The following is a 57,671-nucleotide window of genomic DNA, read 5'->3' as shown; positions in this document are numbered from 1 at the left end:
TAAAGTAAGTCCAGAACGTTTATATAAAGCGCTCACAAGCTCTGCACAATTTAGTGAAGTTACTGGAGGTGCACCAACTGAAATTAGTTCTGAAGCAGGAGGTTCGTTTTCTTGTTTTGGTAGCATGATTGTTGGAAGAAATATTGAATTGGTTCCGAATGAGAGAATCGTTCAAGCGTGGCGTGCAGGTAATTGGGACGCTGGAGTCTATTCAATCGTAAAGTTTGAATTCAAAGAGCAAGATAAAGAAACTCAACTTATTTTCGACCACATTGGCTTCCCTGAAGGTCAAGGAGAGCATCTAGAAGCTGGATGGCATGAAAATTATTGGAAACCACTCGAAAAATACTTTGCTTAATTTTGTGGAGAAATTGGTTTAATGAGAAGACAATGCAAATGAGCTAAAACTATTAGAGTTACTGTTTCAAACTCCCCCATTTATGTTTTTTAAATGGGGGAGTTTTTTGTATTCTCGCAAATAAATCCCATCTTACTGTAATTTTATGCATTTTCATTCATAACTTATCGAAAAATTCCTAATATAAAAATTTTATTTTGTTGAAACATTTGAAAAAAATAGTAAACTAAGGAATAGTTAGTAGAAATGAATACTATGATATTCATGTATGACGATTATTAAAAAATAGGGGTTGGATAAGAATTGGTTACAAAATTTGAAGAGTTTACTTATAAAAGACCAGAATTTGAAGAAATTGAAAACAAGTTTAAAGTAGCATTAAGTCGTTTTACAAATGCTACTAGTGTAGATGAGCAAAGTGATGCAATGAAGTCCATTAATGACATTAGGAACAATTTAGGAACAATGATGAATCTCGTTTATGTTCGAAATTCGATTGATACAAATGATGAATTCTACAAAGGTGAAAGAGACTATCTGGACGAACTAAGTCCAAAAGTAGACGATTTAGTTACAAACTATTACAAAGCGTTAGTGGGTTCTTCATTCCGAACTGAATTAGAAGCAAAATGGGGAACTCAATTATTTGCCATTGCTGAAGCTCAAATTAAGTCATTTTCTTCTGACGTTATCCCAATGTTGCAAAAAGAAAATAAATTAACATCTGAATACCAACAATTGATAGCATCAGCAAAAATTGAATTTGAAGATGAAGAACGAACACTTGCCCAAATGCAGCCTTTTACAGAATCGACAGATCGTAACATGCGGAAGAAAGCAAAAGAAGCTTACTTTAGTTTCTTTGCTGAGAACGAAGATCAACTTGATCGTATTTTTGATGATTTAGTAAAGGTCCGTACAGAAATTGCCAACACATTAGGATATAAAAACTTTGTAGAACTAGGCTATTATCGAATGATTCGAACGGATTATGATGCAACGATGGTCAAGAAATTCCGTGACCAAGTGAAGGAATTCATCGTTCCACTTGCATCAAAATTAAAAGAACGTCAACAAAAACGAATTGGTGTAGACGACTTGAAATACTACGATGAATCATTCAATTACACAACGGGAAATGCCACACCTAAAGGGTCGCCTGAGTGGATTATTGAAGGTGGCAAAAAGATGTATGATGAATTATCTGTTGAAACAAGTGAATTCTTTGATTTCATGATCGACAACAACTTAATGGATCTTGTCGCTAAAAAAGGGAAAGCTAGTGGGGGATATTGTACGTATATCGATGATTACAAAGCACCTTACATTTTTTCGAACTTTAACGGTACTTCAGGAGACATCGATGTGCTAACACATGAAGCAGGACATGCGTTCCAAGTGTTTTCAAGTCGTCATTATGAAATTCCAGAGTACATTTGGCCAACATTTGAAGCTTGTGAAATACATTCGATGAGTATGGAGTTTTTAACATGGCCATGGATGAATAATTTTTTCAAAGAAGACACGGATAAATATAAATTCTCTCATTTGAGCAATTCGCTTGAATTTTTACCATACGGCGTGGCAGTAGATGAATTCCAACACTTTATTTATGAAAACCCTGAAGCGACTGCAGCAGAACGCAAACTGGCATGGAAAGAGCTAGAAGAAAAATATTTACCAAACCGTGACTATGACGGGAACGATTATTTAAACAGAGGCGGATTCTGGCAACGTCAAGGACATATTTACCAAAGCCCATTTTATTACATCGATTATACATTGGCTCAAATATGCGCATTCCAGTTCTTTAAACGAACACAAGAAAACCGTGAAGAGGCATGGGCAGATTATGTTCACTTATGTAAATTGGGTGGGAGCTTGTCCTTTACTAGTCTAGTCAAAGAAGCAAATCTAATCTCTCCATTCGAAGAAGGTTGTGTTGAATCCGTAATTGGACCAATTGAACAATGGCTCAACTCAATTGACGACAAAGCACTTTAAAATCGAATCATCGATTTGGGTAGAAACATACTGCACCTTTGCCTAATGAATAAGTAAGAAAGGGATGTGACTTTGTCACATCCCTTTTATTTTTACGGGGAGTCTTGTTTCTGTCCATTTGTACCTCATATTAATGTGAACGTGCTCATAAAGTTGCTCATACTATAATTATTCTCTTTCACATAAAATATATAGAAATTTTATAAAGGAAGAGGTGTCAAATTGTCAAGGGAAAATGATTCCTTCAATTGTTTCAAACCATTTATTAGTCCCAATCCAATCACTTCTTTTAATCCCGTGGAACGGTACCCAACGATTGATTACACAGCTTTTATTAGCCCATTTTCTAGTGTAATTGGTGATGTGTTCATTAGAGATAATGTGTATGTTGCTTCCAATGTAAGTATACGTGCAGATGAGGGAACGCCTTTTTATATAGGCTCTAATGTAAATCTTCAAGAAGGAGTTATTTTACATGGTTTATTAAATAAAAGATTTACTGTGGGAAGAAGTAACTATTCAATTTTTGTTGGAAATGAAGTTACTATTGCACATGGTGCGTTGGTACATGGTCCTTGTTATATCGGTAATAAAGTATTTGTGGGATTTAAATCCATTGTATATAACGCGATTGTCGAAGAAGGTGCTTTTATTTCGTACAATGCAGTCGTGACAAACGGTGTACGTATTGCAAAGAATCGATTCGTGCCGCCTGGCGCACATATAGATACACAAGAAAAAGCAAATGTTCTTTCACTAGTACCTAAAGATAGTGAAGAATTCGCAGAAGAAGTTCAGCGTGTAAATCAAGAGTTTCCAGCTTCTTATCATCTTTTATTAGGAGGAAATCGTTGTTCCTGTGGATTTGCCTATTCTCATTAGGTGTCACAAGAGTGTTAATGGCTTGAAAAAACATGCAAAAAGAAAAAGCCCTTTACGTAAAACGAACTCTTTATCATTAGCAGGAAACTTTAGTTTAGATATCGAACATATTTGGTATCGTATAAATGAGTATATGGAAAGAAGGATAAAGCAATGAAAAGTGGTTTGATCTTAGAAGGTGGCGGGATGCGTGGCGTTTATACAGCCGGTGTATTAGAATGTTTTCTAGAAAATGGATTATTTCCAGACTATGTGATAGGAGTTTCAGCGGGAGCGTGTAACGCAGCATCTTATATTTCAAGACAACCAGGTCGAAATCGTCAAGTAACCATCGGATATATTAAACACCCAGATTACATTTCCGTTAAAAATCTTTTTCTGAAAAGAGAACTATTTGGGATGAATCTTATTTTCAATGAAATCCCAAATACTTTGGTTCCTTTTGATTTTAATCGCTTTAACCAAGCAACGGAGGAATTTGTTATTGGAACGACCGATTGTTTGACTGGTGAGCCCGTTTATTTCAATAAATCGATATCTTCAAAAGATATTCTAACCATTATTCGTGCTTCTAGCTCATTACCATTTATGTCGCGTGCAATTGAATATGAAGGACACCTATTAATGGACGGAAGTATAAGTGATCCAATTCCTATTCAGAAGGCACTTACTGATCAAGTTGAAAAGCCCATTATTGTCTTAACAAAAGAAAAAGGATATCGTAAATCAAAATCCTCATTTTCAAAATTAACTTCTTCCTTCTACAAAGATTTCAAAGGATTAGGAAATGCTTTAGAGCATAGGTATCAGCTATATAATGAAACATTAGATTTCATAGAAAAATTAGAAGAAGAGAAAAAAGCAATCGTTATTCGCCCAAGTCAGACATTTAATATCGGACGAATTGAACGGAACCCTGAAAAACTTACTCTGTTATATAATCAAGGCTATAAAGATGCAATGGCACATCTAAATGAAATAACTGAGTGGTTAATAGATACAAACGTAAACCAAGAAGTGTTGATATGAACGAAAAAGAGCGAAATCCTATTATTACAAGGATTTCGCTCTTTTCTTTATTTCTGTTATGCAATAAATAAGATGATTTTCAAGAAATCATTTCAGCCATTTATCCTGTTTGCTTATTTACCTTATCCGCATCCTAAAAAAGTGGGGAAAGAGATTCCGTCTTCCGGCACCTCATTTTCATCTAGTTCAACAAGCTGTTACATAATCAATGCCTCCTTCATCATAAAGAAAACTGTCATTCTCAAGATTATTCGGAAGCCAAAGAAGTTGGTTAACGCCCTATCACGGTGCCCATTTTTAAACGGAGAGGTGAAACAAAACAATTGCTGCCATGAAAATTTCATAAAATTCGTTGAGATATTCATAGAAGCTAATAGAGCATGAACTTACATGATGATCTAGAAGATGCTTTTAATGGATCGCCGACCAGGTGTTATTCATAAAAACTTGTGGAGAAAAGCATAAAATATATCGAATTATCTGAATTACCTTGCAATAAATATAACAGTGATATATATTAACGTTATGAAATCGTTATATGAAAAGATGAGGAAGCATACCTTAAATAAAGGGGGATATGGAATGACGGGTTCAAACACAATCTCTGATGAAAATCAGTTAGCAAACTTTATGCAACGTATTGAAGCTGGAGAAAAAATCGAAGCAGATGATTGGATGCCTGAAGATTATAGGCAGACCTTGATTAAATTGATTTCAATGCATGGGATGAGTGAAATAATGGGGGCATTACCTGAGAAAGAATGGGTACCAAAAGCTCCATCTCTATATAGAAAGCTTGGCATTATGGCAAAAGTGCAGGACGAAATGGGGCATGGCCAACTTCTACTTCGAGTAACCGAAGATTTACTAGAACCATATGGCAAAAACCGTGGGGATTTAATGCAGGATTTATTTAATGGAGATTTAAAGTTCCACAATGTCTTTCACATGGAAACAAAATCTTGGGCAGATGCTGGAATTATCGGCTGGCTTGTTGATGGAGCTGCAATCATTACACAGACAAATATGCTAAAAGCTTCATACGGACCATACGCAAGAGCACTTCAACGAATTTGTGCAGAAGAAGTATTTCATGCTCAGCATGGAGAATCCATTATCATGGCGTTAACAGAAGGAACAGATCAACAAAAAGCTATGATCCAGGAGTCATTAAATCGTTGGTGGGAAGCTCTCCTGATGTTCTTTGGCCCAGCGAGCAAGGAAACAACGGGCTCTTCCAAACAAGATTTAACAATAAGATATAAAATCCGAACGAAAACAAATGAAGAATTTAGACAGCTCTTTTTTGACAAATACATTCCGCGAATTTTATCACTTGGTTTGACCATTCCAGATCCAACAATGCACTTCGATAAAGAAAATCAAATGTGGTCATATAAACAACCAGATTGGAATGAATTTAAGAAAATCATTAAAAATCAGGGACCTCGTTCAGAAGCACGTCTGAACTTACGCCGACAATCTTATGAATATAATTCATGGGTGAGGGACGCACTTAGTCATTCAGTCAGATAAAGAAAGGAGTCAGATAACATGGGGGAAGAGAAAACATTTTACCAAGAATATGAAGTCTTTAGCAAACGGACCACGAGTTCAGTCTTGCAGCACCAATTCAGCTTACTGGCTCCAAATGAAGAAATGGCATTTATTATGGCACAGGAAAACTTTATGCGCCGTGAGCCGGTTGCTGACATTTGGATTGTAAATAGAAAACATCTTAGAAAAATGAGTAACGAAGAGAAAATGACACTCGGACGTCTTGAAAACAAAGATTATCGCACGACCAAGGGGTATGGCTATTTAAAGAAAAAGTGGCGTATGTATGAACAAGAAGTGCTAGATGAAAAAGAAATTCTGTCATGGGGAGGAGAAAAAAATGAGCGTCAGTCAAAATGATTTGACCTTAGAAAATAGAGAAGCTATCACGAGCTTGTTATTCCAGTTGGCAGATGATGACTTTATGTATGCCTACCGTGGATCAGAATGGCTAGGACTCGCTCCCCATATCGAAGCGGATATCGCTTCATCATCAATTAGTCAAGACAGCATGGGCCATGCGGCAATGTTTTACACACTTCTTGAAGATTTGGGAGCGGGAAATGCTAATGATCTTGCTCACTCCCGCAAGGCAATCGACAGAAGAAACTGTATATTGACCGAGCGGGTGAATGGCGAAGGTTATTATATGGAAACGCCTCATTATGACTGGGCATATGCAGTGGTTAGAAGTTATCTATATACACAGGCGAAAAAAGTAAAGATTGATTCATTGTGTGGAAGTTCATATAAGCCACTCGCTGAAGCAGCTGTAAAAGTGAGAATCGAACTTTATTATCACAGACTGCATTGGGAAATATGGTTTAAGCAGCTAATGAGCTCAACAGATATCGCGAAAAATAAGATGAATGCTGCACTTAAGCTCGTGATGAATGACTTTGGTGATGTCTTCTCATATGGCAATCAAAAACTAGCGATTGAGATGACTAAACTCATAGGTACTGAGGAAGAAATGAAGGCAAACTGGACAGCAAGTATAGAGCCAGTTTTTACTACTCTTCAATTGGAATTACCGAAGATCCCTGACTCACCTGAGAAAAATGGAAGAATGGGTGAACACACGAAAGACTTGGATGAAGCACTTACCACACTTTCCGAAGTTTACTTGCTCGATCCAGTCGCTATCTGGTAATCAGTTGATGGAAAGGGGCACGGTAATGACTACATTTGGAAAAGTTTCTACCGAGCAAGTATATGAAGTACTTATTCAAGTAAAAGATCCAGAGATTGACTCTGTCAGCATTATTGACCTTGGCATGGTTGAGAAAGTTACTACTGAAGGAAATAACGTAAAAGTAGTTCTCTTGCCGACTTTTCTTGGCTGTCCAGCACTCGAAATCATCAAGAAAAATACGATGAATGCTGTGAATGAACTGCCAGGAGTGGGCGAAGTTTTAGTCGAATTCGTTTTTCATCCACCTTGGACGTCTGATCGGATTACCGAAAAAGGACATGTCGGTTTACGAGCATTTGGAATTGCTCCACCACCACGCCATTTTGAAGAAGATGGCTCATGGCATGTAGATTGCGCATATTGTGGATCTACATATGTAACAATGGATAATATTTTTGGACCGACTGCATGCAGAAGCATTTTGTATTGTAAGTCTTGTAAAAATGTATTTGAAGCAATGAAACCTGTTTCTACCCTAATGTGAAATGAGGAGAATATTAAATGGCTAAATTAATCGCGTTGTACAAACATCCTGAAAACAAAGAGGAATTTGATAATCATTACTTCAACGTTCACGGACCGCTTACAGCGAAAATTCCTGGACTTAGAGAAATGAAAGTAACAAAAATGACTGGATCACCAATGGGTGGAGAAGGAAAATACTACCTGATGTGTGAGATGGTATACGATGATTTGGAATCATTGCAACAAGGCGTTCGTTCACCTGAAGGGAAAGCTTCTGGCAAGGACCTAATGGGATTTGCGGGTAACTTAGTCACACTTATGATTGGTGAAGATGCATAATGAATAGTTTTGATTTCATTGAAACTACTTTAATGGGAAGTACTGCGGTAATAGAACTTAATCGCCCCCGTCAATTAAATTCTTTGAATACGAAAATGATAAGCGAAATAGTTGTGGCAATGGAAGCTTTTGATCGTGACGAAAATGTCCGTGTCATTGTCTTGATAGGAAAAGGTCGAGCCTTTTCAGCTGGTGCAGACATCGACGAAATGACTGAAGCTAATCCAATCAGCCTTGAATTACTGAATCAATTTGCAGAATGGGATCGTTTAGCACTTATTAAAAAGCCAATCATTGGTGCAGTTCATGGGTTTGTTTTCGGTGGTGGATTCGAACTTGCCCTTTGCTGTGACTTGCTAATATCGGCAAGTAATACGGAATTTTCATTTCCCGAGGTAGGTCTTGGGGTCATGCCAGGTGCAGGTGGGACACAGCGTCTGACGAAACTTGTTGGTCGTACGAAAGCATTAGAATGGCTATGGACTGGCGAGCGTATTTCAACTGAAGTAGCTCTCGAACATGGAATCATTAATAAAATTGTCGCTCCAGAACTATTAGTGGAAGAAACTCTGAAGTTTGCAGGCAGATTAGCTAAACAACCACCACTATCAATGCGGCTCATAAAAGATTCAGTAAATAAGGCAGTAGATTCTTCTTTATATGAAGGCATGCAATATGAACGGAAAAACTTCTATTTGTTATTTGCAACACAAGATCAAAAAGAGGGCATGAACGCATTTATTGAAAAAAGAAAACCGGATTATAAAGGCAAATAAGGAGAGTGTTCTATGTTTGAGACGATTAGATACGACGTTAAAGACAACATTGCATGGCTCTATTTAAACAGACCTGACAAATTAAATGCTTTTATCGCACAAATGAATCGTGAAGTGAAAGAAGCGATAAAAGCAGCTTCTTCTGACGATCAAGTTCGTTGTATTGTTATCACTGGAGAAGGTAGAGCATTTTGTTCCGGCCAGGATTTATCTGAAGTTGATGAACATATGGATCATGGTCAAGTGTTAAGAGACCACTACGGTCCCATGATTAAACAAATTAGGCAATGTGAAAAGCCAATTATTGCAGCGGTAAATGGTGTAGCTGCAGGAGCAGGATTCAGTCTTGCTCTTGCTTGTGACTTCAGAGTTGTTTCAGAACGTGGTAGTTTTTTGAATGCTTTTATACATGTTGGACTCATTCCTGATTCAGGAAATCTCTATTATCTAACCCAACTCGTTGGACATTCAAAAGCTTTGGAACTTTCGATTTTAGGAGAAAAAGTGCCAGCAGCTGTTGCTGTTGATCTGGGCCTGGCAAATCAACTAATTTCTGAAGAAACATGGACAGAAGGTGTGACTGCATTTGCATCTCGAATTGCCGCGCTACCAACAAAAGCAATTGGCTTAATTAAACGCTCAATCAATTCAACAAGCAACCTTACTTTTGAAGACTATCTTGAACAAGAAGCTCAAGGACAAAGAATTGCAGGTCTAACAAATGATCACCGTGAAGGTCTCAATGCATTCATGGAAAAGAGAAAACCTGTTTATACAGGACAATAGGGGGAGAAAATCTTATGACAACAATTCGTGAAAATGAAGTAGGGCAAGAATCGATGAAACGTGATTTTTATCATTTAATTATTAATGGAGAAAAGGTGAAAAGTAGTACTGGCGAAACAATTAAAACGTTTAACCCTGCTACAGGAGAACTAATTGCAGAAGTGGCAAAGGCATCAAAAGAAGATGCGGAAATTGCAATAGCTGCTGCTCGTAATGCATTTGATAACGGAAAGTGGAAATTATTCCCTATCGGTAAACGTTCACAAGTTTTAAACAAAATTGCGGCTATTATGCGTAGTCGTTTTAACGAACTTGTTGAGTTAGAAATTTTAGATACAGGTAAATCTCTTCATGCTGCTCAAGGTCAAGTCACTCAAGCAATAGAAGATTTCGAGTTTTATGCTGGCGCTATTGTAGGTCATCGCGGGACGGTAAATAATGTTCCAGGACAATTCCATAATTATACAGAAAAAGAACCAGTCGGTGTATGTGCGCAGATCATTCCGTGGAACTATCCATTAATGATGGCTGCTTGGAAAATAGCACCTGCTATAGCTGTCGGCTGTGCTGTCATCGTTAAACCAGCATCTCTTACTCCTTTAACTGCCATTATCTTAGGGGAAATTTGCCTAGAAGCAGGAGTTCCTGCAGGTATAGTGAACGTTATTCCAGGTTCAGGAACTGAAGTTGGGAACTTTTTAGTTGAGCATCCACAAGTAAATAAAGTAGCATTTACAGGTTCAACACCAATAGGAAAAGACATTATGGGCAAAGCATCTCAAACATTAAAACGCGTTACACTTGAGCTTGGCGGTAAATCACCGAGTATCGTATTTGACGATGCGGATATTGATGCGGCCGTTGATGGGTCATTATTCGGTATTTTCTACAACTCAGGCCAGTCATGTGAAGCGCGTTCACGCCTGTACGTCCATGAAGATGTTTACGAAGAGTTCATAAGCAAGTTTGTAGAAAAAACAAAAAAACTACAGCTTGGGAATCCATTTGATAAAACTACACATATGGGTGCAATTATCGATCAAGGTCAACTTGATACAATCGATGGATATGTTCAATCAGCCAAAAAAGAAGGCGCAGAAATCCTTGCTGGTGGTAATGTTACAAAACCTGAAGGCTACGAAAATGGATTCTGGTTTGAACCGACGATTATTGCCAACGTCACTCACGATATGAACGTAGTAAAAGAAGAAATCTTCGGACCTGTAGTTGTTGTGATGAAATTCAAAGATGAAAAAGAAGCTATCCGATTAGCTAACGATACAGAGTTTGGATTAGGCTCTGCTGTTTGGTCAAAAGATGGTGCCCGTGCAACACGAGTGGCGAATCAGATTCAAGCCGGAATCGTTATGGTTAACTGTCCATTTTCTGCATTCCCTGGAACGCCATTCGGTGGCTATAAGCAATCAGGATTTGGACGCGAATTATGCATCGAAACACTAGATCTCTATTCAGAAACGAAAAGTATCTTATCATATTACGGCAGTCGACCACTAAATCCATTCGGACTGTAGGAAAAGCGAAAAGTGTTACTCTAGCTCGATTCCGGCTCTGAAGCATAGGTGCAAGATGATGCTTATAACTAGACATAGCTCCATCATATCGAAGGGGTAACTTATAGAACTTTTACCTTTCTTACTAGTAATAAGCGAGTGAAATGACGGACAGGGGTTTCCAATCCCTGTCTTTTCTTTCACCGTAAAAGGAGGAGTGTAACGATGATTAAGCAAATTGTTGTCGTCGGATCAGGCTTGATGGGAAGAGGAATAGCCTACGTAGGAGCAGTTGGCGGCTATGCAGTTACAGTTGTTGACATAAATGAATCTGCCTTGCAAAATGCGAAACAAGAAATTAATCACATTATTAAAAAAGGGCTTTCACTTGGGAAAATTTCTTCAGAAAAAGCTGAACAGGCTCACAGCAACTTAAATTTCGAAAGCGACTTGTCTAAAGCCGTTGCGAAAGCCGATTTAATTATTGAAGCTGTGCCTGAACAAATAGCCATTAAAAAACAGGTGTTTGAAACTATTGAAGAATTTTCACCATCACATTGTTACTTTGCAACGAATACATCGACGATGAGTCCGACCGAGATTGCGTCTTTTGCAAAGCGACCAGAAAAAACAATCGCGATGCACTTTTTCAATCCTGTACATAAAATGCCTCTAGTTGAAATTGTACGGGGCTTAGAAACGAGCGATGAAACAGCTGAAACAATCAGAGAAGTCGCTACCAATATGGGCAAGGAAACGGTCGTCATTAAAGAATTCCCAGGATTCATCACAAGTCGGATCAGCGCACTTGTTGGAAACGAAGCCTTTTATATGCTGCAAGAAGGTCTTGGTACACCTGAAGAAATTGATAAAGCGATTAAACTTGGTTTAAATTACCCAATGGGTCCATTCGAACTTGTGGACCTCGTGGGACTCGACACGCGCTTAAATAATTTGAACTATTTACACGAAAAGCTTGGAGAAAAGTACCGCCCCGCACCAATACTTGAACAATATGTCAAAGCAGGACGTCTTGGACGAAAAAGTGGTAAAGGTGTTTATGACTATACAATAGAAGAAGAGTTGATAAAGAAATGAGAGAAGTCGTCATTGTAGATGCTGTAAGGACACCTATCGGAAGATATAATGGAGCGTTAAAAGATGTGCGCCCCGACGATCTAGGAGCTGTTGTTATTAAGGCACTTGTTGAACGTAATCCTACACTGCAGACAGGAGAAATTGAAGAAGTTGTTTTGGGAAATGCCAATCAAGCAGGAGAAGATAACCGTAACGTAGCGAGAATGTCCGGTTTGTTGGCGGAGCTTCCTGTTGAAGTGGCGGGGACAACGATTAATCGTCTTTGTGGCTCGGGACTCGATGCGGTTATGTATGCTGCTAGGGCAATCGCAGTGGGAGAAGGCGATATTTACATTGCGGGCGGAACCGAAAGTATGACGCGTGCACCATTCGTCATGGCTAAGCCAGATCAATCATTTCCTCGAGGAAATATGGAAATGCTTGATACAACAATTGGCTGGCGTTTTACTAATAATAAGTTGAAAGAAATGTACGGAGCAGATTCAATGCCTCAGACAGCAGAAAACGTAGCACAGCGTTTTAATATAACGCGTGAAGACCAGGATTTATTTGCCTTTGAAAGCCAAAAACGTGCCAAAAAAGCTATTGAAGAAAACCGTTTTGCTGAAGAAATCGTCCCAGTTATTTATTTAGATAGGAAAGGCAACAAAGTCATCGTGGATCAAGATGAGCATCCTCGTCCAGATACCACGATTGAAAAACTGACTAAGCTTAAACCGATATTTAAAGGTGGTAGTGTTACCGCAGGCAATGCTTCAGGCGTCAATGACGGTGCGTCCGCTTTGCTTCTGATGAGTGCTGAAAAAGCAAAAGAACTTAATCTTAAACCACTTGCCAGATATGTTACTGGCGCAACAGCTGGCCTAGAACCTAATGTAATGGGGCTTGGTCCAATTTTCGCAACTAGAAAAGCACTAGAACGAGCAAGGTTAAATACAGAAGATATTGGGCTTGTTGAATTAAATGAAGCGTTCGCATCACAATCAATTGAATGCATTCGCCAAATAGGTTTAGATGATAAAAAAGTAAATGTGAATGGTGGAGCAATCGCTTTTGGGCATCCTCTTGGCGCTAGCGGTGCACGAATTTTGACTACCCTTTTATATGAAATGAAAAAACAGAATGTTAAATACGGTCTGGCTACCATGTGTATCGGAGTTGGACAGGGAATCGCGGCAATTATTGAAAATATATCGGAATAATTATTTGAATAAGCTGTCCCTCACGTGGTGGTTCTCTTATAAGAAAAGCTAATTATAGCTCGCCATCAGAAATGAGGAGCGGACACTCTAATCCGACTCTGGACATACGATCTGGTGTCTTTCTCCGGAGGAATGGTGTCCGTTTCCAAGCGAATGGTTGGTAACGTTACACGAGTGGATGGAAAACCAAATTGAATGGATGAAAACCTATAATGAGTGGATGGAACCCCAGTTGAACGGACAAAAACCCACAGCGAGTGGACGAATCTCCAAGTTCGAAGGTGTACACTTTAATAAAGTTTATCTAAAAAAAGTGAAATGAATTTTTTTTTTGAAGGAGATTACAAATGACAACGATTTTATATAGAAAACAAAACAATATCGCTTATGTGACAATTAACCGAGAAGAAGCAATGAACTGCTTCAATTACGAAACACTCTATGAGCTTCAGACTGTGACAGATTTGATTTCACTTGACCCTGAAGTGAGTGTTGTAATTTTCACAGGTGCAGGAGAAAAATCATTCAGTGCTGGAGCGGATTTAAAAGAACGCAAAACATTGAAAGAAACTGAAGTGCGCAGAAATGTCAAAGCGATTAGAGACGTATTTAACAGTATCGCTAGCCTCCCACAACCAACAATTGCTGCTGTAAACGGCTATGCATTTGGTGGTGGCTTTGAATTGATGATTGCTTGCGATTTTTCAATTGCAGCACAAGGTGTGAAGATGGGACTAACAGAAACGAGCTGGGCTATCATTCCGGGAGCGGGAGGTACTCAACGTCTTCCAAGGCTGGTAGGAGAAATGAAAGCTAAAGAATTAATTTTCACGGCAAGAAAATTCACCGCAGAAGAAGGTGTAGAACTTGGGGTCGTTTTAAAGGTAGTTAAGAAAGAAGAGCTTCTATTAAGTTGCGAACAACTTGCTTTCGATATCATGAAAAATGGCCAGGTTGCGATTAAACAAGCGAAATATGCGATTACTCAAGGGATGAATACAGATTTGCAGACAGGTCTTGCAATTGAATCGAAAGCTTATGAATTAACGATTCCAACCTCAGATCGAATAGAAGCGCTTAACGCATTTAGTGAAAAAAGGAGTCCGGTATTCACTGGAATTTAAAGTTTCCTTTTTGTAATCTAACGATATAATGATAGTTAGAATGCATCGTGAAATACGATATAGAGCAAATAAGAAAGAGTGAGTACTAGTGGCAAATACACAATCCATGATTTTCACAATATATGGTGACTATATCCGACATTACGGAAACAAAATTTGGATTGGAAGCTTAATTCGTTTATTAAAAGAATTTGGACATAATGAACAATCTGTTCGCGTAGCCGTTTCCAGGATGATGAAGCAAGGTTGGATTGATTCTGAGAAAAAGGGGAATAAAAGTTATTATTTCTTAACACTGCGCGGAGAAACACGGATGGAAGAAGCCGCTGTGCGAATTTTTAAATTGATGCCGAACGACTGGGACGGGAAATGGCGTATGCTTATGTATACGATTCCGGAAGAAAAAAGACAGATTCGCGACGAACTCCGTAAAGAACTTTTATGGAGTGGTTTTGGGAGCTTTTCTAATGGTTGTTGGATTTCCCCGAATAATCTTGAAAAAGAAGTGAATCTGCTTATTGAGAAGTATGAAATTCAATCTTACGTAGATTTCTTCGTATCTTCATACAAAGGCCCACAAGCTGACAATTCACTCGTTGAAAAAAGTTGGCCGCTTCAAGAAATCGAAGGAAAATATCAAGAATTCATCACAACCTACAGCAAACAATTTATTGTCCATCAAAGTATGATGAATAAAGGGCAAATGACGGATGCAGAATGTTTCGTGGAGCGGACAAACCTTGTTCACGTATACCGGAAGTTTCTATTTACTGACCCTGGACTTCCTAGAGAATTACTTCCGGAAATATGGAACGGAAATCATGCGGCTCTTTTGTTCGAGCAATACTACAAGTTACTTGCCCAATCGGCAAGTCAATTTTTCGAAGAAGTATTCCAAGATGATAATGACATGCAATGGAAAGATAAATCATATGATGCTGGTGATCATCCCTTAATTATTGATTAAGAGTTGTTATGATTTTCTATGAAAAAAACTGGGTGCTTAATAGCTACCCAGTTTTTTCTATTCTTTTTCTTTGTTCTGGAAAATTTCTCGATAATCATAACCTTTTTGTACATAGGTATCAATAGATAATTGGATGATTTCAAAATCTTTGTCAGTCAATTCTCTAACTACTTTTCCTGGTGAGCCGACAACTAAGGAACGGGGAGGAATTTTCTTGCCAGGCGGAATTAAAGTATTGGCTCCAATTATGCATTCTTCTCCAATCTCTGCATGGTCAAGAATCGTTGAACCCATTCCAATAATTGAGCGTCTGCCCACTTTGCAGCCATGTAAAATAACATTATGTCCAACTGTCACTTCATCTTCAACTACAACAGGGGCATCTTCATATAAATGAATCGTCGAATTGTCCTGGATGCTACATTTTTCTCCAATTGAAATTCTTCCTTCATCTCCGCGCAATACGGTATTAAACCAAATGGTAGATTCTGCCCCTACTATAACTTCCCCGATTATCTTCGCCCCCGGTGCAACAAAAACCGTAGAATCTAGTACTGGTGTTTTTCCTTTAAACGTAACTATCATCATTTTTACCCCCTATTAAATTAACGCAATTGTCTTTCTAATGGATTTACTATAACATAATTGAGTAGAGGTGGATAATTAATGAAATACGTTTGCGAAATGCTCCAGATTGACTTTCCTATTATTCAAGGTGGTATGGGGAATATTAGTAATGCCCAGTTGACGGCGGCTGTTTCAGAAGCAGGTGGGTTAGGAACCATAGGATGCGGCACGATGACTCCAAGTGAAGTTGAAAAGATTATACTTCAAACGAAAGCCAAGACAAATAAGAAATTCGCGATTAACATCGCAATTAATGTCTCTCCTTATACAGAAGAGCTCATTGATCTTGTCATCAAACATAATGTTCCGGTTGTTTCTCTGTCGGCAGGAAACCCAGTCCCATTTATAGCGAAATTACATGAGCATGGTGTGACAGTCATTGCTCTTGTAGCCTCAGTCAAACATGCCCAAAAAGCAGAAGCTGCAGGAGTGGATATTCTAGTTGCAGAAGGCTTTGAAGCAGCAGGAATCAATTCGACGCTTGAATTAACGACATTCACATTAATTCCTCAAATTGTGAAGAATGTTAAAGTCCCAGTTATTGCAGCTGGAGGTATTGGAGATGGCAAAGGGCTGGCAGCTGCACTTATGTTAGGTGCAAGTGGAGTGCAAATCGGCACTCGTTTAATTGCCACGAAGGAAGCCCCATTTCACGAGGTGTATAAGCAAAGTCTTGTGAATGCTAGCGATACGGAAACTCTAATAGTAGGGCGTAGTGTAGGCATGATCAGAAGAATGTTAAAGACACCATATTCAATGAAACTAGACGAACGTGAAAAAGAAGGAATGACACGTGCACAATACAGTGAATTGACGACTGAAAAGCAACATGTAATAGGTGCAATCGAAGGTGATATGAAGAATGGATTTATTAATAGTGGGCAAATAGCAGGATTGATAGACCATATTCCTTATGTAAAAGAGTTAATTGAAAGCATGATTGAAGAAGCAAGTAATCAAATCAGCCACTCTAAAAGTGAGTTGGATTTCATGATCCATAAACAATCGAATAAAAAGTAAAATTTTTATTAGACCGCTATATTTTCAAAAGGGCAACTACTTAGTTCAGTGAACTTAGTGGTTGCCCTTTATTGACGATATCCATTATTCCGAAAAGGTCTATGTTCTTAAAAGAAGATTTATTAAAGATGATACGCATTAAAATTACTTTCAATTCTAAAAATATGGATTTTTCTAATTATTATATTGACTATAATATTACGGTTTGATAATATTACGTTGAAATAGTGTTATACGATAACAGAAACTCATACACTAAATATAAGTGCGTTCGTTAAATATATACTTATGTAAATTAGTCGGACATAAAATAACTTGAAGAAGCTTCATCTCAAACCTCAAAAGAAACTGGTTAATAAAATGTCGTAGATCCTGAGGGGGATTAAATGATGGAAATAGCAGAAAGAATTCCGATGTCTAGAGAATTTGATCTTTTTGAAAGAATGGCTGAACATGAACAAGTTGTTTTCTGTAATGACCCGTCAACAGGACTTCGTGCAATCATCGCAATTCATAATACAACACTCGGACCTGCACTTGGTGGTTGTCGTATGCAGCCATATAACAGTGTTGAAGAAGCATTGGAAGATGCCCTTCGATTATCAAAAGGAATGAGCTACAAATGTGCAGCTGCTGATGTGGATTTTGGTGGTGGGAAAGCGGTCATTATCGGAGATCCAAACACAGATAAAACACCTGAATTGTTTCGTGCTTTCGGTCAATTCGTAAACTCATTGGGGGGCCGTTTTTATACCGGTACAGATATGGGAACAACGATGGAGGATTTCATACACTCTGTTAAAGAGACCAATTGCATTGTAGGGTTACCCGCAGCATATGGAGGTGGAGGAGATTCCTCAATACCGACAGCAGCTGGTGTTCTTTACGGTATCAAAGCAACGAATCAAGTACTTTTTGGTAAAGACGATTTAGGCGGAGTCACATATGCTATACAAGGTTTAGGCAAAGTTGGCTCTAAAGTTGCATACGGATTACTTGAGGAAGGTGCTCATCTCTTCGTAACAGACATAAGTCAAGAAAGTCTGCGAGCAATAGAGAAAAAAGCAACAACAACGTCTGGAACCGTGAAAATTGTAGCAAGGGAAGATATTTATTCGCAGCAAGCAGATATATTTGTGCCTTGTGCATTAGGCGGTATTATTAATGACCTTACAATTGATCAGTTCAATGTAAAAGCAATCGCAGGCTCTGCTAACAATCAGCTCTTAGATGAACGTCACGGAAGAAAGCTTCAACAAAAGGGAATTCTGTACGCTCCCGATTATATTATTAATTCAGGTGGTCTCATCCAGGTGGCAGATGAATTGTACGGAATCAATCATGAGCGTGTTCTTGCTAAAACAAAACATATTTATGATGCGATTTTAGAAGTTTACAGGATGTCAGAGATTAACGGAATTTCGACAATGGAATCAGCCAATCAGATGTGTGAGAAAAGAATTCAAAACAGAGGAAAACAAAATGGCTTTTACTCAGCTTCAATGAAACCTAAGTGGTCATTTCGATATTAATAGTATTCGGTGAGATTCAATTAACGCAATTTAAGGGCATTCTCGAAGCAAGGTAATTATTATTTGTAAGCGTTTACAAAATATCGAGGTTTACTAGACTCTGTTTTTTAATTCAATATTCCGCTATTCATTTGAGTTACATAATTTACAACGTAAGTAGGGGATAGATGATGAAACAAGGATTGGTCGTAGGAAGAGAAGAAACGATAGAGATTATCGTAACGGAAGATATGTTCGCTTCTTTTGAAGGTGTTGTTGTACATCCTGTCTATTCAACAGTAGCAATGACATATCATATGGAATGGGTTTCCCGGAAAATCATTCTTCCTTTTTTGGAAGACCATGAAGAGGGTATGGGGGCATCCGTTCAGTTGAAGCATTTGGCTGCATCTACTCTCGGTTCTACTGTTACATTAACTGCCATTTTAGTTGAACTTCGTGACAATGTGGTGATCACAAAAGTGACGGCGAAAAATCATGTAGGCATAATCGGAACAGGTGAAGTGAGACAAGTAATATTGCCAAAAGAAACAATTGCTCAAAAGTTAATCGAAGCTTCGGTCTAAGTAATTAAGGAATTTTTGTTCGATAGATTTTAAGGAGGCCTTTCATATGAAAGTAGCAGAGGAAACATCAATGACTAAGGAATTCGAACTTTTTGACAAAATGAGTGAACATGAACAAGTTGTCTTTTGTAATGATCCATCAACAGGTTTACGAGCAATTATTGCCATCCATAATACAACACTGGGTCCTGCTCTCGGCGGATGTCGTATGCAACCGTATAACAGTATGGATGAAGCATTAGAAGATGTTCTTCGACTATCTAAAGGAATGACTTATAAATGTGCCGCTGCCGATGTAGATTTCGGTGGGGGCAAAGCAGTTATTATCGGAGATCCTAAAACAGATAAGTCTCCTGAATTATTCCGTGCATTTGGTCAATTTGTGAATTCATTGGGAGGACGTTTTTATACGGGTACCGATATGGGAACGTCAATGGATGATTTCATTCACGCAATGAAAGAAACAAATTTCATCAACGGACTTCCGGAAGCGTACGGTGGCGGTGGCGATTCATCCATCCCTACAGCAGCCGGCGTTCTCTACGGTATTAAAGCGACCAATCGCATGCTCTTTGGAAATGATGAATTGGGCGGACATAAATATGCGATACAAGGACTAGGTAAGGTAGGATTCAAAGTGGCATGTGGATTGCTTGAAGCAGGAGCTCACATTTACGTCACGGATATAAATCCAGATAACTTGTTGGCCATTGAAGAAAAAGCAGCAACCACCACTGGTTCAGTGATGGTGATTGCCAAAGAAGATATTTATTCACAGGAAGCGGATATATTTGTTCCTTGTGCATTTGGTGGAATTATTAACGAAAACACGATTGCTCAGTTCAAAGTAAAAGCGATTGTAGGAGCAGCTAACAACCAACTATTAAATGATACACACGGAAAAATGCTTCAAGAAAAAGGCATATTATACGCTCCTGATTATATCGTCAACTCCGGAGGACTAATTCAGGTGGCAGATGAATTGTATGGTATTAACCATGAGCGGGTACTTGCTAAAACAAAACATATATACGATTCGATTTTGGAAGTTTATCAGGAAGCTAAGAGTAGCGGAAGAACAACTGAGGAATCAGCAAATCAGATGTGTGAAAAAAGAATTGCAGATAGATCTAAGCGAAATAGCTTTTATACAGCACCTGCGAAACCAAAGTGGTCCATTCGCAACTTATCCTGATTGGAGGCAACTTTAGTGGAACAAAACTATCCGATGAAGAGAATAATAGATGATCAAGGAAATTTAGTAGATGCGAGTTTTGAAGACATGATTGACGAAAAATTGGTTAAAGAATTGTACTACAACATGATCCGAATTCGCACGTATGACCGAAAAGCAATTAATTTGCAACGACAAGGGCGTTTAGGTACGTATGCACCATTTGAAGGGCAGGAAGCTGCTCAGGTAGGAAGTGCATTAGCGCTCAATTCGGATGACTGGGTGTTCCCAACGTATCGTGATCATGGTGCAACCATAACATTCGGAAAAAGTATGGCTCGCACATTTTTATATTGGAACGGAAGAGTCGAAGGTTGTGTACCGCCAGAGGGAAAAAATATTTTCCCTCCTGCGGTCCCGATAGCAACACAGCTACCTCATGCTGCTGGTGCCGCATGGGCTGAAAAATTACGTGGAACAAGAAATGCATCAATTGCCTATTTCGGCGATGGGGCGACTTCGGAAGGCGATTTTCATGAAGGCTTGAATTTTGCAAGCGTATTCCAAGTTCCAGTTGTCTTTTTTAATCAGAATAATGGCTATGCGATTTCGGTACCGATTGAAAAACAAATGAATTCTGCAACAATTGCACAAAAGTCTGTAGCCTACGGAATGCCAGGTGTTCGAATTGATGGAAATGACTGTTTATCCGTTTATTTTGAGACAAAAAAAGCTTTTGATCATGCTCGTAACGGGGATGGACCTACTTTGATTGAAGCTGTGACCTGGCGAACAGGTGCCCATACGACTGCAGACGATCCATCTAAATATCGTCCTAAAGAACAAGGTGAACATATTGTTGACCCTATTACACGTATAGAATTGTTTATGAAAAACTATGGCTATTGGGACGACCAATGGGTCCAGGATATAAAAGCAAAAACTACAATTGAAGTCGAACAGGCTGTAGAAGAAATGGAGAATTTCCCTCCGCCGAACGTAAATGATGTTTTTGATCACGTATTTGCTGAGATGCCTACTCAACTCGCTGAACAGAAAGAAGCATATCTTGCACATTTAGAAAGGCAGTGACATGATGACCCAATTGAAAGAGTCGGATCAACAAAATGGTACAACAAAACAGATGACGATGATTCAAGCGATTAATGATGGCATGCGCTTGATGCTAGAAGAGGATGATAGAACGATCATCCTTGGTGAAGATATCGGTAAAAATGGCGGTGTATTCCGTGCAACAGAAGGACTTCAAGAAAAGTTTGGTGTTGAGCGGGTAGTGGATACTCCACTTTCAGAAGCTGGAATTATAGGAACGTCAATCGGACTGGCAGTAAACGGTTTTAGACCGATTGCTGAGATTCAATTCCTTGGATTTATCTATCCAGCGTACGAACAGATTATGACACATGTTTCACGACTTCGTATGCGGTCAATGTCTCATTTTACTGTACCAATGGTCATTAGAGCCCCATACGGTGCTGGAATTCGGGCACCAGAAATTCATTCTGATAGTACAGAAATATTATTCACACATATGCCAGGTATTAAAGTGGTCTGTCCATCCAACCCATATGATGCAAAAGGGTTACTAATTGCGGCAATGGAAGATCCAGATCCAGTTCTTGTATTAGAGACGATGAAAAACTATCGATCCAAGAGAGAAGAAGTACCTGTTGGAAAATATACTGTTGAAATTGGCAAAGGGGAAATAGTGCGTGAAGGTACGGATGTCACACTTATAGCATGGGGTGCTATGGTTTCCATCGCTGAAAAAGCAGCTGAACAGGCAGAGAAAAAAGGAATTAGTTGTGAAATTATCGATCTTCGCACACTGTATCCAATTGATCGTGACATAATTGCTCAATCCGTACAAAAGACAACAAGAGCGGTTATTATTCATGAAGCTCACAATTCCGGAGGGCTCGGTAATGATCTTGTGTCGATTATAAATGATACATCCTTCCTTTATTTACGTGCTCCTATTGAAAGAGTAACGGGCTTTGATGTTCCTGTTCCATTCTTTACATTAGAAGAACATTATCTTCCTACACCTGCGCGAGTAGTTGAAGGGATTGAAAAAGTGGTTCATTTTTAAGGGGGAAATGTAATGCTCGAAGTAAAATTACACGATATCGGTGAAGGGATGACCGAAGGAGAGATCATCCATTACTTAGTCAAAGTCGGGGATTCTGTAAGTACTGATCAACCACTCGTTGAAGTGCAAACAGATAAAATGATTGCAGAACTTACTTCGCCTTGCTCAGGAATAGTGAAACAAATTATCATTGAAGCGGGTGAGACGGTCAAAGTAGGAACAAGTCTCATCTATATAGAAGCGCATGATGCCGTTAGAACAGAACAAAAGACACAACCTGAAAGAAATCAAAATGTAAAAAAACAAGATTTCCAGTCAAATGAACAAGTTAAAAAGTCTTCGCAGAACACGTTCTCCCGAATACTTGCAGCACCATACACACGTAAGATTGCTCGTGAAAACAACATTAATCTAGAAGATGTTCAGGCTACTGACCCATCAGGAAAAGTGACAGAGGAAGATGTTTATCGTTTCTTAAAAGGACAAAAAACTGAGAAAGAATCGGTTAAGATTGTCCCTCAAGTAACCTCTACTAAAGAAACTCCAGATGAGATTCCTTTTAAAGGGATACGAAAAAAGATTGCAGAAAAGATGACGAAATCCTTGTTTACAATTCCGCATGTTACTCATTTTGACGAAGTAAATATGACCAACCTTTTTAAAATGAGAGAAGATTTAAAGGCATCCGGTGAATCAATTGGAGTTTCTGCATTTCTTATTAAAGCACTTGTTATTTCTCTAAAAGATTTCCCGATTTTTAACGCGGAACTCGATGAAGTAAATAGTCGAATACTTCTTAAAAAGAATTATCATATAGGTCTTGCTACAAACACAGAAAGCGGCTTGATTGTTCCAGTACTTCATGATGCAGACAAGAAATCAATTAAAGATATTCACAAAGAAGTAAAAGGATTGACGGAGAGAGCCATTGCAGGAAAACTTCAACCGTTTGAAATGCAAAACAGTACATTCACCGTGAGTAATGTTGGCCCACTTGGAAGTACGGGTGCGACACCAATTATTAACTATCCTGAAACGGCGTTAATAGCTTTCCATAAAACGAAAAAAAGACCAATTGTCAACAATCATGATGAAATCGTCATCGGTCACATCATGACGCTTTCCATGGCATTTGACCACCGGGTTGCTGATGGAGCAACAGCTGTAGCATTTACGAACCGCTTTGCTAGTCTAATTGAGCAACCACACAAACTGATCATGGAGATGATTTAATGGTTGTCGGGGAAATCAGTCAACAAAGAAATCTTATAATCATCGGTGGGGGACCAGGCGGTTACTCTGCCGCCATTCGAGGTGCTCAGCTCGGACTTTCGGTTACTTTAATTGAACAGGCTGACTTAGGTGGTGTCTGTTTAAATAAAGGCTGTATCCCTTCTAAAATCTTTACTCATGCAGCTACAAAACGTTCAGAAACCAAACATTTGCAAGATTTGGGGATTGGTAATGGCGACGACGCATTTTATGTTAATAAGCTCCTTACCTATAAAGATAAAGTCATCGCTGGGCTTAGAGCTGGAGTAGAAAGTCTGTGTAAAGAGAACCAAATTGAAGTGATTAGTGGCAAAGCTACATTCCTTGGAGTAGATCGAATCGGTGTGGAGAATGGACATCAGTTTGATATTTTTGAATTTGAACAGGTAATCATTGCTACAGGCAGTACGCCAATGATGCCATTAGGTTTGAAAGAAAAAGGAGAACGGATTCTTTTGTCTCATGAAATATTTGAAATTGAAGAAATACCACCACATCTTATAGTAAACGGTCAAGACTACATAGCCCTTGAAGTGGCTTCTAGTTTTGCAGCGTTAGGTTCAAAAGTGACTATCCTATTTGATGATAAAGGCGATACATTCGACGAATCTATCAATAAAGAACTTAATCGATTATTTAAACGACGTAAAATAACGGTCTATAAAGATGTTCAATTGATTTCGACGAATGAAACGGAAAGTGAAATTGCCATTACTTTTACTAATAAAAACGTTGAAGAGACCATAACTGGTTCACATTTTTTCCTAACTGGAATTAGAACACCAAATGTGGAGCCGCTTGGCATTAAACGCATAGGCATTGTTCAGTCGGATGAGGGCTTTATACAAGTGGATGGAAATATGCAAACCTCGATTCCATCTATTTATGCAATCGGTGATGTCACTGAAGGCTCTCTCATGGCGATTAAAGCAATCAAACAAGGCAAAGCAGCTGTTGAAGCAATTGCAGGAAGAAAACCTGAAGTTGACCTTACATTTTTACCAATCGTTGCGCATACCATTCCACCGATCGTTTCTGTTGGTCTAACTGAACAAAACGCTCGCAACTTTGGAATGGAGGTTCGGGTCAGCCAATTTCCTCTTGCTGGCAACGGTTATGCTTCAATAACTGGTAAAAAAGATGGCTTTATTAAAGTAATTGCTGATTCTACAACTGAAATCATTAGCGGAATTCACATGATTGGTGAAGGCGCCATTGAAATGTCAGGTACCTTTGTACAACTGCTTGAAATGGCTGCAAAAGAGGAAGATGTGAAATTCCCTTTATATGCACATCCAGGATTCAGTGAAGGACTCCTTGAAGCAGTGGAAGGATTAATCGGCCAAGCAATTCATATTGCACCTTCCAAAAAGAAAACCTTATTGAAAGTATAATAATCACAATACGTAAATTCCTTCTAGTTATTCGTTACACTGCATGATACACTCATAAATTATCGGAACATTTTAAATGTTGCTATTCTATCACTTGGTTCCGAATAAAAAACATATAACTAAGTTAAGAGGGGGAAATGTAATGAAGAATAGTTGGAGAAAATTCGGGGTTGTTATGTTGAGTAGTGCGTTACTTCTTGGAGCGTGTGGAGAAGGCGAAAAGACAAGCAACACTGAGGGAGAAAAGAAGACATATAACATTGGCGTCACTCAAATAGTCGAACATCCTTCCTTAGATGCAGCTTATGATGGTTTTAAAAAGGCTTTAGAAGATGCAGGAATTGATGCGAAATATGACGTTCAAATTGCACAAGGTGACCAAAGTGCGAGCACAACAATTGCAACTAACTTGGTCAGTTCTAACGTTGATTTAATATTTGCGAATTCAACACCAAGTGCCCAGGCTGCTAAAAGTGCTACTTCAGACATACCGATCGTATTCACTTCAGTAACAGATGCCGTTGGAGCTGAGTTAGTTGATTCAATGGAAAAACCAGGTGGTAATGTAACAGGTACTATCGATAGTCATCCTGATGCGATACTAAATACGATGAAGTTCCTGAAAGAAGAATTGAACGCTAAAAAAGTTGGGATGGTATTTAACTCAGGCGAGCAAAATTCTCGTGCACAAGTGGATGCGGTTAAAGAAATGCTAAAAGATATGGATATGACTGTTGTTGAGGCATCTGTTGCAACTTCTGCAGATGTAAAACAAGCAACAGAATCATTGATTGGTAAAGTAGACTCTTTATACATCATTACAGACAATACAGTAGTTTCTGCACTTGAATCGGTCATTTCTGTTGCAAACGAAAACAAACTACCAATGATGGTAGGAGAATTCGACTCAGTAAAACGAGGTGGCTTAGCTGCTTATGGATTTGAATATTTTGATATCGGCTATGAAGCAGGAGAAAAGGCAGTGAAAATCCTAAAAGGTCAAAGCAAACCGGCTGATTTGCCTGTCGATATCCCGCAAAAATTAAAATTCATCATGAATAAAGACACAGCTTCAGCTATTGGACTTGACATTAAAGATGAGTGGAAAGCTGAATTTAGCGAATAAAACAGGAGGTGGTTCTACATGTTTTCAGCTGTATTTGGCTCAGTAGAGCAAGGAATCATCTATGCAATAATGGCACTCGGAGTGTATATTTCATTTCGAGTGTTGGATTTTCCGGATTTAACGGTTGATGGAAGTTTTGTAACAGGGGCAGGAGTTGCTGCCACGATGATTATCTTAGGGTATCATCCGGTGCTAGCTACAGCAGTAGCCGTCATAATTGGTTTTCTGGCTGGCTGTGTTACCGGCCTTCTACATACAAAAGGAAAGATCAATGCATTACTTGCTGGAATATTAATGATGATTGCTTTGTATTCTATAAATTTACGAATAATGGGACTAACATCCGAGAATTCTATTGGTCGACCGAATATCCCTTTATTAAATGCAGAAACGATGTTTAATCAATTCCAATCATTTTGGGGTTCACTAGGAATAGACACGGCTATTAACAATTTTTTCAGCATGCTAGGAGTTCAATATTTACCTGCCACATGGGGAACTTTGTTTATTATGGCCATCATCGTTTTACTAATTAAGTTGATTGTAGATTGGTTCTTAAAAACTGAAGTGGGCCTTGCCATAAGAGCCACTGGTGATAATAAAAAAATGATTCGTAGTTTTTCGGCAAACACAGATACTCTCATTATTGTAGGTCTTGGATTTTCTAATGCCTTGGTTGCTTTTGCGGGGGCACTTATTGCTCAATATTCGAAGTTTGCAGACATTGGTATGGGAATCGGAATGATTATCATCGGACTGGCTTCGGTTATTATCGGTGAAGCAATATTTGGTACTAAAACGATTGTTCGAACCACGTTTGCTGTAATTTCGGGAGCCATTATTTATCGAATAGTACTAGGACTAGCACTTCGAGTGGACTTTCTTGATACAGGAGACATGAAATTAATTACTGCGGTTATTGTAATAGTTGCGTTGATTTTACCTCAATATTTTGAGAAGAAACGAGAAAAGAGTAGAAAAGCAAAAAGGCATGCTGAACGCTTAGTAGAGTATCAACATTCGCTAACGAAGGGAGGAGCTGCAGTTGCTAAAACTTACCCAGATTAATAAATTATTTAACGAAGCCACACCAGATGAGAAAATTGCGTTAGATCAAATTAATCTTAAGTTAAATCCCGGTGATTTCATGACGGTGATTGGAAGCAACGGTGCTGGAAAATCAACGATGTTGAATATGATTTCTGGTGCACTAACTCCTGATTTCGGTGTAATTGAAATTGCGAATAAAGACGTTACTAAATTACCAGAATATAAGCGTTCTCAAATGATTGGAAGGGTGTTTCAAGATCCAATGGCTGGAACGGCTCCTACTATGACGATCGAAGAAAACCTTGCAATGGCCTATTCTCGAAACAAGAAACGTCTATTGCGAAAAGGTGTGGACAAGAAACGTCGGGAATTATTCCGTGAATCTCTTGAATCACTTCATTTAAATCTTGAAAACCGATTGAATGCAAAAGTAGGGATGCTTTCAGGAGGAGAAAGACAAGCACTTTCTCTGTTGATGGCTACCTTTACGCAACCAGATATTTTGTTACTCGATGAACATACTGCCGCACTAGACCCATCGCGTGCAGAATTGATTACCAATTTAACTAAAGAACTTGTTGAACAAAATCAGCTTACAACGTTGATGATCACACATAACATGCAGCAAGCTTTGGACTTAGGGAACAGGCTTATTATGATGGATAAAGGACAAATCATTTTAGAAATAGAAGCGGAAGAGAAAAAGAAATTAACCATCCCAAAATTAATGGATGAGTTTCAACGTATCCGTGGCGAAAAACTAAATAGTGATAAAGCATTATTGTCTGTGTAATGTTGAAATGAATTTATTAAATGATGATATATTTTCTTTAAAGCAACATTTGTTGTAACACTGAGTTGTTGATTCTTACTTATAAGGGCGACTCTTCTATTAGTATGTAGTTTGAAAACTCCATTCTACAAGAAGGGCGCCCTTTTAATGTGAGGTTTTTGCAGGAAAACTATGGTTATTTGTACTATGGAAAATAATAGTCTAGTAGCTAAAGGAGTGAAATATGTGAGCCATGCAAGATTGAAAGTGTTAGGTGTACCTGAGTTAGTATCAGTCGATGTAGGTTCAGGAACGAAAACTGTTGTTATAGATGGCAACGAGGTCAACATGAATGATATACAGTTCGACACGCCGATTACGGGAACAGTTTTCGGTACACTAATGAATTTTAAAGGGGTACTTGAAGGACTAGCCGAAGCGGTTCATAACAAACCATATCTATCACCGCCAATTGCTCCAGTTCTTTACATTAAACCGGCAAATACTTTTAACCGATATGGTGAAGGTATCCCAATGCCAGAAGGAATATCACAGCTTGAAATGGGTGCTGCACTGGGCATTGTAATTGGTAAGAAAGCGGTAGCTGTGAATGAACAAACAGCTCTGGATTATGTAGCAGGATTTACGATTGTTAACGATGTGAGCATTCCTCACGAGAGCATCTACCGACCCGCCGTTCAACAAAAAGCGCGCGATGGATTCTGCCCAATTGGACCATGGATTGTCGATCGCCAGGCTGTAAGTAACCCGGATGATTTACCTATCCGAGTCTACATTAATGATGAACTCAGGCAGGAAAATTCAACAAAGAACCTGATTCGTCCAGTTGCTCGCTTACTTGCAGATGTAACAGAATTCATGACATTAAATCCTGGAGATGTGTTACTCGTTGGGGTTCCTGAAGAGGCACCGCAAGCTAAACTGGGAGATAAGGTTCGAATAGAAATAGCAGGTATTGGTATCTTGGAAAATGTAATTGTTGACGAAAAAACATTCATTCGGAGGGGGACAAAATGAGGACTGCGCGTATTTCATATGGCGGCGCTATCCATGAAGCGTTTGAATGGGAAGGTCGACTTAAATTAGACGATGGTCGCATAGTCGAAGAGAAAGATGTTGTATGGCTTACTCCAATTGTACCGCGTACGGTGTTTGCTTTAGGGTTGAACTACGCAGATCATGCAGCAGAACTTGCATTTGATGCACCATCAGAACCACTGGTCTTTTTAAAAGGACCAAATACGTTTATTGGACATCAAAGCACTACTCGTCGTCCAGCTGATGTCTCTTATATGCACTATGAGTGTGAACTGGCAGTCATCATCGGTAAAACTGCTCGCAATGTAAAAAAAGAAAACGCTTACAAGTATATAAAAGGTTATAGCGTGGCGAACGACTATGCTATCAGAGATTATTTGGAGAACTATTATCGTCCTAATTTGCGAGTTAAAAACCGAGATACCTGTACACCATTCGGTCCTTGGTTGGTCGACGCTGCCGATGTTGCCGACCCGATGGATTTAAAATTGACTACTCATGTCAATAACGAACTCGTCCAACAAGGAACGACGAAAGATATGGTTTTCGATATCCCAACCCTTATCGAGTATTTAAGTAGCTTTATGACATTGAGTGAAAATGACGTAATTCTTACAGGTACACCTAAAGGCTCAGTTGATACTGCTGTTGGAGACGTAGTTGTTACGGAAGTACAGGGAATAGGGCGTTTAGTGAATACCATTATCGGGGATGAATCGTTTACAAATCGATAAAGTGAATAGGAGGGAAAGTTACTTGCCACATTTTATTGTAGAGTACACGGATAACATCAAAGATGATGTAAATATTGCGAAGCTATTTGAAGAGATCCATAAAGTTTTGATAGCTAAGGACACTGTTTTTCCTATAGGTGGAATTCGTTCAAGAGCGATTGAAGTACATGATTATCGAATAGCTGATGGCGCAGAAGATGATGCGTTCGTCCATGCAGTTTTGAAAATAGGCGCGGGGCGTTCCGAAGATATTAAGAAAGAAGTTTGTGATGCGCTATTTGAAGTGATTAAAGAACATTTCTCACGCCTCATGTCAAATCGGTACTTGGCATTGTCGATGGAGCTTATTGAATTTAGTGAAGCTGGCACTTATAAACAAAATAATATTCATTCAAGGTTCAAAAAGGAAGAAAATCTACCAATTAAGTAGATTAGCATTTTTTCGTAACAATCCCGAATATAATAGCCAGAAAATTCTTGCTAAGAGCTATTTAACCTGAACGATAAAAGATGAAAGATACGTTTGATTCGATATGAGGAGGGAACAGAATGGGCGCACGAACTGGGAAAGAATATATTGAAGGTATCAAAGAACGTAAGACCGAGGTATGGATTCATGGGAAGAAAGTAGACGACGTAACCACACATCCAGCATTTAAAAATGTTGTTGAAAGCGTAGCGGGTCTTTATGATTTGCAACACGAGAAGCCGGAAAAAATGTTATATACTTCACCGACATCAGGAAAAAAAGTGGGACTTTCTTTTATCGCTCCTAAAACAAAAGAAGATTTGTTTAAACGACGTGAAATGAATACAGAATGGGCTACTTTTTCCGGTGGAATGATGGGTCGTTCACCAGATTATTTGAACGCGAGTATTATGGCTTTTGGTACAGCAAGTGAATTTTTCGCACAAGAAGGTGGCGGAAGTAAACAATTCGCAAAAAATGCTCGGGACTATTATGAATATGCACGTGAAAATGACATTAGCTTAACCCATACGTTAATTCACCCACAAGTGAATAGATCGAAGTTAACTCAGACCGAGCAAAAAGATCCATCTCTATCCGCACGCATTACTAAAAAGACTACAGATGGAATTTATGTGAATGGCTGTCGTCTTTTAGCTACTTTAGGCGGTATTACTGACGAACTTGTTGTATTCCCTTCTACTATAAACAGAACACCTGGAACGACAGACGATCCATACGCATTTGCATTTGCCATTCCAAATAATACGGCAGGTTTAAAATTTCTATCCCGTGAATCATTCGATTATGGGAAAAGTAAATGGGATCATCCACTAGGTGCTAGATTCGATGAAAGCGACGCTATCATTTCTTTTGAAGATGTATTCGTTCCATGGGAAAGAGTATTTGTAAGTGAGAGTACAAATATATGTAACCGTACGTATACCGAAACGAATGCGGTTATCCATATGACACATCAAGTTATTGCAAAAAACATCGTGAAAACAGAATTCGTTCTGGGTGTCGTGATCAGCATGATGGAATCGATTGGTATAGAACAGTTCATGCATGTTAAAGAAAAGGCAAGCGAAATCATGGTTATTTTAGAAGTGATGCGTTCTCATTTGTACCGCTCAGAGCACAATGCAAAAATTGATCAATACGGCAATATGACACCTGACTTTGAACCGTTGAATGCAGCACGTAACTGGTATCCGAAAATGTATCAACGTATGAATGAAATCATTAAAATTCTTGGAGCTTCAGGTTTGATGGCACTGCCTTCAGAAGCAGACTTCAGTAATTCAGATGTAGGTCCGTTAGTTCATCGATATACACAAGGTGCAAACATCAACGGAGAAGAAAAAGTTCAACTTTTCCGTTTAGCTTGGGATATTTCAATCAGTGCATTTGGTAACCGACAAGCACTGTATGAATACTATTTCTTTGGAGATCCCGTGAGAATGTCCAATGCCTATTATGATCAATTCGATAAGCAACCGTATAAAGACATGGTTACTAACTTCTTAAATAGAACGAAAAAAGAAGCGGGCATCTTATTATAAAAAAGTCACCCTAAGCTAACTCGCTGAAAACCGAGAGATTTTAAAGATGTGGCTGATTCGAAAGAAAGGAGATTGTAAGATGCAGATCGAAAACCAAGAAGTAGACGATCGTTTATTTAGAAATGCTATGGGGAGTTTTGCAACTGGTGTAACGGTCATAACCACTGAAGTTGCTGGTGAGGTACATGGCATGACGGCAAATGCATTCATGTCGATTTCTTTAAACCCAAAGCTTATTGCTATTAGTGTAGGAGAACACGCAAGAATGTTGCAACATATTAAAGATGCAAAACAATTCGCTGTTAATATATTAACGTCTAACCAACAAGACGAGTCAAAACAATTCTCTGGTCAACTTAATTTGGAGCATGAAATTACGTTCTCTTCATATAAAGGTTTACCAACCCTTGCAGATGCTTTAGCTGTCATTACTTGTACACTACATAGCGAATATGTAGTCGGTGATCATACCGTTTATATCGGCCAAGTAACTGGAGTGAAGCTTGAGCAAAAAGCTCCCTTAATTTATAGCCAAGGAAAGTATCGCGAACTAAAAGAACTTCAAGAGTAATCACCTAGATAAAACGAAGTTTAATAACCTTTACCGACTTTAATGACTAGAAGGAGTAGATGATTTTGGCATACGAAGAAGCGAAAAGAAAGTTAAGAGGTTCTATTTGTCCCGTCGTTACACCATTTACTGAGAGCGGTGAGATTGACGAAAAAGCATTTATCGAATTGATTAACTGGCAGATTGAAAGCGGAAGTCACGGCATTTCTGTTACAGGTACAAGTGGGGAACCGAGCTCATTAACAATTGCTGAAAGAAAAAGAGTGATGGATCTTGCGAAGGAAACGATTGATGGACGTGTATTTTTTGCGCCAGGGACAGGTTCAACGAATCACGACGAGACGATGGAACTAACGAAGTATGCTGAAGAAATAGGCGCAGATGCGGCAATGGTTATCGTCCCTTATTATAATAGGCCAAACCAAGAAGCACTTTATCAACATTTTAAAACTGTTGCAGATTCAGTTAAAACTCCAATCATTATTTACAACATCCCTGGTCGTTCAGCTGTCAATATGGAAGTAAGTACGATGAAACGACTTGCTGAAGATTGTCCTAATATCGTAGGAGTCAAAGAAGCGAACAAAGACTTTGAACATGTTAACCGTGTTTTGCTGAACTGTGGCAGGGACTTCCTATTGTATTCGGGGATTGAACTGCTCTGCTATCCGATGCTTGCTATTGGAGGAGCTGGATTCATCAGTGCGACAGCCAATGTCGAACCGGTCAAAGTGGCCGAATTATATAATGCATGGCAAGCGGGTGACGTGGCAAGATGTCAGGATCTTCACTTCGAATTAATGCCGCTGAATGATGTGTTGTTTAAAGATACCAATCCTGGACCCGCAAAAGTTGCACTTGGCATGATGGGGAAAATTAATCCGAAGCTTCGACTGCCGTTAGGCTTCCCTTCAGAGGGACTAAAAAAAGAAGTTCGCGATACACTCATCGAACTTGGGAAATTGCCAAAAGAAGCGGCAACAACCTAACAATAATATCTTGAATGATCACGACAAAATTATTAAGGATATAGGTGATAAGTATGGTATCTTCTCGCGAGAAAATTGCTTTAAAACATGAAACACAAAACAATATTTTACTCTATATCAATGGGGAATTTAGTTCTTCGTCAAGCGGGACGACGATTAAAAACATGAACCCATTTACGAATGAACAAATCAATGAAGTAGCTGAAGGACAATCTGAAGATATCAACAAGGCTGTAGCAGCTGCTCGTGAAGCTTTTGATCATGGTCCTTGGAAAACGATGAAACTAACGAAGAGAATGTCCTATATATATCGGATAGCTGACCTTATTGATGAAGAGGTAGAAAAAATATCGTTTTTAGAATCGCTAGATACAGGGCTTCCGATTAGCCAAACGAGAAAGATGGTAAGTCGAGCTTCAGAAAATTTTAGATTTTATGCACGTATGGTAGAAAGTCGTCTTGTTGGAGATGCCTATCAAGTAGACGATGAATTTATCAACTACACAATTAACGCTCCCGTAGGTGTCGCTGGATTAATCACACCGTGGAATGCACCATTTATGCTAGAAACTTGGAAAGTGGCACCAGCACTCGCGACGGGTAATACAGTTGTGCTTAAGCCAGCAGAACTTTCTCCATTATCAGCGAATCTATTAGCAGAAATTATTCATAAAGCCAATCTTCCAAAAGGTGTTTTCAACGTTGTGCATGGATACGGTGAGACTGCAGGCGATGCGCTAGTAAAGCATCCGGATGTTCAGCTCATTTCGTTTACCGGGGAAACCAAAACGGGTTCAACCATTATTAAAAACAGTGCAGATACATTGAAAAGTTGCTCGATGGAACTTGGTGGAAAATCACCAATTATTGTTTTTGAAGATGCTGATTTCGATCGAGCATTAGATGCATGTGTATGGGGGATTTATTCTTTTAATGGCGAACGATGTACGGCTAACTCACGACTGTTTGTGCAGGAAGGAATAAAAGATCAGTTTGTAGCTGCGTTGAAGAAACGCGTTGCAAACATTAAACTTGGCGACCCTCTAGACGAAGTTACAGAAGTCGGGCCATTGATTGATAAAGGCCATTTTACTAAGGTTAAAAGTTACTTAGATATTGCCAAAGAAGAAGGCACTGAAGTAATTACAGCAGACATCCCAGCAGAGATAGCAAAAGGGAACTTTGTAGCACCGACACTGATTCTAAATGCTAAAAATCATATGCGTGTTGCACAAGAAGAAATTTTCGGTCCAGTGTTAACAGTGATGACATTTAAAGATGAAGAAGAAGCTATTAAGCTTGCTAACGATATCAAGTACGGACTTGCGGGTTATGTTTGGACAAATGATATTAAACGAGGTCACCGCGTAGCACATAAAGTAGAAGCGGGAATGTTATGGGTAAATGCTCAGAATGTTCGAGATTTAAGAACACCTTTTGGAGGCTCTAAGTCTTCAGGAATCGGTCGTGAAGGTGGACATTACGGTTTCGAATTTTATACGGAGCAAAAAATCATTCACGTTTCAATTGCTGACCATCATATTCAACAGTTCGGAAAATAAAAGGAAAGTGTGGTGAACACCATGGATTTTTCAATTATTCGTATCGCGAGAACCGTTCTTCACGTTACAAATATACAGGCATCTCGGGAGTTTTACGTAAATGGATTGGGCATGATTGAAACAGAAAGTGATGAAAATCATATTTACTTAAGAGGTCTCGAAGAACATTCACATCATAGTTTACTATTGAAAAAAGCGGATAAAGCCACTGTTGAAGTACTTAGTTACAAAGTAGAAAAGGAACAAGACCTTGAAGAAATTGAAAAACTGTTTATGTCTAAAGGTCTAAAAACAAAATGGATGCCAAAAGGAACACAACATGCGTTGGGGAGAACTCTTCGAGCTCATGATATCTCAGGTATTCCATTAGAGTTTTTTTCGGAAATGACAACTGTCAATAGGATGCTTCAACGCTATGATCTTTATCGTGGAGCGAAGATTCAGCGAATAGACCACGCTAACTGTGCAGTGCCAGATGTTCAAAAAGCATATGATTTTTATATAGATAACTTAGGTTTCTCATGTTCTGAGTATACAGAAACTGAGGATGGAGATTTGTGGGCAGCATGGCTTTACCGAAAGCCAACAGTTCACGATCAAGCATTTATGAATGGACCTGGACCAAAACTGCATCATTTCGCTTATTCGCTAACAGACAGACTCAGCATTCTCGATTGTTGTGACGTATTAGCAAGTATGGGGTATGCACACTCAATAGAGCGAGGACCAGGTCGACATGGGTTATCCAATGCATTCTTCCTTTATTTGAGAGACCCAGATGGTCATCGAATTGAATTATATACGGGCGATTATTTAACAACCGACCCAGACTTAAAGCCAATTCGTTGGGATTTAAATGACCCGCTCCGTCAAACATTTTGGGGACATGAAGCGCCAGATCGTTGGTTTAATGAAACCAGTACATTTATTGATATTGAAACAGGCGAAGAAATCGACTATAAAGCCCCAATATTGGCTCAAAGAAAGCCAAAGATTATGGCTTGAAAATTGATATAAAATTTTTATTTAAGCTATGATTAATGTTAATGATGAATTTGAACCAAATTAAAAATGGACTGGATTCTTTAACTTAAGAATCCAGTCCATTTAAGTGATAACTGAGTAAGAAATTTCACACAAAAGAACTCGACTATTTAAGTGTTTTACTCGTACTAATTCATCCACTACGATACGCTCCCCTACTCTTTGAAGTATTAATGAAAAATCATCTGAACCTGTGATGAAGTATTTATCATCTTTCGATTTAATTTTTATATCATGATAGACAATCTCCGATTTTTCCTTTCCTTCTGCATCAGATGGTGTGATGTCCGGTTTAACCTCAAATTCATCTTTGATAATTTTTAGTTCATCTCAGTTGAACACTAATTGATTATTTTGATTTTCTTGCCCTACAAAAATTACATCCTCTAAGTGACTTTCTTTTGCAGGGTATTCTGTTTTCCTTTCATTTGAACAAGCAACAGCAAATCGTACACAATTTGTTACTAGCTTACTCATCCATTCCATCTCCAATAAAAATAGTTATTATTACATATGCGAATCGATAATAATATAGTTTCAAATAATTGGATAATTCATTATCATTATTAACAAACAATTTTTTTAGAACAGAGTGATATGGACTTTACACTGGTATACAATAGAATTTGGCAACTCATTATTAAAATGAAACCATAAACATATCAAATCGTATATGTAGAGGACGCTTGGTGAAAGGACTGATGAACAAGTGAATACTTCACTTGAATACCGCTTATTTAAAGGAAACAACTCTTCTGAACCGTTATTTCATTATGAACAGATTGATTTACAACAGGTTCTTGCTCGAAGAGGATGCGATTTTTTTATTAAAGAAGGAACTGTATATAAGCAGACGTCTTCTGCTATTGAAGGTGATTGGCATGTGATTTACGTAACGAAGCATGAAGAAGGCGAAGTGGAAAAGGAAGAATTCAATCTAAATGGCGCATTACAGTTAGAAATGCGTGAATTTAATGGTAGAGCGAATCATCCACTCCTAAAAAAACTTGAATTCGATCATCATATTGATATCCTTGCTCATATAGGTTCTGATTACCACTTCATCGATGGACAGGAATGGGAGAAAGACTCTTCTGAGATTGATGAAGACCGCCGAGTATATGTTCTGTATTTGATAAAGACAGGTTACAAAATGGAGGGAAATAGATCATGAATAAAACCAAAAAGTTGATGGCAGGAGTAGCAACATCTGTTATGGCTTTCAGTATGTCAGGATGTGGTCAAAATCAATACGAGTCATCCGCGTCTTTACCACCTGAACCGACAGAGTATGAGTGTGATGATTGGGAATGGGATGATGAAGAAGGAACGTATTATTGTGATGACAGAAAATCAAGTCATTTTGGAGCTTATTATCTTTTAGGGAGTATGTTTAGTAATCGTTCTGCTTTGAGAAGCTCACCTAATTATTCAAGTAACTTAAACAAATACAAAAACGCACAAAGCAATTATAAATCCGGTATAGGAAGTGGCTCTAAAGGAGGATTTGGAGGGTGATAAACCCACAATTTCAAATTGATAGAGAAAGAGTATACAGTCAAGTTCCTTACTTTTTCCCAGATTTATATGACGTTGAATATGCGTTGTTAGACATCCATAAACAAACGCATGCGGATATTCATGAAATTCGAGTAGCAGCGGAAAAAGTAGGCGCTATTTTTGTGAAAGTTGCTTCACTTTTAAGAGATTTGGATGATGAGACGCTTCTTCAACTGGGTTATCCAAAAGAAGCTCTTACCTATTGCCGAATTAAAACCATACCGCAGGAATATATAATCGGACGACTTGATTTTGTTGTATCCAATTCAGATATTAAGCTTCTTGAATTTAATTCTGATACCCCAACATTTATTAAAGAAACGTTTCATGCAAACGACTTTGTATGTAATCACTTTGGACTTCAAAACCCTAATAATGAAAGCACAGACATTCTTCGTAGGGAAATGAGAAAAGCAGTAACCGCTTCTTGGAAGCAATTAAATAGACTGGGAACACCCAAAATTGTCTTCACGTCACACGGAGACAATATTGAAGATATGTGGACGACACGTTTTTTACAAGAGCATCTGGATCTACCTTCGGAGTATGTGAGTTTAGATGAGTTGAAAATCCTTACAGAGCCAGTTGATGAAGATGGAATTGTTATTGAACCTGGAGTCTTTACTCCAAGTGGGGAAAGGATTGACATCTTATATCGTCAGACCTATCCAATCGAACATTTAGTTAATGATATTGATCCAACCACCAATGAAAATATTGGCCAGGAATTAATTAAGCTCATTGTTGAGAATAAAGTAATGGTCATCAATCCTCCTTCAGCATTTTTATTGCAATCAAAAGCAGTTCAAGCACTTATTTGGGGATTGCATGAAGATGATAAGTATTTCACTAAAGATGAACATACAATTATTAGTCGGTATTTTTTACCGACCTATTTAGAACCTGACGTATTCTTGAAAACAAATCAACCTTATGTACGAAAACCTTCATTTGGACGAGAAGGGGATACAGTGGAAATCTTTAATGGGTTGGGGGAAACAATAAACGCAGAACCACAGAGAACATACAGTGAGACCTTACCGGTGTATCAAGCGTTTCACCCGTTGCCAATAGCAACAGTACAAACTACGACTGGTGAAAAGCAACAACATCTTATGTATGGTTGCTTTCTATTAAATAATAAAGCGGGCGCAATAGGGATACGTGCTGGCAGTGCAATTACGAATAACTTATCTTATTTTTTACCAGTAGGCTTAGAAGAGAGTTTGAAGGGATGATGATGATGATGGAATATATTACAGGAGAAACAATGGGAAGTTTTTTAGCACACTTTGGTGTTGGAGTTTTACTCATGCTTCTAGGGTTAACCGTTTTTGCATTTACGACTAAGTTTTCTGAAGTGAAGTTAATTAAAGAAGGAAATATTGCTGTTGCTTTAAAATTATGGGGGAAAGCAATCGGTCTAGGAATTGTTATATATACAGTTTGGGCAGGTAGTGTGAATTTGCTAGATGCATTTATTTGGGGACTTGTCGGGATTGCCACTCAAGTCATTACGTACTGGATCATTGAATACGGCCTTACACCTAACACTAACTTAGCTGAAGAAGTAGAAAAAGGAAATCTAGCTGTTGGTTTTAGCTTATTTTCAATTTCTATCGTAGTAGGATTACTAGTGGCAGCAAGTTTAACTTATTAATTATTGGTCTAATTGATCTAACCCCTTTGTACTATTAAAGTAGTCCAAGGGGGATTTTCTTTTTCAATGGCTCGTTAAACGATGTTGCTGAAAGTGAGGGAATCTGCGACAAACCTGTGTTTCTGTTTCTGTTTCTGCATCGCTACGCTAGCTTCGAAACATGAAAATGCGTTGCATCGCTACGCTAGCTTCGAAACATGAAAATGCGTTGCATCGCTGCGCTAGCTTCGAAACATGAAAATGCGTTGCAACGCTGCGCTAGCTTCGAAACATGAAAATGTGTTGCAACGCTGCGCTAGCTTCGTTCGCGGATAGGGAGCAGATTCACCCTATCTTTATAAAAAATCCACTGTAAAAGTTAACAGAGTCTTTTCAATAAGCTAGACAGAACAAATGTTCTTCAACCGCTAATTTGGCATTTAAGCGGTTTTGAAACGAAGGATACACGATAGGAGAGTGAAGTATGAACATCCAGCAGGAAAATATGATTGAAGTGAAAAGCTTAGTTAAGAAGTATGGAACCTTTACAGCCGTTAACGGGATTGATTTTACTGTGGGAAAGGGAGAAATATTTGGACTTCTTGGACCGAATGGAGCGGGGAAATCGACGACTTTAGAAATGATGGTGGGGCTCAGGAAACCTGACGGGGGAACCGCAATAATCGGGGGATTTGATATTTCTCGTGACTTGAATAAAGTCAAAGAAGTCATTGGCATCCAGCTTCAATCGACCACACTATTTGAACTGCTAACCGTCGAAGAAATCCTTCGATTATATGGTAGTTTTTATCAAAAAAACGTATCTATCCCTGAATTAATTGAGGAAGTTAGTTTAACGGAAAAGGCCAAAAGTCGAATCAAGACTTTATCAGGGGGTCAGAAACAACGCCTTGCCATTGCGTTAGCTCTTGTTCATGATCCATGGATAATTTTCTTGGATGAACCGACGACAGGTCTCGATCCTCAAGCTAGACGAACACTATGGGATATCGTATTGAAATTAAAAGAAAAAGGCAAGACCACAGTTTTAACCACACATTACATGGATGAAGCACATGTTCTATGTGACCGGATTGCGATTATGGATCAAGGGAATCTAATTGCATTAGATACACCTTCTGGTCTCGTGAAAAGTTTAGAATCTGATAGTGCAGTTGAGTTTCGTTTTGAAGGAGATTTCCTTACGGATGAGCTTGAATCACTTGATGGTGTGAAGCAAGTCGGCAAGAATAAGGATACCTATGTGATTTATACTGACGATCTTCAAGTGACTTTAATTAGTTTGATTCAATTGACTTCAATGAAAAACTTGAAATTGACCGATCTTCAAACTAGAACGTCCACGTTAGAAGACGTCTTTATTCACATGACAGGAAGGAGTCTGAGAGAAGAATGAAAGCATATTGGCAACTAACACTAGCCCAATTACGCATTTTCCTTCGTAATCGCCAGGTTCTTTTCTGGACGCTTGCATTCCCTATTTTTCTAATGGTGATGCTTGGTAGTTTTTTAGGAGATGGCAATGGAGTGTCCGTTTCGATTGGTGTAGTAGATCAAGATCAAACATCTCAATCGAAAGAATTCTCAAACTTACTTGCTAAAAATGAAGCGGTTCATCTTGAATCAAGCAACAGCAAAGAGAAAGCACTTGATCAAGTGAAAAATGGAGATATTCAACTCGTAGTTGTAATCCCACAAGGGTATGAAGCGATGATGAAAGACTCTGCAAATACGAAGACATTTGAGGTTCCTGTTTATTATAATGAAACCAACCTAGCAGTTTCCCAAATAGGTTTGACCATTGTAAATAGTGTAATTGATGGGATTAGTAAAGAAAAAGTAAATTACACACCAAGCATCGTGACTAATTCAAGTGGAATTGAAGCCTTGGATTTGAAATATATAGATTTCTTAGTACCAGGAATTTTAGCCATGATGATTATGACTAACAATATGAATGGCGTAGCAGGGCAGATTGCCGCATGGAGAGAACGTGGGATTTTGCGAAGAATGCAAGGGACGACGTTAAAAGCTTCTACTTTTATCGCTGCTCAGATTACAGCAAGACTCATGCTAAATGGATTACAGGCACTTATTGTATTAGTAGTAGCAAACCTCATTTTCGGGGTTAGTGTAAACGGTTCATGGATCAGTTTAATTACATTTGTTGTTTTAGGAACACTCGCTTTTATGGCCATTGGCTTTATTATTGCAGGAATTGCCAAAACACCTGAAAGCGCAGCACCAATTGCTGGTTTCTTATCATTTCCCATGTTGTTTTTAGGGGGCGTATTTTTCCCGGTTCAAGATATGCCAGCTTTTATCCAGCCGATTGTTAACGTGTTACCGATTTCTCATTTAAGTCATGTAATACGTGAAACGATGAACGTAGGTACTCCTTTTATGGAATTAGGTTCTGATGCGTTAATCTTAGCATGCTGGGCCGTTGGAGCATTCATCGTGGCAAGCTTTACTTTTAAATGGGAATAAATAAACTTAAAAGGAGATTATTATGGAAAATCAAAATTATAAAACACATGTAAGGATGGACCCTCTTTATCATTACGTTTTAACTTTACTATTGTTAGCGACTTTGATCGTGTCGATTATCAATATGGTCAGCTCACTTAATGCAGAAGAAAACGTTATGCAATCTGTTTTACTTTTACTTATCACAGTTGCCATAATTATTATCGCAATCCTTGTCAGACTATACCCATTGAAGAGCCAAGATCGAGCAATACGAGCGGAAGAAAATTTACGACATTTTGTATTAACTGGTAAATTACTAGATTCAAAACTAAGTCATAGTCAAATTATTGCTTTACGTTTTGCAGATGAAGAGGAGTTTCCAATTCTTTGCGAACGTGCAGTCAAAGAGAATTTGAATTCTAAAGAGATTAAAGAGGCTATTGTAAACTGGAAAGCAGATAATAATAGAGTTTAAGAATCTCATATAAGTAAAAACCCCGTTGAAATGTTAGTTTTCAACGGGGTTTTTACATTTTCTATTTGAAGAAGATTTTCATAAAAAAAGTACTTACATTTCACCATTTCCATAGTTAAATTGCCATTCAATCCCAAATTTGTCTTTAACACTTCCGTAACATTTGCTCCAGAATGTTTCTTGAAGCTCCATTCCAACAGTTCCGTCTACTTTTAATTGATTAAATAATGACTTAATCTCATCCAAGTCTTCACTAACTATTGCTAGGCTAATGTTCGTTCCTTCAACATAAGGCATACCAGGGAATGTATCAGAAAACATAACTAGGCTACCGCACATGTTAAGACGAGTGTGCATAATAAGATTTTTAGCTTCTTCCGGTAGAGGGTACTCTTCACTTGGCGGCATTTCACCAAAGGTCATAATTTTTGGTTCTTCTGTCTTAAATACTTCTACGTAATATTCTACAGCTTCTCGGCAATTCCCATTAAAGTTCAAATATATTTCAATAGCCATTTACTACACTCCCTTATTCATTAGTGTCTATTATTGCAATATTACAAAATATTTTAACATCTAAAGTATATCACTAAAAACATCATCCAAGAATCCTTTTTATCATGAAAACGATTAATCTAAAAATAAAAGGAGGGTAGTTTCAGCATCTGTCAAACAAATAAAAGCATGTAATTCCATGGAGGAAGTTACATGCTTTTATTGTTTATATCATTTTTTCATTCCACTTAACTTATTCATATATGACACTACTTCTTCAGAGGTAGACAAGGATAGAATAGCGTCAATATGACTTTCCATTTCCATTTTAGATAGCTTACTAATTTGTGTGCGAGCTTTCAAGATTGAAGAAGCACTCATTGAAAACTCATCTAGTCCGAGTCCTAGAAGGATAGGGATGGCTATTTCATCTCCAGCCATTTCACCACACATCCCGGTCCATTTCCCTTCCTTGTGAGCCGCGTCAATAACGTTTTTCACAAGGCGAAGGATAGCTGGGTTAAACGGTTGATAAAGGTAAGAGATACGTTCATTCATACGATCAGCAGCCATTGTATACTGAATCAAATCGTTCGTTCCTATTGAGAAGAAATCTACCTCTTTAGCAAAAATATCTGCCATGACTGCTGTTGAAGGAATTTCAACCATGATACCGACTTCGATTGTGTTACTAACTTCAATCTGTTCATTTTCAAGCTTCGCTTTTTCTTCAAGGAAGAGCGTTTTTGCTTGTCTGAATTCCTCAATAGTTGCAATCATCGGGAACATAATCTTTAAATTCCCATGAATACTAGCTCGCAACAAAGCACGAAGTTGTGTTCTGAACATATCTTCCATTTCTAAACAAAGACGAATAGCACGTAAACCTAAAAATGGATTCAGTTCTTTCGGTAATTGTAAATAGGAGAGCTCTTTGTCGCCACCAATATCAAGAGTACGAACAACTGTTGGTTTTCCATCCATTTGTTTAAGAACGGATGAATAAGCCTCAACTTGCTCATCTTCTGTTGGAAACTGATTGCGCCCCATATAAAGAAATTCAGTTCGGTATAAACCGATTGCTTCACCACCGTGTTCAAGAACACCTACGACATCTTTAGGCGTGCCAATATTAGCCCCAAGTTCCACATGATGACCGTCAGAAGTTACGGTAGCTTCATTTTTTAACCTTGCCCATTCGGATTTTTGCAATTCGTAGCTTGCTTTTTTATCCTCATAACGAGCAATTGTTTCCGCATCTGGATTTACGATGATGTCTCCATTCAGACCGTCCACAATCACCGTCATGCCGTTTCGTATAGAAGACATAACTGTCTGTGCTCCAACAACAGCAGGAATTTCAAGAGTACGAGCCAAGATAGCAGAGTGCGATGTCCGTCCACCGATGTCTGTAATAAAGCCTTTTACATATAGCGGATTCAACTGAACGGTATCAGAAGGAGTCAAATCTTCTGCAATGATAATCACTTCGTCAGTTATTATGCTCGGACTTTGAATGGATACACCTAATAAATGTGCTAATACACGTTTCGTCACGTCACGGATATCCGCTGCACGTTCCTTCATGTAATCATTGTCCATCGACTCAAATAGACCGATGAACATATTCGAAGTCTCTTGTAAGGCGAACTCTGCATTGATATTTTCTGACCTGATTTTTTCTGTGATGGGTCCAAGTAATTCTGGATCACTCAAGACAAGAAGGTGTGCACTGAAAATGGCAGCTTCTTCATCATTCATTTGTTGTGCTGTGTGCTCTTTAATTATTTCGAGTTCTGATTTTGATTGGTCGACGGCTGATTCAAAGCGAGTCAGCTCAGCATCGGTATTTGAAATAGCCGCTTTTTCAACAATTAATTCCGGATTTTCAAGTCTGAAAGCTTTGGCAATGGCAATTCCATTTGACGCTGCAATTCCGGATAATAATTTTTGATTCATTAATTGCCAATTCCTTGCGTTTCCATGATCTCTGCTACTTTAGCCATTGCTTGTTCTTCATCTTCTCCGTTAGCTACGATGTTGATGTTTGCACCAGATGAAACGCCAAGAGACATGACACCTAATATCGATTTTAAATTCACTTTTTTGTCATTCCACTCAAGTGTTACTTCAGATTTAAACGGAGCAAGAGCCCCTACTAAAACTGATGCTGGACGTGCATGAATACCTTCTGCAGATGTAATGTTATATTGTTTTTCAATCATTGAAATTCCTCCTCTAATTTTATGTTTCATACATGTAGTCAAGCTGTTTCTGAATGATTTTGACTGTTCTTGATTGATTATGATTGATTCTGAAAGCGATTTCAAGTAATATCTATTTTAATAACAATAAAGAAGGTGTCAATGTGTTAACAAATGAACGACATGACATGATATTAAACTTATTAGCTGAGAAACAAACGATTAAAATACAAGATATTGTAGACGCTACGGGTTCTTCAGAATCTACGATAAGAAGAGATTTGACGGAGCTTGAAAATCAACATAAGTTAGAACGGGTCTTCGGTGGTGCAACATTATCAGACCGAAATTCAGTAGAGCCAAGTATCGTAGATAAGTCTACCAAAAACCTTCAAGAAAAGAAACGCTTAGCTAAATTTGCAGCTTCTTTCATTAAAGAAGGCGATTGCATTTTTCTTGATGCTGGTAGTACTACATTTCAAATGATTCCTCATTTAAAGGACAAAGACATTGTCGTTGTTACTAATGGACTTACGCATATTGACTCACTTAATGAGTATGGAATTACTACGTATTTAACTGGTGGCTTAATCAAGTCCAGAACGGCAGCGCTTGTTGGCTCACAAACCATTCAATCTGTACAAAGCTATCGATTTGATAAATGCTTTCTTGGAGTAAATGGTTTTCATGAGAACTATGGATATACGACACCAGATCCTGAAGAGGCTTCAATAAAGAAATTAGCTAGTTCACTTTCTAAAAAAACGTATGTGGTTGCAGATCACTCGAAACATGAAAAAGTAAGTTTCACTAAAATCCTAGATTTAGAAGAGGCCGTTTTACTTGTAGATAATCTCCCATTGGAAGCCCTTAAGTCATTGGAACAAAAGACTACAGTAAAGGTTGAGATAACATGATTTATACATGCACCATTACACCATCAATTGACTACACCACCTATTTATCCGATTTTCATACAGGTGCACTTAATCGGACAAATGAAGTGTTTTATTATCCAGGAGGTAAAGGGATCAATGTATCACGAGTGTTAAAACGTTTAAACGTCGATAGCATTGCGCTCGGATTTGTTGGTGGGTTTACAGGAACCTATATTGAACAGTTTCTAATGAAGGAAGGTATTGATACTGACTTCATAGAAACGGACGAAATTACACGAATCAATGTGAAGATCAAAGCTCAAGAAGAAACGGAATTGAATGGACCGGGTCCAGTGATAAATACACAACAACAAATGGTTTTAACTAACAAAATCAGAACATTGAAAAAAGGGGATTGGTTTGTCCTCGCTGGAAGTTTACCAGAGTCGATACCTCAAACGTTCTTTATGGAAATCGCATCGATTTGCAATGATCAAAATGTCCATTTCGTTTTAGATACATCTGGACCTGCTCTTAAAGAGTTAGTTCTTACACAACCCTTTTTAATTAAACCGAATGAACATGAGTTAGGCGAATTATTCGATACAATCATAGCGAATAAACAGGAAGCCTGCCACTATGCCAAAAGACTAGTGAATCAAGGTGTTCAACACGTCATCGTTTCAATGGGAGAAGAAGGTGCACTTCTTGTTACTAAAGACCTTGTTGTTTCCGCAGAAGCACCGAAAGGAAAAGTTGTAAACACGGTGGGTTCTGGAGATTCACTCATATCTGGATTTATCGCATCATTTACCAACGATAAAGATGCAGAAAAGGCATTCCGATATGGTGTAGCCAGTGGTAGTGCCACCGCTTTCCGCTCAGATTTATGTGAAAAAAGTGATGTTGAGTCATTGGTAGAACAAGTATTACTACACCCATTCCAGGAACAGGATGTGGCAGGATGAAAATTACACAGTTATTGACAGAACATACGATTATATTGGATTTACAAGCAAGTTCCAAACAAGATGTGTTGACCGAGTTAATTGGCAAGTTAGACGAAGCAGGCAAGCTGAAAGATAAAAAATCGTTTACGAGAGACATATTAGCGCGTGAAGAACAGAGTACCACTGGTATTGGGGATGGTATTGCGATTCCTCATGCGAAGTCAGTTGCTGTAAAAGGACCTGCCATCGCATTTGGACGATCTCTTGCTGGACTTGACTATGCATCACTTGATGGCCAACCCGCTCATCTATTTTTCATGATTGCAGCAAGTGAAGGTGCAAATAATGATCATTTAGATGCTCTTTCAAGATTAGCTACTTTCTTAATGGATTCAAATTTCAGACAGAAAATACTTGAAGCAACATCTATTGAAGAAGTACTAAGAGCTGTGAACGATAAGGAAACAGAAGTGGATGGACCTGAAGAAGACATTAGAACAGAACATACGAATAATTCTGCAGCTTCTTCTAAGAAAATTCTAGCGGTTACTGCTTGTCCAACAGGTATTGCGCATACGTACATGGCTGCTGAAAAGTTGAAAGAACGAGCAAAAGAATTGGGCATTTCACTCAAAGTAGAAACAAACGGATCAAGTGGAGTGAAGAATCGCTTAACTGACGCAGATATCGCAGAAGCAGATGCCATCATCGTTGCTGCTGACACAAAAGTTGAAATGGCTCGTTTCAATGGAAAACCTGTGATTCAGGTCAAAGTTGGTAAGGCAATACACGAGACTGATATTTTACTAAATCGTGCAATCACAAATGACGCACTAATTTACCACCACGACTCAACTAAAGAAGAAACTACAGGAAAAGAATCGAGCAATGGTTTTTATAAACACTTGATGAATGGTGTTTCTAACATGTTGCCATTTGTAGTCGGTGGTGGGATCTTAATCGCCATTTCATTCTTCTGGGGAATTAATTCAGGTAATCCAGAAAGTCCAGAATACAATGCATTTGCAGCGATGCTAGGCACAATCGGTGGTGCTAAAGCATTCTTCCTTATGGTTCCAGTACTTGCCGGATTTATTGCCAGCAGTATAGCGGATCGTCCAGGTTTTGCACCAGGTATGATTGGTGGTTTAATCGCCATTACAGTAACAGGCGTAGAAGGAGCTAGTGGAGGATCTGGTTTTCTAGGCGGGATTATCGCTGGTTTCCTTGCAGGATATGTCACGTTGTTTGTTAAGAAAATGTTCTCGAAATTACCAGAAGCACTTGAAGGTTTGAAACCAGTATTATTTTTCCCGTTATTCAGTATTGCCATTACCGGGATTATCATGATGCTTGTAAATCCACAATTAACGAAAGTGTATACAGGCATATCTTCATTTTTAGAGGGACTAGGTGGAACAAACGCAGTACTCGTAGGATTAATATTAGGTGGAATGATGGCTATCGATATGGGTGGACCCATCAATAAAGCAGCTTACACATTCGGCATTGCGATGCTCGATGCACAAAACTTCACGTATATCGCGACAGTTATGGCAGCGGGGATGGTACCTCCACTTGGAATGGCATTAGCGACGACAATGTTCAAAAATCGTTTCACAAAGCCGGAAAGAGAAGCAGGGAAGACCGCTTATGTCCTAGGGGCATGCTTTATAACAGAAGGAGTTATTCCATTCGCTGCAGCTGATCCAGCACGTGTCATTCCTTCTGCAGTAACTGGGGCAGCTATAGCTGGTGGACTTGTTATGTTGTTCGATATCAATCTACGGGCCCCTCACGGCGGAGTATTCGTCATGGGACTTGTTGATGGAGGCATCGGTAAAGTTATGCTATACGCTCTAGCAATAATTGCAGGTTCGATTGTTACAGCTTTAATGGCTGGATTGCTAAAAAAGAAAATCGCATAATATAGTAGAAAAGCCATCTCTTAAACTCTTAAATGAGTACGAGATGGCTTTTTTTACTTAGTTGAAAATGGTGATTAAATCTTATATATAAATTTTGGTAAATATAGCACATATCAAGCTTATATACCATATTAACCATGTGCTGATTGGTTGAAAAAGGTATAATTAAGTAGTAATAGAATAGGTACTCAAGGGTGGTTGGCTCACTCCCGATTGAAAGGGGGTGGTGCCATGTCAGTATTTGAAGCATTGATGTTTGCAGTAACGTTCGCAGCATTGATTGTGTCAATTCTGTCTTTTAACCATAAAAAATAACCCATCCTTGAGTTAGCCGCTCAGATGGGTCATTCCTACCATTTAGTAGCCAATCCCCTTGATGGGAACCTGCTATTACGTCGATCGTTGGTGTTAGCGCACCAACGATCTTTTTTAGTTTACGCTTTAATAAGTATTATTATAACATATTGAAAAATACTTACAAATACATTGGCATCTCGATAAGGGTACAGTAGAACGTTTTTGAATCTTTAAAAGCTCGCTTCACTTATAGTTGACTTAGTCAACTATATTGAATATACTGTTTATAGAAAAAATATTCAGAATATAAGAGGTGTCTAAAATGGAACAAATTCAACCTATAGAAAAAATCAGGAAATTTAATAGAAATTATGCAAATGTTTTAGGGAAAATCGATCAAGAAATTTATAATCAGCCTTTTCCTCTTACAGAAGCACGTGTTATTACTGAACTGCATTTAAATAATGGCACTACTGCGACGGAAATTAGAGAAAAATTAGGAATAGACCGTGGTTATATGAGCAGGATACTTCAAAAGTTTGAGAATGATAGTATTATTACTAAAAAACGGTCATCAAATGATCAACGTCAGTTTTCACTCCATTTAACAAAGAACGGTGAAGTAATCTATAACGGCTTAGTCGAAAAAGCTAATCATGGTGTAGAGAAAATGATTGAATCTATTTCTAAACCTGATTTGTCCCAACTGATAACATCCATGGAAATCATTGAATCTATTTTTTCTAAGGAATATTCTACCGCTCGATCAGAAGTCACTATTCGCCCTTTTGAAGCCGGGGACGTCGGGTTTATTGCTCATCTTCATGGGGTTTTATACGATAAAACATATAAATTTGGACCGATGTTCGAATATTACGTTATGAAAGGCTTAGCAGAATTTATGATTAATAGAGATGGAGGAGAGCTGTGGATTGCTGAGGTCAATGGGCAAATCGTTGGTTCGATTGCAATAACTAAATCAAAAGATACGGTAGCTCAACTTAGATGGTTTGTTCTTGATGAAAAATACCAAGGTCTAGGTATAGGGAAGAAGCTAATGGAGACCGCTATCAATTTCTGTCACAATCAAGGATTTGAACATGTGTTCTTATGGACCGTGAGTATTTTGGAAACGGCCCGCTATCTATACAAAAAATACAATTTCACATTGACTGAAGAAAAATCAAATGATGAATGGACTGGAACCGAATTAATAGAAGAAAGATGGGATTTAAATCTTTCTAAAGTTAAAACTTCTATTTAAATTGATTGCTTTTAATAAAAATAAAAGGAAAAAGGAGAGGTTTGTAGCCTCTCCTTTTATTTACATTGCCGTGGATTCTTTTTCGTTCGACGTTAGGCTTACTTCAAAAATATCAATGATTTCAATAAATCGTTCTGCTTCTCTAAATACATGATCAGCCAAGAGTGGGTGGATGTTACTTTTTATACGACATTCTTCGATTAAATCTCGTGCAGTCTTCTTAAAGTTTCTTAAGGAAACAACGGAGACTCTGTTTTGATCAAGGAATTGATCTAATAGTGCAGGCGTTTCCGACTCAGGTCTCATACTATCTAAATCAACAGCCTGGAACAAAAGTTGATCAAAATCGTGACTGAAATCTCGTGCTTGGTCAACTAATTTACGTTCGCTAGGATCTAAAAGATGTCCAATAAACTTAGCATGGTCAGCCATTATTTTTAAGAAAAAGACATTCTCTTTTATAATAGCTTCTGGTAAAGGTTGTAATTTTCCTTCGTTGAGTTCTTTTAATCGATTGGCAAAATAAGCAGCTTCCCTACTCGTATGATCGACCAGTAAAGCGTAATTATTTGAACGAATCTCGCAGCGTAGTATGAGTCCTAACACCTTTCTTTTATAAGCCCATATATTGGCCACTGCTTGGTAGACGTGAACGTTAAAAGCTTCAATTTGACGAGGGTCAGTGTGTACTGTATAGCCGTTTAATTGTTCCTCAATTCTTTCGAATACAACAATAAATGCTTTTGCTTCATCAATTAGTTTTTGCTCATTATAAGTAAATCCAAGACTTAGAAAAAGTGCATGCTCCTTCATTATTCTAGCCCAAAATCGAATTTCATCCAATGACCTTACAACAAACGCATTAGCCATTATTCTCCTCCTTTTTAAGCACAGTTCATACTATGTCTAATCAAATAAGAAAATGTCTTTTAAAACCTAAAGGAAGTTAACAAAACCTCCACCGATACATGAATTGCTTCAACGCAACTAGATAAACAAATTAAGTGGAAACTGATGTCGTTTTCATCTTTTTAGTTCTCAATAGCCGTATCTATAGATATTATTGATGTATGTAACGTTATTCCAATTTAACCCAATAAAACCAAAATTATTTGAATTATAGGCATAATGGATTCCCTCATAATATGCATATATGAGGGAAGAGGATCATTTGCGGGTGAATCGAAAGGAGAAAACGGATAAAATGCTTGATTTCACAAAAAACTTGTTCCTTGATGCGTTCGCTTCAATAAGTGGGTTCATTTATGGATTTTTAGTTATTGGAGTAGTCATCGGTATTATAGGAATTATCATTTACCTGTTTTTAACGATTAAATATTTAATAGTGTAATTTAAGCTTTGTTGAAGATTATGGTAAAAGGATTATGGAGGGTAATCAATGAAAAAATCTATTGCAGCCAGTATTCTTTAAACGATCTTCTACAATCGGGCGCTTTTCCGGAACACGGAAAGCGTCATTTTTAATGGAATAAAGGATTGAGTTAAATAACAAGTTTTGTAATAATTGTAATTTAGCAAACGTGGCAGGATGGTTGTAGAAGCTTTTATAATATAACTGAGAGTTTAAGTAAATACTTTGTGGGGTTGCGTTGAAAAAAGGACCACTACTTGCTGGATTTGGGCCATGAAATTGTTTCTTCAAAACGGTATAAGTGAATATATAACAAGAAATTTAGAAATCTTCGTCATACAATTAGTATGAGATTGTCGATTCGAAAAAAACACAACAAATTCATTTGAAGTTTTACTAACATGGCAATACTAAATTTAGAGAATGGAGAGGATATCACTATGAAAATAAATCAATTAATTTCGAACAATATTAACAAATTAGATGCAGTACTACCAGTAGATAAATCGTTAGGAATTGCTGGACTATCTGGATCTGGTAAAACAACTTTTTGTCAAACAATTGGTGAAGAATCCAAGAAGCGTCTCGTTTCCTTATTGCCAAAGGCTGAATATCAGTATTTATTTTCCAATATTATGGAAACCAATTTCAGTGCCATCAAAATGGAAGAAATGCCTTTAGTACTTTTTCTCGGAAAATCATCCATTTCTTCCAATCCACGTTCAACAATTGGCACACATACTGGCGTTTTTAAAGAGATTCGTGTTACTCTTGCTGAAAAATTTAATCTTTCTCCGGAAGTGTTTTCATTTAATAATGCATTAGGCTGGTGTCCTGAGTGTAAAGGGCGCGGTACTACCAAAAATGTCGAATGTAAAAAGTGTGAGGGCAGGCGCTATAATCCAGAAGTTGAGCAATATAAGATAGAATTATTGGATCAACCACATAGTATTTCCGATATCAACAACTTAAACATTGAATCGATTCTTTCCCTTAGAGAAGAATTACATATTAGTGAAGCGAGACAACATATTCTTAAAAATATTATCAATATGAATATTGGTTACTTAACATTAAATCGCATTATGGGTACATTGTCAGGTGGAGAATTAACACGACTTTACTTGGCAGAATTCATGGCAACAAGTGAAAATACCGTTATTATAATTGATGAAATCTCCGTGGGTCTCGATCACCAAACACTATTGAAAATTTTAGAAGAGATTAAACAATTGGGGTATAAGAATCAAATTTGGATCATTGACCATTCTGACACGGTGCTTAACACAGCGGAAGAGCAATTGTTCTTTGGACCTGGTAGTGGTAAATACGGTGGGAAAATTGTTGAAGAATCCCCACGTCCAAAACCAATCACTTGGGAACGAAATCAGACAATACCAACAGAATACTATCAATTTCATGATCTTTACCGTCGTAATATTCAAATGGCTGAAATTCAGATTCCCAAAAATAGAATTGTCACTTTTACGGGGGAGTCTGGATGTGGTAAATCTACACTTGTCAATGAGTGTATGGCCAAAGATTTTCTGAAACGATATCCAAAAGATAGACTAGTAATGGTTGGTCAAGATCGAAACCAATCGATTACTAGTCGGTCAACAGTTGCGACGTTTCTTGATATTAAAAAGAAACTCACAAAATATAGTGAAGATATTGATGATATTTTTCAGCGCTCGATTGAAGATATTATAGATGAACTGCCAAAGGAAGACATCGTGCATAAACGCTTAAGCTTATTGATCAAACTTGGACTTGGATATTTGACGTTGGAAAGAAAAACACAGTCTTTATCGACTGGTGAATTTCAATGTGTCCATTTAGTTTCTGAACTGTTTGCCAACTCAAGAAACCCACATACGCTTTTTATTTTTGACGAGCCTTCAAAAGGTTTATCACAAAATATTTTAAATCAATTCATTGATAGTGTCAGGGTCATTCTGCAGGATGAATCTGTCTCAATGATAATGATTGAACATAATTCTTATATGCTAGAAAACTCTGATTTTATCGTTGATTTTGGTAAAAGGCAGCTTGCACCTGTTCAATACCTTGATGTTGTCAGTCATGATGATTATTACCGTCAACAAAACAGTACGGATAGAGTTGCTCCATTGCAAATTTCTTCAACTATCAATCAACAAAATGGAATTAACTATTTAAAAGAAAATCAGATTGCTTATTTTAAAAATGCAGAAAACGTCTATAAGGGCGGCATCTTAAAAAGCTTATCATCAATGGCTCGTTTGATTTATGGTGAATATGAATCTGAAACAATTGCACCCGTCATCGCCATTGATCTGGAACGTCACTTGTATAGTCAATATAGTTTTCTCTATGAAATGGGTGGATTGATCAACCATATTATTGCGGCGCATCCAACCAATAAAGATACGAGTGGCTTCGATTTCTATTATCAAGACAATCATTGTCCAAGCTGCTCGGGCCGCCGGGTGATTGAAAAATTTGATTTTGATGTTGTTATTCAGGACAAGACCGCACCATTCTGGGATGGCCTATTGCATCCAGACGTGATGGAGGTTTTAAAATACTATCAATATCCAAAATTGCAATTCATCTTTGATGAGATTAAGAATGAGCTCGGTCAGGATATAAGCAAAAATTATAACGAGATGACAGAAGCAGAAAAGCATACCTTTTTATATGGGTATTGGGAAAAGTCATTCTATGATAAAGCAGGCAAGGCATCGAGAACTTGGGAAGGCTTTAATCTCATCATAGGGCGCTATATGTTCATATCGAAATCGATTATTAAAGAGCATATAAAAGAATCCAAAGAAATGATTACCTGTCCAATCTGTCAAGGAACCGTGCTAAATCATCATAAAAAGCTAAAATTTGGCGACACGGATATTCGTGAGGTTATTCAACAGCCTCTTGATCAAGTGATGAAAACCGTTGGCGATTTACAGATACTAGAAAAAATGAAAGCTATTGTCGGCGGTAATATAGTTTTGACGGAAGATGTCTCTCTGTTGCCTAGGGAAACACAAGTCGCTCTGAAAATGCTTGAACTAGAGCTGGCAAGCTTTGCCCGCTATGAAATCGTTTTACAAAATGCCCTGCCATTCTGGGACAGTATTAGCGGCAATATACAAGCGATCAGCATTAATAATCGGATTACCATCTGTGATTTTGCCAATATCACAGAAACGAGAGAAACCATCATTGATAAGTATTTCACCAATGGAAAATACAAAAAACTGACGTATGTCTATGAAGCGTTAGGTTACAAAAAAATTGTCACCCTAATTAATAAGATAAAAGCAAGTCACCCATGTCCATTCTGTAAAGGGAAGAAAGTAATATCGGAAGATGGGCTCCATGATGGCGTTTATAAATTATCGGTACCATGTGTTAGTTGTTATGCAAGTGGCATCAATGATGAAGGGCGTAAGGAAATCGTCGAGGGCATAGACGTGCAAACATGGCTAACTAGCAAAGTAAGTGATGTTGTTACTGAAAGCTTAAATCTTGAGCGTGTTGCAGATCTTCTAATTTTCAAGCGTATTCGTGAGTTGAATAAACAAGAAATGATGGCGATTTACCAATTCCTTGAGCAAAATAATTAAACTAGAATTATTAAAACAAGCGATATTTTAATACAGAGCTAGATGTCAGTCAGTGAAGAATACTCATTTGCAATAATAAATTGCAAATGAGTATTCATTCTATCCTGTAGAGGAGCTGTCAATCTAGATAGACAAAAGAACGGAGAAAATCTACTTATTATCTAAGCATGCCTATCAAAGCAAAAGTCTTTATGAATGCTTTCAATCTATTGTATAAAAGAATTAATAGAAGGAAAGGAAACACCAAATATATAAAAATATTATTCAACAATCGGGCGCTTTAATGAAGTAACGGAAAAGCCCATTTTCTCAAGGATGTTCTCTTATTCAACTAACGGGTGCTTAGTTGAAGAACAGGAGATCGTCATAAATGTCTGCGAATAATAAAGTTGATTAAAATATAATAAAGTTGTTTAATAAAATACTTTAAAATGAAAAGCTGACACTAAATAAATATTGTGTCGGCTTTTACCAATTACTTCACAATAATAGTAGAAAGTGTTATTCAACTAAAGGGCAGGCAACTAAAACACTACTAAAATTAATGTATAATGAATTAACACGATAAAAGATAGCAGGTGAAAGATAATGATGGAACTACTAGGTGCATTTTCATCAACGATTTTAGGCTTTATTTTATGTATTGCAGGTATTTTGTATATGAGAAAGGCTCAAAAAAAGAAACCTTTACCGCATATACTATGGTATCCAGCTTGGACTCGTATTAGTTGCCCTATTAGCTCTTTCCGTATTTTGGGATGCCTTAACGGTGATGCCTAAGATTTTAAAGGGAGATCATGACACAGTAAAGGGTGCATGTTCAGTTGAATATTATGGCTCAGAATAACTATGCTTCTATAATGTAGCTTAAGAGTTAGTATGGCATTTTGAAGTTCACGACAATTTTCCGTGTTAATTAATCGATTCTCATCTGTTGCAACGTAGTGGCTCTTATGCCCATTTCCTTTTAAAAGTTGCGGGAGTAAATTAATCAATTTTTGTTTTCTTTTAAGATCAATAGCGGTATTCTTTGCGATTTAAAGTATCCATGTCTTTTTCTTGCTCACGTCTTTTTATTGATGTATATTTTTCATCACTTTTATAAAAGTTTCTTGTGTTATGTCTTCTGCTTCCTGTTTATTATTTGTAAAGTACAATGAGAAATGATAAACATCGTCACGAAACTCGTCGTATAATTCTTCAATCATTAATTTCTCCGACATCATGCCCATCCCTCCAATCCAATTTTGGAAAAGTGCCTGTTTATATATCACAAGATAGTTTCTCCGGAGGATTAATTGGTTTGCTCAAACTTGCGTACGATTGGGATGGAAAAGAGTATGTTGTAAAGCAGATAAAGTTTTTACCATATAATTCTGATGATGAACAATTTTTCTTCCCATACTAACTAATTCAGCCGAACTATTTGGAAGTTATTGTACTAACGGGTGCTTTAGTTGAATTAGGACCACTGAAAAATATCGTTCTTATTTACAAACAGCAAACGAAAAGAAACCATTTTGATCAATCTTTTTTCAAAATGGTTTTGTAGCTTTGAGATAAAGATTGATAATTTAAAACAAAGTTCGATAATTTCTTAAAAGTTCGATTATTTATAATAAAGTTAGATTAAAAATTATCTCACCTATAACTTTTCTTATATTTGAGGTGATTTTTTGTTGGATATTTATGTTAATATCACAAAGAGTGTGAAAAAATGTCCTACGAAGCAGTTTAGTAGAAGAAGAAAATTAATTGAATGAGGGATTAACTTGATAAAAAAAATTGACATTAGTATTAATAAAAACGCTGAAAATATTTTGGAAATTCAAATACCAGCCTATAAGGTAGAGGCAGAAATAATTGGTTCTTATGACATACCACCATTAAAAGATACAATTGATACTTTGAAACAATGCGGAGAAACTTTCTTTGGTTATTATTTAAATGAAGAACTATGCGGGGCAATATCAATAAAAGTAGAGGATGATGAAGTTGATATACATAGGTTAATCGTACATCCAAACTATTTTAGAAAAGGACTTGCACAGAAACTCTTAAATTTCATTGTAAGTAAGTTCGAGATTGAAACAATAAAAGTAGCAACAGGTTCTAAAAATGCTCCTGCAGTTAGTTTTTATAAAAAGAATGGATTTCAAAATATTAAAGAAGTCACAGTAAATGAACAACTATCCTTAACCTTTTTTGAGAAAAAATTATAATTTTTCTTATTGAAGTAATGGATGCTTTAGTTGAAGAACCGGCTGCCTTTACAGGGCAGACACCAATCCCAATTAATTGAGTTAACAGGGCGTTGATCCTAGAAGGATTAACGCTTTTTTTGTGGAACTTATTTAACTAACGGGGCAGCATTCCTGTTTGAAGGATGTTCGAGGTCTTGAAAGAAAAAGAGCCCTCTAGTATGATGCTGAGTGTCAACGTCGAAATTGACCCATCATCAAACTAGGAGGACTTCTTTATGCAGTTTAAATGCAATGAAAAAATTAATCAAGTGACTGAAAATACACTCGTTGTCGGTATGGATATTGCCAAGCGTGTTCATTATGCGTGCT

At 38.0% G+C, this 57,671-nt stretch carries 57 protein-coding genes (1 of these 57 running past the window's edge); 50 read left to right on the top strand and 7 right to left on the bottom strand.

Translation table 11 applies throughout. From position 1 onward, the window contains the following. The 16 genes from C8K15_RS07175 to paaX form a co-directional block, all read left to right on the top strand. Positions 1-358, top strand: partial view of an SRPBCC family protein gene (locus C8K15_RS07175; RefSeq protein WP_108585744.1) — the 3' portion only. Its footprint begins 32 nt before the window's first position; the window shows 358 of its 390 coding nt (coding positions 33-390); its start codon lies off the left edge, out of view; it ends in the stop codon at positions 356-358. 303 nt (positions 359-661) lie between these two features. Then, positions 662-2,362, top strand: coding sequence for a M3 family oligoendopeptidase (locus tag C8K15_RS07170; protein ID WP_108585743.1), 1,701 nt, complete (start codon positions 662-664; stop codon positions 2,360-2,362). 222 nt (positions 2,363-2,584) lie between these two features. Further along, on the top strand, positions 2,585-3,244 hold the full coding sequence (locus C8K15_RS07165; protein WP_108585742.1) for an LbetaH domain-containing protein: 660 nt from the start codon (positions 2,585-2,587) through the stop codon (positions 3,242-3,244). 153 nt (positions 3,245-3,397) lie between these two features. Further along, complete coding sequence (locus C8K15_RS07160) at positions 3,398-4,273, top strand: patatin-like phospholipase family protein (RefSeq protein WP_108585741.1); 876 nt, start codon at positions 3,398-3,400, stop codon at positions 4,271-4,273. Positions 4,274-4,855: 582 nt separating this feature from the next. Continuing rightward, the gene (gene paaA, locus C8K15_RS07155) at positions 4,856-5,809 is read left to right on the top strand and encodes a 1,2-phenylacetyl-CoA epoxidase subunit PaaA (RefSeq protein WP_108585740.1); all 954 of its coding nucleotides are present in this window, start codon (positions 4,856-4,858) and stop codon (positions 5,807-5,809) included. An 18-nt stretch (positions 5,810-5,827) separates the two neighbouring features. Beyond that, on the top strand, positions 5,828-6,190 hold the full coding sequence (gene paaB / locus C8K15_RS07150) for a 1,2-phenylacetyl-CoA epoxidase subunit PaaB (RefSeq protein WP_108585739.1): 363 nt from the start codon (positions 5,828-5,830) through the stop codon (positions 6,188-6,190). After that, positions 6,171-6,983, top strand: a complete 813-nt coding sequence (gene paaC, locus C8K15_RS07145; protein WP_108585738.1) for a 1,2-phenylacetyl-CoA epoxidase subunit PaaC — start codon at positions 6,171-6,173, stop codon at positions 6,981-6,983. Before paaB ends, paaC begins: the two co-directional genes overlap by 20 nt. 25 nt (positions 6,984-7,008) lie before the next feature. Then, positions 7,009-7,509, top strand: a complete 501-nt coding sequence (gene paaD, locus C8K15_RS07140) for a 1,2-phenylacetyl-CoA epoxidase subunit PaaD (protein ID WP_108585737.1) — start codon at positions 7,009-7,011, stop codon at positions 7,507-7,509. Positions 7,510-7,526: 17 nt separating this feature from the next. Next, complete coding sequence (locus C8K15_RS07135) at positions 7,527-7,829, top strand: EthD family reductase (RefSeq protein ID WP_108585736.1); 303 nt, start codon at positions 7,527-7,529, stop codon at positions 7,827-7,829. Continuing rightward, positions 7,829-8,605 (top strand): enoyl-CoA hydratase/isomerase family protein, encoded by a 777-nt coding sequence (locus tag C8K15_RS07130; protein ID WP_108585735.1) that lies wholly within the window; start codon positions 7,829-7,831, stop codon positions 8,603-8,605. Before C8K15_RS07135 ends, C8K15_RS07130 begins: the two co-directional genes overlap by 1 nt. Positions 8,606-8,617: 12 nt before the next feature. Next, complete coding sequence (locus C8K15_RS07125) at positions 8,618-9,391, top strand: enoyl-CoA hydratase-related protein (RefSeq protein WP_108585734.1); 774 nt, start codon at positions 8,618-8,620, stop codon at positions 9,389-9,391. A 14-nt stretch (positions 9,392-9,405) separates the two neighbouring features. Beyond that, positions 9,406-10,923: an aldehyde dehydrogenase family protein gene (locus C8K15_RS07120; protein WP_108585733.1), complete on the top strand. Its 1,518-nt coding sequence runs from the start codon at positions 9,406-9,408 to the stop codon at positions 10,921-10,923. 204 nt (positions 10,924-11,127) lie between these two features. Then, positions 11,128-12,000, top strand: coding sequence for a 3-hydroxyacyl-CoA dehydrogenase (locus tag C8K15_RS07115; protein ID WP_108585732.1), 873 nt, complete (start codon positions 11,128-11,130; stop codon positions 11,998-12,000). Further along, a complete protein-coding gene (locus C8K15_RS07110) occupies positions 11,997-13,202 on the top strand; it encodes an acetyl-CoA C-acyltransferase (RefSeq protein ID WP_108585731.1) in 1,206 nt (401 codons plus the stop codon). The genes C8K15_RS07115 and C8K15_RS07110 overlap by 4 nt, the downstream gene beginning before the upstream one ends. Before the next feature lie 347 nt (positions 13,203-13,549). Continuing rightward, positions 13,550-14,326: an enoyl-CoA hydratase-related protein gene (locus C8K15_RS07105; protein ID WP_108585730.1), complete on the top strand. Its 777-nt coding sequence runs from the start codon at positions 13,550-13,552 to the stop codon at positions 14,324-14,326. A 106-nt stretch (positions 14,327-14,432) separates the two neighbouring features. Continuing rightward, positions 14,433-15,293 (top strand): phenylacetic acid degradation operon negative regulatory protein PaaX, encoded by an 861-nt coding sequence (gene paaX, locus C8K15_RS07100; RefSeq protein WP_108585874.1) that lies wholly within the window; start codon positions 14,433-14,435, stop codon positions 15,291-15,293. 57 nt (positions 15,294-15,350) lie between these two features. On the opposite strand, the gene C8K15_RS07095 is transcribed toward paaX, so the two are convergent. After that, positions 15,351-15,878 carry a gamma carbonic anhydrase family protein gene (locus tag C8K15_RS07095; RefSeq protein ID WP_108585729.1) on the bottom strand — a complete coding sequence of 176 codons (528 nt, stop codon included), beginning with the start codon at positions 15,876-15,878 and terminating at the stop codon, positions 15,351-15,353. An 81-nt stretch (positions 15,879-15,959) separates the two neighbouring features. Between C8K15_RS07095 and C8K15_RS07090 the strand changes: the two genes are divergently transcribed. The 19 genes from C8K15_RS07090 to hpaD all read left to right on the top strand — a co-directional run bounded on the left by C8K15_RS07090 (position 15,960) and on the right by hpaD (position 35,893). Beyond that, positions 15,960-16,940: an NAD(P)H-dependent flavin oxidoreductase gene (locus tag C8K15_RS07090; RefSeq protein ID WP_108585728.1), complete on the top strand. Its 981-nt coding sequence runs from the start codon at positions 15,960-15,962 to the stop codon at positions 16,938-16,940. Positions 16,941-17,329: 389 nt separating this feature from the next. Then, the gene (locus tag C8K15_RS07085; RefSeq protein ID WP_108585727.1) at positions 17,330-18,472 is read left to right on the top strand and encodes a Leu/Phe/Val dehydrogenase; all 1,143 of its coding nucleotides are present in this window, start codon (positions 17,330-17,332) and stop codon (positions 18,470-18,472) included. 170 nt (positions 18,473-18,642) lie between these two features. Beyond that, positions 18,643-19,038 carry a thioesterase family protein gene (locus C8K15_RS07080; protein ID WP_108585726.1) on the top strand — a complete coding sequence of 132 codons (396 nt, stop codon included), beginning with the start codon at positions 18,643-18,645 and terminating at the stop codon, positions 19,036-19,038. Between the two features lie 46 nt (positions 19,039-19,084). Then, a complete protein-coding gene (locus C8K15_RS07075; protein WP_108585725.1) occupies positions 19,085-20,233 on the top strand; it encodes a Leu/Phe/Val dehydrogenase in 1,149 nt (382 codons plus the stop codon). A 15-nt stretch (positions 20,234-20,248) separates the two neighbouring features. After that, positions 20,249-21,304, top strand: coding sequence for a pyruvate dehydrogenase (acetyl-transferring) E1 component subunit alpha (gene pdhA / locus C8K15_RS07070; protein WP_108585724.1), 1,056 nt, complete (start codon positions 20,249-20,251; stop codon positions 21,302-21,304). A 1-nt stretch (position 21,305) separates the two neighbouring features. Next, a complete protein-coding gene (locus tag C8K15_RS07065; RefSeq protein WP_108585723.1) occupies positions 21,306-22,325 on the top strand; it encodes an alpha-ketoacid dehydrogenase subunit beta in 1,020 nt (339 codons plus the stop codon). 12 nt (positions 22,326-22,337) lie between these two features. After that, the gene (locus tag C8K15_RS07060; protein WP_108585722.1) at positions 22,338-23,558 is read left to right on the top strand and encodes a dihydrolipoamide acetyltransferase family protein; all 1,221 of its coding nucleotides are present in this window, start codon (positions 22,338-22,340) and stop codon (positions 23,556-23,558) included. After that, the gene (locus C8K15_RS07055; RefSeq protein ID WP_108585721.1) at positions 23,558-24,991 is read left to right on the top strand and encodes a dihydrolipoyl dehydrogenase family protein; all 1,434 of its coding nucleotides are present in this window, start codon (positions 23,558-23,560) and stop codon (positions 24,989-24,991) included. Before C8K15_RS07060 ends, C8K15_RS07055 begins: the two co-directional genes overlap by 1 nt. Before the next feature lie 142 nt (positions 24,992-25,133). Further along, positions 25,134-26,117 (top strand): ABC transporter substrate-binding protein, encoded by a 984-nt coding sequence (locus C8K15_RS07050; protein WP_108585720.1) that lies wholly within the window; start codon positions 25,134-25,136, stop codon positions 26,115-26,117. A gap of 18 nt (positions 26,118-26,135) precedes the next feature. Continuing rightward, entirely contained in the window at positions 26,136-27,185 is a 1,050-nt protein-coding gene (locus C8K15_RS07045; RefSeq protein ID WP_108585719.1) for an ABC transporter permease, read from the top strand. Beyond that, on the top strand, positions 27,163-27,960 hold the full coding sequence (locus C8K15_RS07040; RefSeq protein ID WP_108585718.1) for an ABC transporter ATP-binding protein: 798 nt from the start codon (positions 27,163-27,165) through the stop codon (positions 27,958-27,960). The genes C8K15_RS07045 and C8K15_RS07040 overlap by 23 nt, the downstream gene beginning before the upstream one ends. 225 nt (positions 27,961-28,185) lie before the next feature. Further along, complete coding sequence (locus C8K15_RS07035) at positions 28,186-28,977, top strand: fumarylacetoacetate hydrolase family protein (protein ID WP_108585717.1); 792 nt, start codon at positions 28,186-28,188, stop codon at positions 28,975-28,977. Then, complete coding sequence (locus tag C8K15_RS07030) at positions 28,974-29,732, top strand: fumarylacetoacetate hydrolase family protein (RefSeq protein ID WP_108585716.1); 759 nt, start codon at positions 28,974-28,976, stop codon at positions 29,730-29,732. The genes C8K15_RS07035 and C8K15_RS07030 overlap by 4 nt, the downstream gene beginning before the upstream one ends. Positions 29,733-29,754: 22 nt before the next feature. Then, positions 29,755-30,162 (top strand): 5-carboxymethyl-2-hydroxymuconate Delta-isomerase, encoded by a 408-nt coding sequence (locus C8K15_RS07025; RefSeq protein WP_108585715.1) that lies wholly within the window; start codon positions 29,755-29,757, stop codon positions 30,160-30,162. 119 nt (positions 30,163-30,281) lie between these two features. After that, positions 30,282-31,766: a 4-hydroxyphenylacetate 3-monooxygenase, oxygenase component gene (hpaB, locus tag C8K15_RS07020; protein ID WP_108585714.1), complete on the top strand. Its 1,485-nt coding sequence runs from the start codon at positions 30,282-30,284 to the stop codon at positions 31,764-31,766. A gap of 79 nt (positions 31,767-31,845) precedes the next feature. Beyond that, the gene (locus C8K15_RS07015) at positions 31,846-32,337 is read left to right on the top strand and encodes a flavin reductase family protein (protein ID WP_108585713.1); all 492 of its coding nucleotides are present in this window, start codon (positions 31,846-31,848) and stop codon (positions 32,335-32,337) included. Between the two features lie 65 nt (positions 32,338-32,402). Then, positions 32,403-33,326 carry a 2,4-dihydroxyhept-2-ene-1,7-dioic acid aldolase gene (hpaI, locus tag C8K15_RS07010; protein WP_108585712.1) on the top strand — a complete coding sequence of 308 codons (924 nt, stop codon included), beginning with the start codon at positions 32,403-32,405 and terminating at the stop codon, positions 33,324-33,326. Positions 33,327-33,379: 53 nt separating this feature from the next. Beyond that, complete coding sequence (gene hpaE / locus C8K15_RS07005) at positions 33,380-34,888, top strand: 5-carboxymethyl-2-hydroxymuconate semialdehyde dehydrogenase (RefSeq protein ID WP_108585711.1); 1,509 nt, start codon at positions 33,380-33,382, stop codon at positions 34,886-34,888. Between the two features lie 21 nt (positions 34,889-34,909). Next, positions 34,910-35,893, top strand: a complete 984-nt coding sequence (gene hpaD / locus C8K15_RS07000) for a 3,4-dihydroxyphenylacetate 2,3-dioxygenase (protein WP_108585710.1) — start codon at positions 34,910-34,912, stop codon at positions 35,891-35,893. Positions 35,894-36,262: 369 nt separating this feature from the next. Here the strand turns inward: hpaD and C8K15_RS20250 are convergent, their stop codons facing one another. After that, on the bottom strand, positions 36,263-36,409 hold the full coding sequence (locus C8K15_RS20250) for a hypothetical protein (protein WP_158268269.1): 147 nt from the start codon (positions 36,407-36,409) through the stop codon (positions 36,263-36,265). 232 nt (positions 36,410-36,641) lie between these two features. Here C8K15_RS20250 and C8K15_RS06995 point away from each other — a divergent pair, with 232 nt between their 5' ends. The 7 genes from C8K15_RS06995 to C8K15_RS06965 all read left to right on the top strand — a co-directional run bounded on the left by C8K15_RS06995 (position 36,642) and on the right by C8K15_RS06965 (position 42,099). Then, positions 36,642-37,106 (top strand): hypothetical protein, encoded by a 465-nt coding sequence (locus C8K15_RS06995; protein WP_108585709.1) that lies wholly within the window; start codon positions 36,642-36,644, stop codon positions 37,104-37,106. Further along, the gene (locus C8K15_RS06990) at positions 37,103-37,450 is read left to right on the top strand and encodes a hypothetical protein (protein WP_108585708.1); all 348 of its coding nucleotides are present in this window, start codon (positions 37,103-37,105) and stop codon (positions 37,448-37,450) included. Before C8K15_RS06995 ends, C8K15_RS06990 begins: the two co-directional genes overlap by 4 nt. Next, positions 37,447-38,730: a glutathionylspermidine synthase family protein gene (locus C8K15_RS06985; protein ID WP_108585707.1), complete on the top strand. Its 1,284-nt coding sequence runs from the start codon at positions 37,447-37,449 to the stop codon at positions 38,728-38,730. The genes C8K15_RS06990 and C8K15_RS06985 overlap by 4 nt, the downstream gene beginning before the upstream one ends. Positions 38,731-38,738: 8 nt before the next feature. After that, positions 38,739-39,152, top strand: coding sequence for a DUF350 domain-containing protein (locus tag C8K15_RS06980; RefSeq protein WP_108585873.1), 414 nt, complete (start codon positions 38,739-38,741; stop codon positions 39,150-39,152). A 463-nt stretch (positions 39,153-39,615) separates the two neighbouring features. Next, complete coding sequence (locus tag C8K15_RS06975) at positions 39,616-40,548, top strand: ABC transporter ATP-binding protein (protein WP_108585706.1); 933 nt, start codon at positions 39,616-39,618, stop codon at positions 40,546-40,548. Beyond that, positions 40,545-41,642, top strand: a complete 1,098-nt coding sequence (locus tag C8K15_RS06970; RefSeq protein ID WP_108585705.1) for an ABC transporter permease — start codon at positions 40,545-40,547, stop codon at positions 41,640-41,642. Before C8K15_RS06975 ends, C8K15_RS06970 begins: the two co-directional genes overlap by 4 nt. A 22-nt stretch (positions 41,643-41,664) precedes the next feature. Further along, positions 41,665-42,099 (top strand): DUF6526 family protein, encoded by a 435-nt coding sequence (locus tag C8K15_RS06965; RefSeq protein ID WP_108585704.1) that lies wholly within the window; start codon positions 41,665-41,667, stop codon positions 42,097-42,099. A 93-nt stretch (positions 42,100-42,192) separates the two neighbouring features. On the opposite strand, the gene C8K15_RS06960 is transcribed toward C8K15_RS06965, so the two are convergent. From C8K15_RS06960 to C8K15_RS06950, 3 genes are all read right to left on the bottom strand, one after another. Next, positions 42,193-42,615 (bottom strand): VOC family protein, encoded by a 423-nt coding sequence (locus C8K15_RS06960; RefSeq protein ID WP_108585703.1) that lies wholly within the window; start codon positions 42,613-42,615, stop codon positions 42,193-42,195. Between the two features lie 210 nt (positions 42,616-42,825). Continuing rightward, on the bottom strand, positions 42,826-44,553 hold the full coding sequence (gene ptsP / locus C8K15_RS06955) for a phosphoenolpyruvate--protein phosphotransferase (protein WP_108585702.1): 1,728 nt from the start codon (positions 44,551-44,553) through the stop codon (positions 42,826-42,828). Next, positions 44,553-44,819, bottom strand: a complete 267-nt coding sequence (locus tag C8K15_RS06950; protein ID WP_108585701.1) for a phosphocarrier protein HPr — start codon at positions 44,817-44,819, stop codon at positions 44,553-44,555. The genes ptsP and C8K15_RS06950 overlap by 1 nt, the downstream gene beginning before the upstream one ends. 143 nt (positions 44,820-44,962) lie before the next feature. Between C8K15_RS06950 and C8K15_RS06945 the strand changes: the two genes are divergently transcribed. From C8K15_RS06945 to C8K15_RS06930, 4 genes are all read left to right on the top strand, one after another. Next, positions 44,963-45,715 carry a DeoR/GlpR family DNA-binding transcription regulator gene (locus C8K15_RS06945; protein WP_108585700.1) on the top strand — a complete coding sequence of 251 codons (753 nt, stop codon included), beginning with the start codon at positions 44,963-44,965 and terminating at the stop codon, positions 45,713-45,715. Further along, positions 45,712-46,644: a 1-phosphofructokinase gene (pfkB, locus tag C8K15_RS06940; protein ID WP_108585699.1), complete on the top strand. Its 933-nt coding sequence runs from the start codon at positions 45,712-45,714 to the stop codon at positions 46,642-46,644. The genes C8K15_RS06945 and pfkB overlap by 4 nt, the downstream gene beginning before the upstream one ends. Then, positions 46,641-48,554: a PTS fructose transporter subunit IIABC gene (locus tag C8K15_RS06935; protein ID WP_108585698.1), complete on the top strand. Its 1,914-nt coding sequence runs from the start codon at positions 46,641-46,643 to the stop codon at positions 48,552-48,554. Before pfkB ends, C8K15_RS06935 begins: the two co-directional genes overlap by 4 nt. Positions 48,555-49,173: 619 nt before the next feature. Then, positions 49,174-50,115 carry a bifunctional helix-turn-helix transcriptional regulator/GNAT family N-acetyltransferase gene (locus C8K15_RS06930; protein WP_108585697.1) on the top strand — a complete coding sequence of 314 codons (942 nt, stop codon included), beginning with the start codon at positions 49,174-49,176 and terminating at the stop codon, positions 50,113-50,115. Between the two features lie 60 nt (positions 50,116-50,175). Here the strand turns inward: C8K15_RS06930 and C8K15_RS06925 are convergent, their stop codons facing one another. After that, the gene (locus tag C8K15_RS06925; protein ID WP_108585696.1) at positions 50,176-50,985 is read right to left on the bottom strand and encodes a DUF2935 domain-containing protein; all 810 of its coding nucleotides are present in this window, start codon (positions 50,983-50,985) and stop codon (positions 50,176-50,178) included. Positions 50,986-51,292: 307 nt separating this feature from the next. On the opposite strand from C8K15_RS06925, the gene C8K15_RS20245 reads away from it, so the two are divergent. The 3 genes from C8K15_RS20245 to C8K15_RS06915 all read left to right on the top strand — a co-directional run bounded on the left by C8K15_RS20245 (position 51,293) and on the right by C8K15_RS06915 (position 55,878). Beyond that, positions 51,293-51,466 (top strand): hypothetical protein, encoded by a 174-nt coding sequence (locus C8K15_RS20245; protein WP_158268268.1) that lies wholly within the window; start codon positions 51,293-51,295, stop codon positions 51,464-51,466. A gap of 461 nt (positions 51,467-51,927) precedes the next feature. Beyond that, a complete protein-coding gene (locus C8K15_RS06920; RefSeq protein WP_108585695.1) occupies positions 51,928-55,098 on the top strand; it encodes an ATP-binding cassette domain-containing protein in 3,171 nt (1,056 codons plus the stop codon). 588 nt (positions 55,099-55,686) lie between these two features. Beyond that, positions 55,687-55,878 (top strand): hypothetical protein, encoded by a 192-nt coding sequence (locus tag C8K15_RS06915; protein WP_199224074.1) that lies wholly within the window; start codon positions 55,687-55,689, stop codon positions 55,876-55,878. Positions 55,879-56,171: 293 nt separating this feature from the next. Here C8K15_RS06915 and C8K15_RS06910 read toward each other — a convergent pair whose 3' ends face one another. Continuing rightward, complete coding sequence (locus C8K15_RS06910) at positions 56,172-56,372, bottom strand: RNA polymerase sigma factor (protein ID WP_108585694.1); 201 nt, start codon at positions 56,370-56,372, stop codon at positions 56,172-56,174. 498 nt (positions 56,373-56,870) lie between these two features. Between C8K15_RS06910 and C8K15_RS06905 the strand changes: the two genes are divergently transcribed. Further along, positions 56,871-57,320 carry a GNAT family N-acetyltransferase gene (locus C8K15_RS06905; protein WP_108585693.1) on the top strand — a complete coding sequence of 150 codons (450 nt, stop codon included), beginning with the start codon at positions 56,871-56,873 and terminating at the stop codon, positions 57,318-57,320. Positions 57,321-57,671: the final 351 nt, after the last annotated feature.

It is taken from the genome of Paenisporosarcina sp. OV554, from assembly GCF_003058165.1.
GTDB lineage: Bacteria > Bacillota > Bacilli > Bacillales_A > Planococcaceae > Paenisporosarcina.
The sequence above is the reverse complement of the archived record's forward strand: the minus strand, read 5'-3'. Positions and strand labels throughout refer to the sequence as shown.

Excerpts from the sequence above, each read along its gene's own strand:
- C8K15_RS07050 (WP_108585720.1), top strand. The coding sequence starts at position 25,134 with ATGAAGAATAGTTGGAGAAAATTCGGGGTTGTTATGTTGAGTAGTGCG.
- C8K15_RS06915 (WP_199224074.1), top strand. The coding sequence starts at position 55,687 with ATGATGGAACTACTAGGTGCATTTTCATCAACGATTTTAGGCTTTATT.
- paaX (WP_108585874.1), top strand. The coding sequence starts at position 14,433 with ATGATTTTCACAATATATGGTGACTATATCCGACATTACGGAAACAAA.
- pfkB (WP_108585699.1), top strand. The coding sequence starts at position 45,712 with ATGATTTATACATGCACCATTACACCATCAATTGACTACACCACCTAT.
- C8K15_RS06980 (WP_108585873.1), top strand. The coding sequence starts at position 38,739 with ATGGAATATATTACAGGAGAAACAATGGGAAGTTTTTTAGCACACTTT.
- C8K15_RS06970 (WP_108585705.1), top strand. The coding sequence starts at position 40,545 with ATGAAAGCATATTGGCAACTAACACTAGCCCAATTACGCATTTTCCTT.
- paaA (WP_108585740.1), top strand. The coding sequence starts at position 4,856 with ATGACGGGTTCAAACACAATCTCTGATGAAAATCAGTTAGCAAACTTT.
- C8K15_RS06925 (WP_108585696.1), bottom strand. The coding sequence starts at position 50,985 with ATGGCTAATGCGTTTGTTGTAAGGTCATTGGATGAAATTCGATTTTGG.
- paaD (WP_108585737.1), top strand. The coding sequence starts at position 7,009 with ATGACTACATTTGGAAAAGTTTCTACCGAGCAAGTATATGAAGTACTT.
- paaC (WP_108585738.1), top strand. The coding sequence starts at position 6,171 with ATGAGCGTCAGTCAAAATGATTTGACCTTAGAAAATAGAGAAGCTATC.
- hpaE (WP_108585711.1), top strand. The coding sequence starts at position 33,380 with ATGGTATCTTCTCGCGAGAAAATTGCTTTAAAACATGAAACACAAAAC.
- paaB (WP_108585739.1), top strand. The coding sequence starts at position 5,828 with ATGGGGGAAGAGAAAACATTTTACCAAGAATATGAAGTCTTTAGCAAA.
- C8K15_RS06960 (WP_108585703.1), bottom strand. The coding sequence starts at position 42,615 with ATGGCTATTGAAATATATTTGAACTTTAATGGGAATTGCCGAGAAGCT.
- C8K15_RS07055 (WP_108585721.1), top strand. The coding sequence starts at position 23,558 with ATGGTTGTCGGGGAAATCAGTCAACAAAGAAATCTTATAATCATCGGT.
- C8K15_RS07060 (WP_108585722.1), top strand. The coding sequence starts at position 22,338 with ATGCTCGAAGTAAAATTACACGATATCGGTGAAGGGATGACCGAAGGA.
- C8K15_RS06920 (WP_108585695.1), top strand. The coding sequence starts at position 51,928 with ATGAAAATAAATCAATTAATTTCGAACAATATTAACAAATTAGATGCA.
- C8K15_RS06990 (WP_108585708.1), top strand. The coding sequence starts at position 37,103 with ATGAATAAAACCAAAAAGTTGATGGCAGGAGTAGCAACATCTGTTATG.
- C8K15_RS07015 (WP_108585713.1), top strand. The coding sequence starts at position 31,846 with ATGCAGATCGAAAACCAAGAAGTAGACGATCGTTTATTTAGAAATGCT.
- C8K15_RS07110 (WP_108585731.1), top strand. The coding sequence starts at position 11,997 with ATGAGAGAAGTCGTCATTGTAGATGCTGTAAGGACACCTATCGGAAGA.
- C8K15_RS07095 (WP_108585729.1), bottom strand. The coding sequence starts at position 15,878 with ATGATAGTTACGTTTAAAGGAAAAACACCAGTACTAGATTCTACGGTT.
- C8K15_RS07135 (WP_108585736.1), top strand. The coding sequence starts at position 7,527 with ATGGCTAAATTAATCGCGTTGTACAAACATCCTGAAAACAAAGAGGAA.
- C8K15_RS07030 (WP_108585716.1), top strand. The coding sequence starts at position 28,974 with ATGAGGACTGCGCGTATTTCATATGGCGGCGCTATCCATGAAGCGTTT.
- C8K15_RS07120 (WP_108585733.1), top strand. The coding sequence starts at position 9,406 with ATGACAACAATTCGTGAAAATGAAGTAGGGCAAGAATCGATGAAACGT.
- C8K15_RS07090 (WP_108585728.1), top strand. The coding sequence starts at position 15,960 with ATGAAATACGTTTGCGAAATGCTCCAGATTGACTTTCCTATTATTCAA.
- ptsP (WP_108585702.1), bottom strand. The coding sequence starts at position 44,553 with ATGAATCAAAAATTATTATCCGGAATTGCAGCGTCAAATGGAATTGCC.
- C8K15_RS07075 (WP_108585725.1), top strand. The coding sequence starts at position 19,085 with ATGAAAGTAGCAGAGGAAACATCAATGACTAAGGAATTCGAACTTTTT.
- hpaB (WP_108585714.1), top strand. The coding sequence starts at position 30,282 with ATGGGCGCACGAACTGGGAAAGAATATATTGAAGGTATCAAAGAACGT.
- C8K15_RS07085 (WP_108585727.1), top strand. The coding sequence starts at position 17,330 with ATGGAAATAGCAGAAAGAATTCCGATGTCTAGAGAATTTGATCTTTTT.
- C8K15_RS07105 (WP_108585730.1), top strand. The coding sequence starts at position 13,550 with ATGACAACGATTTTATATAGAAAACAAAACAATATCGCTTATGTGACA.
- C8K15_RS06930 (WP_108585697.1), top strand. The coding sequence starts at position 49,174 with ATGGAACAAATTCAACCTATAGAAAAAATCAGGAAATTTAATAGAAAT.
- C8K15_RS07115 (WP_108585732.1), top strand. The coding sequence starts at position 11,128 with ATGATTAAGCAAATTGTTGTCGTCGGATCAGGCTTGATGGGAAGAGGA.
- hpaD (WP_108585710.1), top strand. The coding sequence starts at position 34,910 with ATGGATTTTTCAATTATTCGTATCGCGAGAACCGTTCTTCACGTTACA.
- C8K15_RS20250 (WP_158268269.1), bottom strand. The coding sequence starts at position 36,409 with ATGAGTAAGCTAGTAACAAATTGTGTACGATTTGCTGTTGCTTGTTCA.
- C8K15_RS07130 (WP_108585735.1), top strand. The coding sequence starts at position 7,829 with ATGAATAGTTTTGATTTCATTGAAACTACTTTAATGGGAAGTACTGCG.
- C8K15_RS07045 (WP_108585719.1), top strand. The coding sequence starts at position 26,136 with ATGTTTTCAGCTGTATTTGGCTCAGTAGAGCAAGGAATCATCTATGCA.
- C8K15_RS06975 (WP_108585706.1), top strand. The coding sequence starts at position 39,616 with ATGAACATCCAGCAGGAAAATATGATTGAAGTGAAAAGCTTAGTTAAG.
- C8K15_RS07065 (WP_108585723.1), top strand. The coding sequence starts at position 21,306 with ATGATGACCCAATTGAAAGAGTCGGATCAACAAAATGGTACAACAAAA.
- C8K15_RS06950 (WP_108585701.1), bottom strand. The coding sequence starts at position 44,819 with ATGATTGAAAAACAATATAACATTACATCTGCAGAAGGTATTCATGCA.
- C8K15_RS07160 (WP_108585741.1), top strand. The coding sequence starts at position 3,398 with ATGAAAAGTGGTTTGATCTTAGAAGGTGGCGGGATGCGTGGCGTTTAT.
- C8K15_RS06965 (WP_108585704.1), top strand. The coding sequence starts at position 41,665 with ATGGAAAATCAAAATTATAAAACACATGTAAGGATGGACCCTCTTTAT.
- C8K15_RS07080 (WP_108585726.1), top strand. The coding sequence starts at position 18,643 with ATGAAACAAGGATTGGTCGTAGGAAGAGAAGAAACGATAGAGATTATC.
- C8K15_RS07125 (WP_108585734.1), top strand. The coding sequence starts at position 8,618 with ATGTTTGAGACGATTAGATACGACGTTAAAGACAACATTGCATGGCTC.
- C8K15_RS06935 (WP_108585698.1), top strand. The coding sequence starts at position 46,641 with ATGAAAATTACACAGTTATTGACAGAACATACGATTATATTGGATTTA.